52 protein-coding genes, 1 tRNA gene, 2 pseudogenes and 1 riboswitch (1 of these 56 cut by a window edge) are annotated in these 55375 nt (G+C 61.4%); of the genes and pseudogenes, 22 read left to right on the top strand and 33 right to left on the bottom strand.

Annotated features, from left to right (window positions below; genetic code table 11):
- Positions 1-1175: 1175 nt before the first annotated feature.
- Positions 1176-1274: pseudogene (locus tag JZ00_RS21635) on the bottom strand (nucleoid-structuring protein H-NS); the annotation flags it as partial.
- A 414-nt stretch (positions 1275-1688) separates the two neighbouring features.
- Between JZ00_RS21635 and JZ00_RS21640 the strand changes: the two are divergent.
- Positions 1689-2039: a DUF6124 family protein gene (locus JZ00_RS21640; protein WP_039593255.1), complete on the top strand. Its 351-nt coding sequence runs from the start codon at positions 1689-1691 to the stop codon at positions 2037-2039.
- Positions 2040-2117: 78 nt separating this feature from the next.
- Here the strand turns inward: JZ00_RS21640 and adeC are convergent, their stop codons facing one another.
- From adeC to JZ00_RS21655, 3 genes are read right to left on the bottom strand one after another with little or no spacing between them, the layout of a single operon-like run.
- Entirely contained in the window at positions 2118-3575 is a 1458-nt protein-coding gene (adeC, locus tag JZ00_RS21645; protein WP_039593256.1) for an AdeC/AdeK/OprM family multidrug efflux complex outer membrane factor, read from the bottom strand.
- Complete coding sequence (emhB, locus tag JZ00_RS21650) at positions 3572-6736, bottom strand: efflux RND transporter permease subunit EmhB (protein ID WP_039593257.1); 3165 nt, start codon at positions 6734-6736, stop codon at positions 3572-3574. Before emhB ends, adeC begins: the two co-directional genes overlap by 4 nt.
- A gap of 3 nt (positions 6737-6739) precedes the next feature.
- Complete coding sequence (locus tag JZ00_RS21655; RefSeq protein WP_039593258.1) at positions 6740-7897, bottom strand: efflux RND transporter periplasmic adaptor subunit; 1158 nt, start codon at positions 7895-7897, stop codon at positions 6740-6742.
- Positions 7898-8163: 266 nt separating this feature from the next.
- On the opposite strand from JZ00_RS21655, the gene JZ00_RS21660 reads away from it, so the two are divergent.
- Positions 8164-8796 (top strand): TetR family transcriptional regulator, encoded by a 633-nt coding sequence (locus JZ00_RS21660; RefSeq protein ID WP_039593259.1) that lies wholly within the window; start codon positions 8164-8166, stop codon positions 8794-8796.
- Between the two features lie 196 nt (positions 8797-8992).
- Here JZ00_RS21660 and JZ00_RS21665 read toward each other — a convergent pair whose 3' ends face one another.
- The 4 genes from JZ00_RS21665 to JZ00_RS21680 all read right to left on the bottom strand — a co-directional run bounded on the left by JZ00_RS21665 (position 8993) and on the right by JZ00_RS21680 (position 12368).
- Entirely contained in the window at positions 8993-9619 is a 627-nt protein-coding gene (locus JZ00_RS21665; RefSeq protein ID WP_039593260.1) for a hypothetical protein, read from the bottom strand.
- A 179-nt stretch (positions 9620-9798) separates the two neighbouring features.
- On the bottom strand, positions 9799-10848 hold the full coding sequence (locus JZ00_RS21670) for an alkene reductase (RefSeq protein WP_039593261.1): 1050 nt from the start codon (positions 10846-10848) through the stop codon (positions 9799-9801).
- 33 nt (positions 10849-10881) lie between these two features.
- Complete coding sequence (locus tag JZ00_RS21675) at positions 10882-12048, bottom strand: MFS transporter (RefSeq protein ID WP_039593262.1); 1167 nt, start codon at positions 12046-12048, stop codon at positions 10882-10884.
- Between the two features lie 17 nt (positions 12049-12065).
- A complete protein-coding gene (locus JZ00_RS21680) occupies positions 12066-12368 on the bottom strand; it encodes an ArsR/SmtB family transcription factor (protein WP_039593263.1) in 303 nt (100 codons plus the stop codon).
- Between the two features lie 151 nt (positions 12369-12519).
- Here JZ00_RS21680 and JZ00_RS21685 point away from each other — a divergent pair, with 151 nt between their 5' ends.
- Entirely contained in the window at positions 12520-13104 is a 585-nt protein-coding gene (locus JZ00_RS21685; RefSeq protein ID WP_039593264.1) for an acyl carrier protein phosphodiesterase, read from the top strand.
- Positions 13105-13155: 51 nt separating this feature from the next.
- Here JZ00_RS21685 and JZ00_RS21690 read toward each other — a convergent pair whose 3' ends face one another.
- Complete coding sequence (locus JZ00_RS21690) at positions 13156-13950, bottom strand: lysophospholipid acyltransferase family protein (RefSeq protein ID WP_039593265.1); 795 nt, start codon at positions 13948-13950, stop codon at positions 13156-13158.
- On the bottom strand, positions 13950-14705 hold the full coding sequence (gene olsB / locus JZ00_RS21695) for an L-ornithine N(alpha)-acyltransferase (protein ID WP_039593266.1): 756 nt from the start codon (positions 14703-14705) through the stop codon (positions 13950-13952). Before olsB ends, JZ00_RS21690 begins: the two co-directional genes overlap by 1 nt.
- Positions 14706-14859: 154 nt before the next feature.
- On the opposite strand from olsB, the gene JZ00_RS21700 reads away from it, so the two are divergent.
- The 5 genes from JZ00_RS21700 (at position 14860) to JZ00_RS21720 (ending at position 19076) form a co-directional block, all read left to right on the top strand.
- Positions 14860-15732, top strand: a complete 873-nt coding sequence (locus JZ00_RS21700; protein WP_039593267.1) for an acyl-CoA dehydrogenase middle domain-containing protein — start codon at positions 14860-14862, stop codon at positions 15730-15732.
- Positions 15733-15829: 97 nt separating this feature from the next.
- Positions 15830-16924 (top strand): serine hydrolase domain-containing protein, encoded by a 1095-nt coding sequence (locus JZ00_RS21705; RefSeq protein WP_039593268.1) that lies wholly within the window; start codon positions 15830-15832, stop codon positions 16922-16924.
- Positions 16921-17232 carry a hypothetical protein gene (locus JZ00_RS21710; RefSeq protein ID WP_039593269.1) on the top strand — a complete coding sequence of 104 codons (312 nt, stop codon included), beginning with the start codon at positions 16921-16923 and terminating at the stop codon, positions 17230-17232. The genes JZ00_RS21705 and JZ00_RS21710 overlap by 4 nt, the downstream gene beginning before the upstream one ends.
- 94 nt (positions 17233-17326) lie before the next feature.
- Complete coding sequence (locus JZ00_RS21715) at positions 17327-17917, top strand: YceI family protein (protein WP_039593270.1); 591 nt, start codon at positions 17327-17329, stop codon at positions 17915-17917.
- Position 17918: 1 nt separating this feature from the next.
- The gene (locus tag JZ00_RS21720) at positions 17919-19076 is read left to right on the top strand and encodes a phospholipase D-like domain-containing protein (protein WP_039593271.1); all 1158 of its coding nucleotides are present in this window, start codon (positions 17919-17921) and stop codon (positions 19074-19076) included.
- A gap of 68 nt (positions 19077-19144) precedes the next feature.
- On the opposite strand, the gene bglX is transcribed toward JZ00_RS21720, so the two are convergent.
- The gene (gene bglX, locus JZ00_RS21725; RefSeq protein ID WP_039593272.1) at positions 19145-21436 is read right to left on the bottom strand and encodes a beta-glucosidase BglX; all 2292 of its coding nucleotides are present in this window, start codon (positions 21434-21436) and stop codon (positions 19145-19147) included.
- Between the two features lie 260 nt (positions 21437-21696).
- On the opposite strand from bglX, the gene JZ00_RS21730 reads away from it, so the two are divergent.
- The 5 genes from JZ00_RS21730 (at position 21697) to JZ00_RS21750 (ending at position 26003) form a co-directional block, all read left to right on the top strand.
- On the top strand, positions 21697-22305 hold the full coding sequence (locus JZ00_RS21730) for a LemA family protein (RefSeq protein WP_039593273.1): 609 nt from the start codon (positions 21697-21699) through the stop codon (positions 22303-22305).
- Positions 22306-22346: 41 nt separating this feature from the next.
- A complete protein-coding gene (locus JZ00_RS31740; RefSeq protein ID WP_039593274.1) occupies positions 22347-23096 on the top strand; it encodes a TPM domain-containing protein in 750 nt (249 codons plus the stop codon).
- Between the two features lie 28 nt (positions 23097-23124).
- The gene (locus tag JZ00_RS21740) at positions 23125-23742 is read left to right on the top strand and encodes a TPM domain-containing protein (protein WP_039593275.1); all 618 of its coding nucleotides are present in this window, start codon (positions 23125-23127) and stop codon (positions 23740-23742) included.
- Positions 23743-23972: 230 nt separating this feature from the next.
- A complete protein-coding gene (locus JZ00_RS21745; protein ID WP_039593276.1) occupies positions 23973-25190 on the top strand; it encodes a class I SAM-dependent methyltransferase in 1218 nt (405 codons plus the stop codon).
- Positions 25191-25421: 231 nt separating this feature from the next.
- Positions 25422-26003, top strand: a complete 582-nt coding sequence (locus JZ00_RS21750; RefSeq protein WP_039593277.1) for a DJ-1/PfpI family protein — start codon at positions 25422-25424, stop codon at positions 26001-26003.
- A 14-nt stretch (positions 26004-26017) separates the two neighbouring features.
- On the opposite strand, the gene JZ00_RS21755 is transcribed toward JZ00_RS21750, so the two are convergent.
- Positions 26018-27037, bottom strand: coding sequence for a DUF4917 family protein (locus tag JZ00_RS21755; protein ID WP_039593278.1), 1020 nt, complete (start codon positions 27035-27037; stop codon positions 26018-26020).
- Positions 27038-27179: 142 nt separating this feature from the next.
- Here JZ00_RS21755 and yiaY point away from each other — a divergent pair, with 142 nt between their 5' ends.
- Positions 27180-28328: an L-threonine dehydrogenase gene (gene yiaY, locus JZ00_RS21760; RefSeq protein ID WP_039593279.1), complete on the top strand. Its 1149-nt coding sequence runs from the start codon at positions 27180-27182 to the stop codon at positions 28326-28328.
- On the opposite strand, the gene JZ00_RS21765 is transcribed toward yiaY, so the two are convergent.
- The gene (locus JZ00_RS21765; RefSeq protein ID WP_039593280.1) at positions 28325-29488 is read right to left on the bottom strand and encodes a multidrug effflux MFS transporter; all 1164 of its coding nucleotides are present in this window, start codon (positions 29486-29488) and stop codon (positions 28325-28327) included. The genes yiaY and JZ00_RS21765 overlap by 4 nt on opposite strands.
- Before the next feature lie 12 nt (positions 29489-29500).
- Positions 29501-30736 (bottom strand): aminotransferase class I/II-fold pyridoxal phosphate-dependent enzyme, encoded by a 1236-nt coding sequence (locus tag JZ00_RS21770; protein ID WP_039593281.1) that lies wholly within the window; start codon positions 30734-30736, stop codon positions 29501-29503.
- A 367-nt stretch (positions 30737-31103) separates the two neighbouring features.
- On the opposite strand from JZ00_RS21770, the gene JZ00_RS21775 reads away from it, so the two are divergent.
- The 3 genes from JZ00_RS21775 to JZ00_RS21785 all read left to right on the top strand — a co-directional run bounded on the left by JZ00_RS21775 (position 31104) and on the right by JZ00_RS21785 (position 34290).
- On the top strand, positions 31104-32453 hold the full coding sequence (locus JZ00_RS21775) for a sensor domain-containing protein (RefSeq protein ID WP_039593282.1): 1350 nt from the start codon (positions 31104-31106) through the stop codon (positions 32451-32453).
- A gap of 346 nt (positions 32454-32799) precedes the next feature.
- Positions 32800-33303, top strand: a complete 504-nt coding sequence (locus JZ00_RS21780) for a DUF4142 domain-containing protein (protein ID WP_039593283.1) — start codon at positions 32800-32802, stop codon at positions 33301-33303.
- Positions 33304-33381: 78 nt separating this feature from the next.
- A complete protein-coding gene (locus tag JZ00_RS21785; RefSeq protein ID WP_039593284.1) occupies positions 33382-34290 on the top strand; it encodes an SDR family oxidoreductase in 909 nt (302 codons plus the stop codon).
- A gap of 46 nt (positions 34291-34336) precedes the next feature.
- On the opposite strand, the gene JZ00_RS21790 is transcribed toward JZ00_RS21785, so the two are convergent.
- Positions 34337-34741, bottom strand: coding sequence for a low affinity iron permease family protein (locus tag JZ00_RS21790; protein WP_039593285.1), 405 nt, complete (start codon positions 34739-34741; stop codon positions 34337-34339).
- Positions 34742-34919: 178 nt separating this feature from the next.
- Here JZ00_RS21790 and JZ00_RS31255 point away from each other — a divergent pair, with 178 nt between their 5' ends.
- A complete protein-coding gene (locus JZ00_RS31255) occupies positions 34920-35066 on the top strand; it encodes a hypothetical protein (RefSeq protein ID WP_196304752.1) in 147 nt (48 codons plus the stop codon).
- Positions 35067-35125: 59 nt separating this feature from the next.
- On the opposite strand, the gene JZ00_RS21795 is transcribed toward JZ00_RS31255, so the two are convergent.
- The 3 genes from JZ00_RS21795 to JZ00_RS21805 all read right to left on the bottom strand — a co-directional run bounded on the left by JZ00_RS21795 (position 35126) and on the right by JZ00_RS21805 (position 36726).
- Positions 35126-35536 (bottom strand): type II toxin-antitoxin system HicB family antitoxin, encoded by a 411-nt coding sequence (locus JZ00_RS21795; RefSeq protein WP_039593286.1) that lies wholly within the window; start codon positions 35534-35536, stop codon positions 35126-35128.
- On the bottom strand, positions 35537-35752 hold the full coding sequence (locus JZ00_RS21800) for a type II toxin-antitoxin system HicA family toxin (RefSeq protein WP_039593287.1): 216 nt from the start codon (positions 35750-35752) through the stop codon (positions 35537-35539).
- Positions 35753-36096: 344 nt separating this feature from the next.
- Positions 36097-36726: a LysE family translocator gene (locus JZ00_RS21805; protein WP_039593288.1), complete on the bottom strand. Its 630-nt coding sequence runs from the start codon at positions 36724-36726 to the stop codon at positions 36097-36099.
- Positions 36727-36870: 144 nt separating this feature from the next.
- Between JZ00_RS21805 and JZ00_RS21810 the strand changes: the two genes are divergently transcribed.
- Positions 36871-37347 carry an Lrp/AsnC family transcriptional regulator gene (locus JZ00_RS21810; protein WP_039593289.1) on the top strand — a complete coding sequence of 159 codons (477 nt, stop codon included), beginning with the start codon at positions 36871-36873 and terminating at the stop codon, positions 37345-37347.
- A 253-nt stretch (positions 37348-37600) separates the two neighbouring features.
- Complete coding sequence (locus JZ00_RS21815; protein ID WP_152668462.1) at positions 37601-37816, top strand: hypothetical protein; 216 nt, start codon at positions 37601-37603, stop codon at positions 37814-37816.
- Between the two features lie 169 nt (positions 37817-37985).
- Here JZ00_RS21815 and JZ00_RS21820 read toward each other — a convergent pair.
- The 12 genes and pseudogenes from JZ00_RS21820 to JZ00_RS21875 all read right to left on the bottom strand — a co-directional run bounded on the left by JZ00_RS21820 (position 37986) and on the right by JZ00_RS21875 (position 50878).
- Positions 37986-38059, bottom strand: a tRNA-Gly gene (locus JZ00_RS21820).
- A 149-nt stretch (positions 38060-38208) separates the two neighbouring features.
- Positions 38209-39093, bottom strand: a complete 885-nt coding sequence (locus JZ00_RS21825; protein WP_039593291.1) for an alpha/beta fold hydrolase — start codon at positions 39091-39093, stop codon at positions 38209-38211.
- 309 nt (positions 39094-39402) lie between these two features.
- On the bottom strand, positions 39403-40095 hold the full coding sequence (locus JZ00_RS21830) for a pseudouridine synthase (protein WP_039593292.1): 693 nt from the start codon (positions 40093-40095) through the stop codon (positions 39403-39405).
- Positions 40096-40130: 35 nt separating this feature from the next.
- Positions 40131-40349, bottom strand: coding sequence for a cysteine-rich CWC family protein (locus JZ00_RS21835; RefSeq protein ID WP_039593293.1), 219 nt, complete (start codon positions 40347-40349; stop codon positions 40131-40133).
- Positions 40342-40959: pseudogene (locus JZ00_RS21840) on the bottom strand (GGDEF domain-containing protein); the annotation flags it as partial. The gene JZ00_RS21835 and the pseudogene JZ00_RS21840, both read right to left, overlap by 8 nt.
- 252 nt (positions 40960-41211) lie before the next feature.
- A complete protein-coding gene (gene atzF / locus JZ00_RS21845; protein ID WP_039593295.1) occupies positions 41212-42990 on the bottom strand; it encodes an allophanate hydrolase in 1779 nt (592 codons plus the stop codon).
- A 22-nt stretch (positions 42991-43012) separates the two neighbouring features.
- Positions 43013-46585 (bottom strand): urea carboxylase, encoded by a 3573-nt coding sequence (gene uca / locus JZ00_RS21850; protein ID WP_039593296.1) that lies wholly within the window; start codon positions 46583-46585, stop codon positions 43013-43015.
- A 217-nt stretch (positions 46586-46802) separates the two neighbouring features.
- A complete protein-coding gene (locus tag JZ00_RS21855; RefSeq protein WP_039593297.1) occupies positions 46803-47444 on the bottom strand; it encodes an urea amidolyase associated protein UAAP2 in 642 nt (213 codons plus the stop codon).
- A gap of 11 nt (positions 47445-47455) precedes the next feature.
- A complete protein-coding gene (locus JZ00_RS21860) occupies positions 47456-48181 on the bottom strand; it encodes an urea amidolyase associated protein UAAP1 (protein WP_039593298.1) in 726 nt (241 codons plus the stop codon).
- A 13-nt stretch (positions 48182-48194) separates the two neighbouring features.
- Complete coding sequence (locus JZ00_RS21865) at positions 48195-48983, bottom strand: ABC transporter ATP-binding protein (RefSeq protein ID WP_039593299.1); 789 nt, start codon at positions 48981-48983, stop codon at positions 48195-48197.
- Positions 48980-49795 (bottom strand): ABC transporter permease, encoded by an 816-nt coding sequence (locus tag JZ00_RS21870; RefSeq protein ID WP_039593300.1) that lies wholly within the window; start codon positions 49793-49795, stop codon positions 48980-48982. The genes JZ00_RS21865 and JZ00_RS21870 overlap by 4 nt, the downstream gene beginning before the upstream one ends.
- 15 nt (positions 49796-49810) lie before the next feature.
- The gene (locus JZ00_RS21875; protein ID WP_039593301.1) at positions 49811-50878 is read right to left on the bottom strand and encodes a putative urea ABC transporter substrate-binding protein; all 1068 of its coding nucleotides are present in this window, start codon (positions 50876-50878) and stop codon (positions 49811-49813) included.
- Positions 50879-50938: 60 nt separating this feature from the next.
- A riboswitch (guanidine-I (ykkC/yxkD leader) is annotated at positions 50939-51040 on the bottom strand.
- Positions 51041-51344: 304 nt separating this feature from the next.
- Here JZ00_RS21875 and JZ00_RS30480 point away from each other — a divergent pair.
- On the top strand, positions 51345-51740 hold the full coding sequence (locus JZ00_RS30480) for a hypothetical protein (RefSeq protein WP_080942488.1): 396 nt from the start codon (positions 51345-51347) through the stop codon (positions 51738-51740).
- Positions 51741-51797: 57 nt separating this feature from the next.
- Here JZ00_RS30480 and JZ00_RS21885 read toward each other — a convergent pair whose 3' ends face one another.
- Positions 51798-52910: an enoyl-CoA hydratase/isomerase family protein gene (locus JZ00_RS21885; RefSeq protein ID WP_039593367.1), complete on the bottom strand. Its 1113-nt coding sequence runs from the start codon at positions 52908-52910 to the stop codon at positions 51798-51800.
- A 130-nt stretch (positions 52911-53040) separates the two neighbouring features.
- Between JZ00_RS21885 and ung the strand changes: the two genes are divergently transcribed.
- Complete coding sequence (gene ung / locus JZ00_RS21890) at positions 53041-53733, top strand: uracil-DNA glycosylase (RefSeq protein WP_039593302.1); 693 nt, start codon at positions 53041-53043, stop codon at positions 53731-53733.
- Positions 53734-53821: 88 nt separating this feature from the next.
- Here ung and JZ00_RS21895 read toward each other — a convergent pair whose 3' ends face one another.
- Together JZ00_RS21895 and JZ00_RS21900 are read right to left on the bottom strand one after the other, a co-directional pair.
- Positions 53822-54862, bottom strand: coding sequence for an AbrB family transcriptional regulator (locus JZ00_RS21895; protein WP_039593303.1), 1041 nt, complete (start codon positions 54860-54862; stop codon positions 53822-53824).
- Positions 54855-55375: the final stretch of a tripartite tricarboxylate transporter permease gene (locus JZ00_RS21900; RefSeq protein ID WP_039593304.1), read on the bottom strand. It continues 994 nt past the right edge of the window; 521 of the gene's 1515 nt are visible here — the last part of the coding sequence; the start codon falls outside the window, past its right edge — the gene reads right to left on this strand; its stop codon occupies positions 54855-54857. Before JZ00_RS21900 ends, JZ00_RS21895 begins: the two co-directional genes overlap by 8 nt.

The raw sequence follows: 55375 nt of genomic DNA on the forward strand, positions 1-55375 counted from the left end.
GTCTTCGACAAACCCCGATTCCGCCGCCATGATGGGCAGGGCGGTACTGCTCAGGGCGACGGCGATGAGGCTGGGGAACAGGTGCTGTGTGGGCTTCATGGGCGTTGTCTCTTATTTTTAGTGGACGAAGCGAGTTGTTGCCGCATCTTTTGGGTTGCGAACGGTACAGTTGGGCCAGGTTGTTAAAGCGACCGAGGATCAGCCGGACGGTGCAGGGCGTAGGGACATGGCGTCGAACCTGTTGTTATTGGTTTTGTGCGAGCGATGGTGAAGGGCGGCCCGGGATCGGTTCAATTGCTGTTTGCGGGTTTTGGGCGATTATCGAACGGCAAAAGCACTAGTTGGCTGGATGAGGGTCCTGTGGGAGCGAGCCTGCTCGCGAAGGCAGCCTGACGGTCGGCCCTGCTTTTATTGGCTGGGTACATATCCATTTCTGCGGTAACGGCCGCTGGCGGTTCCGCCCTTACGGCGGCTCACTTTTTTTCAGACGCCAAAAAAAGTAAGCAAAAAAGGCTCGGGGATATGACTCACCCACATAGGTTACAAATCAGTTCACTCACATAGGTAACAGTTTTTAACTGGCAGGGTCGGTTTTCGAGGATCTGGACTGCCGATCTGGTTTCGGTTGAACGCCAACCTCCTGTGGCGAGCTTGCTCGCGATAGCGATCTTACGGCCGCCCAAGGTTGTTGATCAGGTACATATCCATTCCTGCGGTAACGGCCACTTATGGTTCCGCCCTTACGGCGGTTCACTTTTTTTCAGACGCCAAAAAAAGTAAGCAAAAAAGGCTTGCCCCACCACTCGGCACCTCGCCTAGGCGAGGTGTTCCCTCACTCCGGCATTGCTCCGTGGGCCCGCCGCGAAGGGCCATCCATGGCCCAGCGCGGCTATCCCGGCATCCATGCCGGGATGCCCACTCCACAATGCCTGCGTTCGGCCATCGTGGTTAACGGGGCGTCGAGATCAAAAGCAGAGCAAGAGCAAGAGCAAGAGCAAGAGCAAGGGGGCACTTGCAGATCTATGTGGCTGAGCCACCACCTTCGCGAGCAGGCTCGCACAGGAGAAATGCGGTCCTCACCAAAACCAGGCAGGCTCTCTGGCCGCCTGGCTTTGGCTTTGGCTTTGGCTTTGGCTTTTGACCTCGACCTTGACCTTGACCTTGACCTTGACCTTGATCTTGATCTGGGGCGCCCCATTAACCACGATGGCCGCACGTAGGTCTTGCGCAGTGGGTACCTCGGCATGGATGCCGAGGTAGCCGCGCTGGGCCATGGATGGCCCTTCGCGGCGGCCCACGGAGCAAGGCCGGAGTGCGGGGATGCCGAGCCTAGGCGAGGCACCGAGTGGTGGGGCGAAGCCTTTTTTGCTTACTTTTTTTGGCGTCTGAAAAAAAGTGAGCCGCCGTAAGGGCGGAACCGCCAGCGGCCGTTACCGCAGAAATGGATATATACCCAGCCAACAAAAGCAGGGCGTCGCGAGCAAGCTCGCTCCCACAAGATTTGTGGCCGGTCTGACGGACGCGACGACTTTTCCGACGAGGTTTTAAGGTTGCCGCTCGGAAGCGATATCTCTAGCTTGTTCGTGTCGCTGCCCATTCAGCGAGCGGGACTGCAAGCCCGCCGAATTCGTCAGGCGCCAGCGCCCGGACCCAACGTTTCGGGCTCCAATTGATACAGGAGCGCCGCTATGAAAAGACATCATCCTTCTTCAACATCAGAATCCGCCTTCCCCTACAACGACCCCGATCCGGAAAAGCTCCAAGAGGCCGCAGACCGAGCACTCGATTACCATCTGGGCACCCACCCTGATCCCAAACCCAAAACCTCAACTCAAGTTTTCACCGTCATCGATACCCTCGACACCGAGTGCCTGCTAGCAAATCTCAGCGAAACCCTGGCCTCAGCCAGTGCCATGGTCAACGACCTGGCGTTCGATCTGGAAGGCTCGCGGCGGCATGTCGCGCTCGGCGTGGTGCAGATGATTGACTTGAGTGAGCTGTTGGCCAATCGAGCGCTGGATATCGTCGACCCGCGTTAACCAAGTCGCGGTTAAAACACACACAAACAAAAAGCCCACCTTCCGGTGGGCTTCGTGTTTCAACGTTCAGACATCAAATCAGAACAATTTCATCGGTGGCGCTTTCTCCGCCACCGGTTCGTTCTTGCCCGTCTCGGCATTCCAACCACCGCCCAATGCCTTGTACAAATTGACCTCACTGGTCAGTTGCGCAAGGCGGTCGGTGATCAGCGACTGTTGCGCGCTGAACAACTGGCGCTGGGCGTCGAGGAAGGTCAGGTTGCTGTCGACACCGATGCGGTAGCGACGCTCGGCCAAGCGGTAGTAGTCCTGGTTGGCGGCGACGAAATCGGTCTGGGCCTGCAACTGTTCGTTGTAGGTCTGGCGCGCGGCCAGGCCGTCGGAGACTTCCTGGAACGCCGTCTGAATCGACTTCTCGTACTGCGCGACGTTGATGTCTTTCTGGATCTTGGCGTAATCCAGGCTCGCCCGCAGGCTGCCGGCATTGAAGATCGGCAGGTTGATTTGCGGCGCGAAGGTCCAGGTGCCCGAGCCGCCCTTGAACAGGCCGGACAGGTCCGGGCTCAGGGTGCCGGCGTTGGCCGTCAGGCTGATGCTCGGGAAGAACGCGGCCCGCGCGGCGCCGATGTTGGCGTTGGCGGCAAGCAGGTTGCGTTCGGCCTGGAGGATGTCCGGACGACGTTGCAGCAGGTCCGACGGCAGGCCGGCCGGCACTTCGCTGAGCAGGTCATCGCTCAGCGGCTGGGTGCTCAGGTTGGCCGGCAGGCCGGTGCCCAGCAGCAGGGTCAGGCTGTTCTCGTCCTGTGCCACCTGGCGGGTGTAGCGGGCCAGTTGCACGCGGGCGTTTTCTACTGCCGTACGCGCCTGGCTCAGGTCCAGGGCCGAGGCCACGCCGACTTCGGCGCTGCGGGAGGTCAGTTTCAGGCTCTGCTCGTAGGTGCCCAGGGTTTCCTGGGTCAACTTGAGCAGTTCCTTGTCGGCCTGCCAGGTCAGGTAGGCGTTGGCGACGTTGGCCACCAGGCTGATCTGGGTGCTGCGGCGGGCTTCTTCGGTGGCGAAGTAGCTTTGCAACGCTTGCTCGCTCAGGCTGCGGACGCGACCGAACAGGTCCAGCTCGTACGCGCTGATCCCCAGTGTTGCCGAGTAGGAGCTGCTGATCGCCGCTTCACCGGTTTGCGAAGCCCGCGCCGGCACCCGCTGGCGGCTGCCGGAACCGGTGGCCGAGACCGCCGGGAACAGGTCCGCGCGCTGGATGCGGTATTGCGCGGCGTAGGCGTCGATGTTCAACGCGGCGACGCGCAGGTCGCGGTTGTTCTCCAGGGCGACCTGGATCAGCTGTTGCAGCGCAGGGTCATGGAAAAACTGCTTCCAGCCCTGCTCGGCGGCGGCCTGGCCGGGCGCATTGGCCGACTCGTAGGCCGGGCCTTGCGGGTATTGCGCCGCGACCGGTGCTTCGGGCCGCTGGTAGTCGGGAATCAGCGAGCAACCGCTGAGCACGACGGCGGCGATGGTCAGGGAGAGTAGCGACTTGCTCATTGGCCAGCCTCTTTGGAAGTTTCAGGAGTATCGTCCTGGTCGATATTTTTGCGACGACCCAACGACGACACGGTCACGAAGAACAAGGGCACCCAGAAGATTGCCAGGATGGTTGCGGTGAGCATACCGCCAATCACGCCGGTACCGATGGCGTGCTGGCTGCCCGAGCCGGCGCCGGTGGAAATTGCCAGCGGGACGACGCCGAGGACGAACGCCAGGGACGTCATGATGATCGGCCGCAGACGCATCCTACAGGCTTCGATGGCGGCTTCCGCCAGGGTCCGGCCTTGTTCATGGAGTTCCTTGGCGAACTCGACGATCAGGATGGCGTTTTTTGCCGCCAGGCCGATGGTTGTCAACAAGCCCACCTGGAAGTACACGTCATTGGACAGGCCACGCAAGCTGGTCGCCAGCAGGGCACCGATGATCCCCAGGGGCACCACGAGCATGACCGCGATCGGGATCGACCAGCTTTCATACAGCGCCGCCAGGCAGAGGAATACCATCAGCAGCGAGAGCGCGTACAGGGCAGGGGCCTGGGAACCCGACAGGCGTTCCTCATACGACAGGCCTGTCCAGGAGATGCCGACACCGGCCGGCAGCTTCTGGGCGATGGCCTCGACTTCGGCCATGGCTTCACCGGTGGAATAACCCGGCGCCGGGGCACCCAGGACTTCCATCGCCTCCACGCCGTTGTAGCGGGCCAGTTTCGGCGAACCGTAGGTCCATTCGCCTTTGGCAAAGGCGCTGAACGGCACCATGGTCCCGGCGCTGTTGCGTACGTACCACTTGTTCAAGTCCTCGGGACTCATCCGCGAATCCGGCTGGCCTTGAACGTAGACGCGCTTCACCCGGCCCCGGTCGATGAAGTCGTTCACATAGTTACTGCCCAGGGCAATCGACAGGGTGTTGTTGATATCCGAAAGGGTAATGCCCAGGGCACTGGCCTTCTCGTCATCGATTTCCAGCTGGTACTGCGGTTCGTCGTTCAGGCCGTTCGGACGCACCTGGGCGAGGACTTTGCTTTGCGAAGCCATGCCCAGGAACTGGTTGCGGGCTTCCATCAGCTTGTCGTGACCGATGCCGGCGCGGTCCTGCAGGAACACGTCGAAACCAGTGGCGTTACCCAGCTCCATCACCGCTGGCGGAGCGAAGGCAAACACCATCGCGTCGCGGAAGGTGAAGAAGTGCTGTTGGGCGCGGGCGGCAATCTTGAATACGGTGTTGTCGGCGTTTCGCTCGTCCCACGGCTTTAGCATGATGAACGCCATGCCGGAGCTTTGGCCACGACCGGCGAAGTTGAAGCCGGTCACGGTAAACACCGAGGCCACGCCGTCACCTTCACCGCCGTCCTTGCCCGGGCGCAGCAGGAACTCTCGCATATTGTCCACCACCACCTGGGTGCGCTCGGCACTCGAGCCGGCGGGTGTCTGCACCTGGGCAAACAACACGCCCTGGTCTTCTTCCGGCAGGAACGCGGTCGGGATGCGGGTAAACAGCCAGACCATGCCCACGACAATGATCAAGTAGGCCAGCAGGTACGGGGCCTTGTGCTTGAGGATGTTGCCCACGCCGCGCTCGTAGCTGCGAACGCCACGGTCGAAGTTGCGGTTGAACCAGCCGAAGAAACCACGCTTGGGCGTGCCATGCTCGCCTTTGGGAATGGCCTTTAGCATGGTGGCGCACAGGGCCGGGGTGAAGATCAGGGCGACCAGTACCGACAGGGCCATGGCCGAGACGATGGTGATGGAGAACTGTTTGTAGATCACACCGGTGGAGCCGCCGAAGAACGCCATCGGCAGCAATACCGCCGAAAGCACCAGAGCAATACCCACCAGGGCGCCCTGGATCTGGCCCATGGATTTCTTGGTGGCTTCCTTGGGCGACAGGCCTTCTTCGCTCATTACCCGTTCGACGTTTTCCACCACGACGATGGCGTCGTCCACCAGCAAGCCGATGGCGAGCACCATGCCGAACATGGTCAAGGTGTTGATGCTGAAGCCGAACGCGGCCAGGATCCCGAAAGTGCCCAGCAGTACCACCGGCACCGTCATCGTGGTGATGATGGTGGCGCGGAAGTTCTGCAGGAAGAGGAACATCACCAGGAACACCAGCGCGACCGCTTCGATCAGGGTTTCAATCACACCCTTGATCGATTCGCTCACCACCGGCGTGGTGTCGTACGGGAAAACCACTTCCAGGCCTTGCGGGAAGAACGGCTTGAGATCGTCGACGGTCTGGCGCAGGGCCTTGGCCGTGTCGAGTGCGTTGGCACCGGTCGCCAGTCGCACCGCCAGGCCGGAAGCCGGGGCGCCGTTGAACTGGGCGTTGATGCTGTAGTTTTCACCGCCCAGAGCCACATCGGCGACGTCACCGACGCGCACTTGCGAGCCGTCCGGGTTGACCTTGAGCAGGATCGCCTTGAATTGCTCGGCGGTCTGCAGGCGGGTCTTGCCGATGATGGTCGCGTTCAATTGCTGGCCGGGCAGGGCGGGCAGGCCGCCGAGCTGGCCGGACGCGACCTGGACGTTCTGCGCCGAAATAGCGGTGCTCACGTCCACCGGGGTCAGGTTGAATTTGTTCAACTTGGCCGGGTCGAGCCAGATCCGCATCGCGTATTGGGCACCGAAGACCTGGAAGTCACCGACGCCCTTGGTGCGCGAGATCGGGTCCTGCATGTTGGACACGATGTAGTTGGACAGGTCTTCGCGGGTCATGCTGCCATCGCGCGAAACCACGCCGATCACCATCAGGAAGTTTCTCACCGACTTGGTCACGCGGATGCCCTGTTGCTGCACTTCCTGCGGCAACAGCGGTGTGGCCAGGTTCAGCTTGTTCTGTACCTGGACCTGCGCGGTATCGGAGTTGGTGCCTTGCTCGAAGGTCGCGGTGATGGTCATGCTGCCGTCGGAGTTACTTTCCGACGACACATAACGCAGGTTGTCGATGCCGTTGAGCTGCTGCTCGATGACCTGGACCACGGTGTCCTGCACGGTTTGCGCGGACGCGCCCGGGTAGGTCACTTGGATCGCAATGGCCGGCGGCGCGATGCTCGGGTACTGGTTGATCGGCAATTTGAGGATCGATAGCGCGCCGACCAGCATGATCACCAAGGCGATCACCCAGGCGAAAATCGGACGGTCGATAAAAAATTTCGACATGGTTTACTCCCCTTTGCCGCCGGCGGCTTTGTCAGCTGCCTGAGCGGGGGCCGGGTTCTTTGCGCCAACGTTGGTGGCTTCGGTGGCTTTGACTTCCACCCCTGGCCGTACGTACTGCAACCCTTCGGTGATCAGGCGATCACCGGCCTTGAGACCGTCTTCGATCAGCCACTGGTTACCGACGGTGCGGCTGGCCTTGAGCTGACGCAGTTCGACCTTGTTATCGGCACCGACGACCATGGCGGTCGGCGAGCCCTTGAGGTCGCGGGTCACGCCTTGTTGCGGTGCCAGGATCGCCGCGCTGTTCACACCGGCCTGCAATTGCGCGTGGACGAACATGCCCGGCAGCAGGGTGTGGTCAGGGTTGGGGAACACGGCGCGCAGGGTCACGGAACCGGTGGTCGGGTCGACCGAGACTTCGGAAAATTCCAGCTTGCCCTCATGGGCATACTGGCTGCCGTCTTCGAGGGTCAGCTTGACCGTGGCGGCGTTTTCGCCGGCCTTCTGCAAGCGACCGCTCTCCAGTTCGCGACGCAGGTTCAGCAGCTCGACGGAGCTCTGCGTCACGTCGACGTAGATCGGGTCCAGTTGCTGGATGGTCGCCATGGCATCGGTCTGGCCGTTGCTCACCAGCGCGCCTTCGGTCACCGAAGAACGGCCGATGCGACCCGAGATCGGCGCATAGACCTTGGTGTAGCGCACGTTGATCTGCGCAGTCTGCAGGTTGGCTTCCGACTCCAGGCGATTGGCCACGGCGGTGTCGTACTCCTGGCGGCTCACAGCCTGTTCGTCAACCAGTTGCTTGTAGCGATCGGCAATCGACTTGGTGGAACGCAGGTTGGCCTCGGCGCTCTTGAGGTTGGCCTCATAGACGGCGGGGTCGATCTGGTACAGCTGCTGGCCGGCCTTGACGTCGGCGCCTTCCTTGAACAGGCGCTTGAGGATGATGCCGTTGACTTGCGGGCGCACTTCCGCGACGCGGAACGCACTGGTGCGGCCCGGCAGTTCGGAGGTCAGGGTAAAGGGTTGGGTCTTGAGGGTTACGACGCCGACCTGAGGAGGGGGAGCAGCAGGCGCAGCCTCTTCCTTTTTGCATCCGCTGAGCAGCGATGCCAGGGCGATGGCAGTGACCAGAGCGGTAACAGCTGGCTTGAATTGCATGGAAATCCTCGGGTCCAGGCGCGTAACAGGCGCGCTCGAAAGTGGAAGGTGAAAAAAGAGCGAGATAAGCAATTAGTAGGATGCTAAGAAATATACTTACGTACACGGTTGTTTGTAAACAGCAAAATTGCGTACCATCCGAATTTACAAAAGCCTGACAAAGGCCGGTGCGGATTGGGGACGCATTTTGACAGACGCTGTCCTACAGATTGTCTTGCCGATTCTTACGCATTGCTTACGCATCCTGATTTGAGGTGTTTACTGCCATGGTTCGTCGTACCAAAGAGGAAGCCCAGGAGACTCGCAGCCAGATCCTCGAAGCGGCCGAAAAGGCTTTTTTCGAGCGTGGCGTGGCGCGTACGACCCTGGCTGACATCGCGACATTGGCCGGGGTAACGCGTGGGGCCATCTATTGGCATTTCAGCAACAAGGCGGACCTGCTCCAGGCGATGCTCGATACCCTCCACGAACCGCTCGATGAGCTGGCTCGTGCCAGTGAAAGTGAGGAGGAGCTTGACCCGCTGGGCTGTATTCGCAAGCTGTTGATCCGGTTGTTCCAGCAAGTGGCCCTGGACCCGAAAACCCGCCGCATTAATGAGATCCTGTTCCATAAGTGCGAATTCACCGATGAAATGTGCGACTTGCGCCAGCAGCGACGCGAAGTCAGCCTCGACTGCAATGTGCGCATTGCCCTGTCGTTGCGCAATGCGATGAAACGCGGCCAGTTGCCGGATGATCTGGACCCCGAACGGGCGGCAGTTGCCATGCATGCCTACATCGATGGCATTTTGTACCAGTGGCTGCTGGCCCCCGATAGCTTCGCCCTGGCGGATGACGCCGCACGGTGGGTGGAGATCGGGCTGGACATGCTGCACCTGAGGCCTAGCCTGCGCAAATGAAACAAAATGCGTAATTACGTCGGTATGTGTCAATACTGAGCGCAAGGGTGCTGTTATAAACCGACGCTGCCGTGGTTAACAGGCAATCGACGGCGAATTTTGTAGGAAATTTGTTTCCTTCAGGAAGCGAAGTCGCCCCGTCAGCCCGAACGGGCTGGTCGGCGCCCCACCAAGCCTGTTGGCGGGGCTGCTTTTTTCAGGTCAGTGTGAGTTCCACTGTAAAACGGTAAGGCTCTGCATTCGGCGCGTGGGTGATGCGCGTCGAACAGTTGACCGGGGTCGTGCCAGTGGACATCGCCCTCGCTGTTCGGACGGGAGTCAGTGTCGGCGAGAAAAAGCCAAAGGACGTATTCACGCGCAAGCCAAAGTCGAAGCGCAAACCCAGTGCGTCGTCGCCGAAGTCAATGAAGCTTCTATAAATATCTTTGCTGCGGCTGCCCAGTTCCCTGATGTACGTGTAGTCGATTTTAAATGTCATGCAATCCCAGGGGCGCAGGTCAATGAAGTTTCGCTCGTCGACACTCAGGTCGAGATTGTCCGTGCGTGCTGCAAAGGCGTGATGGGTGTAGTTGTTGATCCTTATGATAAGACGGGTTTTGTTTCGATGAAGGTCTTCTCTTTCCCAGATCTCTACCTTGTTGTCTACTTCGTCTTTCATTTGCGCCTGCATGGCCAGGGCCCTGAGCAGCTCCATGTGATCGTCCGTGCCGAGAGAGGCTGCATATTTGCGCAAGACCTCCAGAGGCGCGTAATTGAAATTTTTCAGCAATTCTTCAAAAGGACTTGTGTCTGCCTGAGGGGCGTTTTCAATAGCGGGATTCATGTCGAGTTCCATCTCAATATAAAGTGATTAATGGTGGGCACACTCGATCGGTTGATGTGTGTGCCGCATCAATATGGAATATTCAAGGAATCCCGGAAAGCGCCAATGCTTGACTGAATATTTAACTGAATAAAAAAGCCCTGACCAAAGTGTCAGGGCTTTGTTGTTTTAACGGGTTATCAAAGTACCGGGTAATCGATATAGCCCACTGGGCCTTTTCCATAGAACGTTTCCGGATGCGGCTCGTTCAATGGCGCGTCGGCTTTCAAGCGTGCCGGCAAATCCGGGTTGGCAATGAACGGCACGCCGAATGCCACGGCGTCAGCCTTGCCTTCGGCCAGCCACGCATTGGCGCTCTCTTTGGTAAAGCGTTCGTTGGCAATGTACGGGCCGCCGAACGCCTGTTTGAGTTGAGGGCCGATGCTGTCGTCACCTTCCTTCTCGCGGGAGCAGATAAAGGCGATGCCACGCTTGCCCAGCTCGCGAGCCACGTAGCTGAAGGTTTCCAGACGGTTCTCATCGCCCATGTCATGGGAGTCTGCGCGTGGCGCCAAGTGAACGCCAACCCGGCCGGCGCCCCAGACTTCGATCGCCGCGTCGGTCACTTCCAGCAGCAGGCGGGCACGGTTTTCCAGGGAGCCGCCGTAGTTGTCGGTGCGCTGGTTCGTGCTGCTTTGCAGGAACTGGTCGAGCAGATAGCCGTTGGCACCGTGGATTTCCACGCCGTCGAAACCGGCTGCCTTGGCATTCTCGGCACCGACGCGGTAGGCGTCGACGATGTCGGCGATTTCAGCGGTTTCCAATGCACGCGGCGTTGGGTAGTCGGCCAAGGGGCGGACCAGGCTCACGTGACCCTTGGGCTGGATGGCGCTCGGCGCCACCGGAAGCTCACCGTTCAAGTAGGAAGGATGGGAGATCCGGCCCACATGCCACAGTTGCAGGAAGATCTTGCCGCCGGCGCCGTGGATTGCCTTGGTCACGTTGGACCAGCCGCGTACTTGGTCATTGGACCAGATGCCCGGGGTGTCCGGGTAACCCACGCCCATCGGCGTAACCGAAGTAGCTTCGCTGAGGATTAGGCCGGCGGAAGCGCGTTGCACGTAGTACTCGGCCATCAAGGCGTTGGGTACGCGTCCGGCGTCAGCGCGGCAACGCGTAAGCGGGGCCATGATGATGCGGTTTTTCAGCTCGATATCGCCGAGTTTGATGGGATCGAAAATTGTTGCCATGAAATACAACCTCGCAAGTGAAGGGGTTAAAAATCAGTGAGTGGCAGGTGCCAGGTCGGCATGGCCGCCCTGGCGGAAAGTAATCAGGGTCACCAGCAGTGCCAGCACGGCCAGCGCGCCGGCGGCGAGGGGCACGGTAGTCAGGCCCAGGCCATGGTCGATGACAGTGCCGCCGACCCAGGCGCCCAGGGCATTGCCAATGTTGAAGGCGCCGATGTTCAAGGTGGACACCAGGTTGGGCGCGGCCTTGCCGAAGGTCACCACGTTGACTTGCAAGGCGGGCACGGCGGCAAAGCAGGCGGTGGCCCAGAGGAACAGGGTGATCTCAGTGGGGATGAGCGCCACGCTGGTCCAGCTCAGTACGGTGGACACCACGGCCATGGTCAGGAAGACGCCCATCAGCGTGTTCGCCAGGCTCTTGTCCGCGAGCTTGCCGCCAATGATGTTGCCCAGGGTCAGGCCGAGGCCGATCAGCACCAGGGTCCAGGTCACGCCACGGGGCGATACTCCGGTCACTTCGCCCAGCAGCGGGGCGACGTAGGTGAACAGGGTGAATACCGAGGCGGAGAACAGCGCGGTCATGCTCAGCGACAGCCACAAGCCAGCGCCCTTGAGCGCCACCAACTCGGAACGCATGTCGAGTTTTTCCTCGTCGCGCTTGGCCGGCAAAAAGCGGATCAGGCCGATCAAGGCAATCACCCCGATGATCGTCACGGCCCAGAAGGTGGAACGCCAGCCAGCTTGCTGGCCCAGTGCGGTGCCCAGCGGTACGCCAAGCACGTTGGCCAGGGTCAGGCCGGTGAACATCAGGGCCACGGCCGAGGCACGCTTGTTGGGCGCCACCAGGCCGGCGGCCACCACCGAACCGATGCCGAAGAACGCACCGTGGCAGAGGGCGGTGACGACTCGGGCGAACATCAGCACGTTGTAGTCGCTGGCAACGGCGCAGAGCAGGTTGCCGACGATGAAGATCCCCATCAACGCCACCAATGCAGCCTTGCGCGGCAGTCGCGCGGTCGCCAGGGCCATGAACGGCGCACCGATCGCCACGCCCAGGGCGTAGCCGGTCACCAACCAGCCGGCGCCAGGAATCGATACGCCGAGGTCCGCCGCCACGTCGGGCAGCAGGCCCATGATGACGAATTCTGTCGTGCCGATGGCAAAGGCGCTCAGCGCCAGGATGAAGAGGGAAAGGGGCATGTTGAATCCTTGTCGGGTCAGAGCTCTTGGCTCATTTGCTGGAGGAACTGTTGGATCACGTCCTCGTTGCGTTTGAAGAAGTGCCATTGACCGACCTTCTGGCTGGTGATTAACCCCGCCCGTTGCAACACCGCCAGATGCGCGGAGACCGTGGACTGCGACAGGCCGCAGCGCTGGTCGATCTGGCCGGCGCAAATACCGAATTCGTGATTGTGCAACTGTTCGGGAAACTGGACCTTGGGGTCCTTCAGCCAGTTGAGGATGTCTCGCCGGACTGGGTGTGCCAGGGCTTTTATTATTTCGTCGAGGTCGAGGGGCATGGGGCAGCTCACATGAATAACGCTATATCGCGATGAGGCGAACCTTAAATCGTTGCTTCGCGATATACCAATATGTATTTGATCTGAAGGCCGCACAAATCGCTATATCGGGTTATAACGATATAGGCGTGGCAGTGCTAAGCTGCCCGTCATGAACTATCTCGCGCACCTGCACCTCGGCGGCCCTGGCCGGGAACAACTGCTCGGCAGTCTTTACGGCGATTTCGTCAAGGGGCCGCTGCAAGGGCGGTACGACCCGCAGATCGAAGCGGCGATTGCCCTGCATCGACGCATCGACATGTACACCGATCGCCATCCGCTGGTGGACATCGCCTTGTCGCGCTTTTCCACGGTGCGGCGGCGTTATGCCGGGATCGTGCTGGATGTGTTTTTCGACCATTGCCTGGCGCGGGACTGGACGTTGTACGGCGAAGGGCCGCTGATGGATTTCACCTCCCGGGTCTACCAGGTCCTCGCCACCGAACCGCAGTTGCCCGGGCGCCTGGCGCAGATCGCACCTTATATGGCCGCGGATGACTGGCTGGGGTCTTATCGGGAATTCGAGGTGATCGAGCAGGTGCTACGCGGCATTTCGCGGCGCCTGTCGCGGCCGGAGGAGCTGGCGGGGGCGAAGGGGGAGCTGGTCCGGCTCTATGAGCCGTTGAGCGAGGACTTTCGGCTGTTCTATCCGCAACTGCAGGATTTTGCGCGAAACCAAGCCACGCCGCAGAATTGATTGTGGAAGCGAGCAAGCTCGCTCCCTAAAGGGAGCCCATGCGGATATGGATCAGGCCGCAATCGCCGCCGGCCGCACCGGTACTGGCTGCTTCTCGGGCATCTCGCCGAACAGCGCTCTGTGCACCGCCTGCTGTGCCTGGAAAGCCAGGGCCGCACGCTCCTGTCCGTGACAGGCAATCGGCTCCAGCAGATGGATTTCCACATCGCCAAGGTCATTGGCGAACAGTCGCATCAAGTGCGACAGCAGATCGTCATCGCCAATGAACGGTGCCAGCAGATCGGGTCCGCCCTTGCGCAGGTAACGGATGGCCACCGGCTGCAGGGCCACATCGGCATCGATGGCCGCCGATAACAGGCGACCGTGGAAGGTGCGCAGCGTGCGGCCGTCGGTGGTGGTGCCTTCGGGGAACATGAGCAGCGGATGGGCCTGCTCCAGATGACGGCTCATCTGCTTGCGGATCAACTGGCTGTCGCCCGAGCCACGACGGATGAACAGGCTGCCGGCCTTGGCCGCCAACCATCCGGCCACCGGCCAGGTGCGCACTTCGGCCTTGGACAGGAACGACAGAGGCGTGAGCATGCCCAGCAGCGGGATATCGGTCCAGGACACGTGATTGCTGACCCACAGCATCGGCTGTTTCGGCAGTTGTCCGTGGACGGTGACGCGAAAGGGCAGGGCGTTGGTCAGCCGCGCCATGAAAAAACGCGACCAGCGCTGGCGGCGCACCATCGAATGAGCGAGTCCCAGGCGTTCCAGCAACCCGAACACACTGGCCATGGCCAGGCCCAGGGTAACGACCAGCAACACTCGCGCGATTCGCGCGTACACCCGCAACCGGCTCATCAGACCGCCGCCTTGAAGTGACGGGCGTAACGCGGGCAGAGTTCGTCGCGCTTGAGCAGGATAAACACGTCGGCCACCTGGAAATCTTCATCCCAGCAAGGTTCGCCGCAGATTTTCGCGCCCAGGCGCATGTAGGCCTTGAGCAGCGGGGGCATTTCGGCGATGACGTTGGACGGTACGTCCAGGGTCGGCAATGGCTTTTTCGGCACGGCTTGCAGGTGTTCGGTGCACAGGTAGCGCTCGCGCAGGCGCTGCATGATGGCCTGGGCCTGAATGCCGCCGTCCTGCATCGGAATGCTCGCGCAACCCATCAAGTAGCTGTAGCCGCCTTCGTTCAGGACCTCGGCCAGCTCGCCCCAGAGCACCGCGATGGTGCCGCCGTTGCGGTAGGCCGGGTCGACGCAGGTGCGGCCGATTTCCAGGATCGGGCCCTGGAGATGGACCAGGCCATTGAGGCTGAATTCTTCTTCGCTGTAGAACCGGCCCAGGCTGCTGGCGGCCTGGTGATCGAGCAGGCGAGTGGTTGCCACGAGGCGGCCGGTGTTCAAGTCACGTACGCCGATGTGGGCGCAGTGAACATCATAGTCATCCATGTCCAGACCCATCTCCGCGCCCTTGAGCTTGGCGTTGAACTCGCCGCTGAAGACGTTGAAGCGCAGGGCCTGTGCTTCTTGCAAGGCCTGGGCGCCGATCAGGCGTTCGGCTTGCAGGCGGCGTTCATTGCCGGTGTCGCTGATGCGGGCGATCTGAGTCATAGCGAATCTCCGTGCGGGATGTGCTCCCGTCTTGGGTTGAGCCAATCGACTTTCTTTATGCAGCCATGTTGTGCAAAGTCAGGCTATGTAGCCCCGGTGTCATCGCCATGAAGCTTTGGTGATGCTTATATGACAGCCTGCGAAGGAGGCCCCGATGCCTTGGCAAACCCTGATCGAACGCAGCGAGCGGCTGCCTGCCTGTGCGGATCTGGCGGAAGGTCATGCCACATTGATGCAGCGCCTGGGGTCGGTCACGCCATTCGAGTTGGCCGTGCTCGGAGCGCGGTCGATGGCCACGCCGGGGCTGGCGTTCCTGGTGGGCTATCAAGCGGCGTTGCGAGCGCTTTGGCCGAGTGCGCCCCAAAGCCTCGGTGCGTTGTGTGCCACCGAACAGCGCAGCTTGCGCCCGGCCGATATGAAGACCCGGCTGACCGACTTGCGAGTGAGCGGGCGCAAGGATTTCGTCACCGCTGGCGATGCGGCCGAATGGCTGTTGATCGCGGCGCGAAGCGAGGCTGCCGACGAGGCACCGCGACTGAACATGGCTGTGGTCTATCCCGGCGAACCTGGCGTGACGTTGGAAAAACTCCCCGCCATTCCCTTGATGCCGGACATCAGCCATGGCCGGGTATTGCTGGATGGCGCATTGTGCGAATTGCTGCCGGGCGATGGCTGGGATGTGTACGTCAAGCCGTTCCGCACACTGGAAGACCTTTACGTACTCAGCGCCATGACTGCCTGGTTATATGGCGTGGGCCAGGAATGCAATTGGCCCCAGGCCTTGCAATTGCGTCTGCTGGCGCTGCTGGCGGGCTGCGCCGAGGTGAGCCGTCATCATCCATCCAGAGCCGCTGGGCATGTGCTGCTGGGTGGGTTGTTCGTCCAGTTCAAGGGGCTTGAGGCTGAACTGGATGATGCCTTGGCCGCCGGGCCGCAAACGTGGCGCGAGATGTGGGTGCGGGACAAAGGGGTGATGGATATTGCGGCGGGGGCGCGGGCCAAGCGGTTGGCCAAGGCGTTGGGATAGCCGGTCGAGCGTCGCGCCCACCGGGGCAACACCCAGAACCTCAAACTGTCATCAACCCTGGCTAGGCTCAGCAGGTTCACCTCTGCGAGCCCCGTGCATGTCCAAAGGCTGGTTGTTGTTCACGCTCTTGCTGCTGACCCTGACGGCCCGCGCCGAAGACTGGCCAGGAGAACAATGGCCGACCGGCCAGGCCCCGAGCGGGCCGTCCATCGAAGCCTTGGAGCAATACGCTTTTGCGCCCAGGGATGATGCCACCCGCCAAGGCATTCGCACCGACGCGTTGCTCGTTATCCAGGACGGTCGATTGGTCTACGAACGCTACGCCGGTCCGACTGACGCGCAGACTCCGCACCTGACCTGGTCCATCAGCAAAAGCCTGCTGGCGACGGTGTTCGGCGTGGCCTACGGTGAAAAACGCTTTGCCCTGGATGATCCGGCAGCCCAGTACTACCCGCCGTTGAAGCGACACCCGGACATGACCCTGGCCGATCTGTTTCATTGGGCGTCTGGCCTGGACTGGCAGGAAGACTACGAATACGCGCCGCTCAATTCCTCGGTCGTGGCGATGCTCTACACCCGCGGACGCCACGACATGGCCGCGTTCACCGCCGGGCATGACAGCTTCAGCCCGCCCGGGCAGGTGTTCCGTTATTCGAGCGGCGACACCAATCTGCTGGCGGCAGCGCTGAAGAATATCGTCGGCCCGGCGCAGTATGCCGATTACCCTTGGACGGCCCTTTTCGAACCGCTGGGCATCCATCATGCGACCTGGGAAACCGACGCCAGTGGCACGTTCGTCGGTTCTTCTTACGCCTACCTCACCGCGCGGGACCTGGCACGTGTCGGCCTGTTGATGCAACGCGATGGCCGTTGGGGCGATCGGCAATTGATTCCCAAGGATTGGGTGACATTCAACCGCGAGCCTTTCGCCAGGTTCCGGGCCGGCCAGGACGAAGCCGTGCCTGGCGGGCACTGGTGGCTCAATCGCGGCGCCGATCCGACGATCCGCCCATGGCCCGACGCGCCGCCGGATACGTTCGCCGCCCTGGGCCATTGGGGCCAGGCGCTGTATGTCATCCCCAGCGCGAGGCTGGTGATCGTGCGCTACGGCGATGACCGCGACGGCAGCTACCGCCACGACGAACTGCTCAAGCGTGCCATGGCGGCCTTCGCCGGGACGGTGCAGCCATGACGCGCAAAGTGTTGCTGGCCATGATGTCGTTGTTGCTCATCGGCCTGTTCGGTTGGGTCTGGCTGGAGCGGGTGGCGTTGCGCGCGTTTCCCGACATCATCAGCGCCTATACCGCTAAGCAATACTGTTCGTGTCGCTATGTCATGCTGCAACCGGCCGATTATTGCCGCGGTTATGTGAAGCAGTCGGTGCCGATCAGCGATTTCCTCGAGACCGTCGAAGCAAAACGCATCACCGTCAACGGCTTGGGGCGTAGCCACAGTGCGCGGTGGATGGGGGCGCGGCAGGGGTGTCGGTTGGAACCCTGAGGTTTGCCGGCTGCCGTTGTGGTTACAAAGACAGTTTGCAAGCGCCCTCGGCCCGGTTAAGGTTCGCCACAGGTTTATCTACCCCCGAGTCTGTATGTTCAAGCGGTCTTTCTCCCACGTTGTCACCACCATGCTCCTGGCCTGCGCCGCGCTGCCGGCCCAGGCCGACTGGTACCTGGACGGTGAATCCTCGCGGCTCTCCTTCATCAGCAGCAAAAACGGCAATGTCTCCGAGGTCCAGCGGTTCCTGGTGCTTCACGGCCAAGTCCAGCCCAAGGGCCTGGCACGGCTGGAGGTCGAACTCGAATCCATCAACAGCGGCATTCCCCTGCGGGACGAGCGCATGCGCGCCGAGCTGTTCGAGATCAAGCGGTTTGCAGAAGCCACCATTACTGCGCAGCTCGACTTGATACCCATCCAGGACCTGGCCAACGGCGCGCAACTGGAGTTGCGCCTGCCGGTGACAGTGGACCTGCACGGCAAGCAGCACGAATACAATGTGCAGCTGCTGGCGACTCGCCTGGATGAGCGCCGTTTCCAAGTGGTCACCCTGGAGCCGGTGGTGCTCAACGCGGCGGATTTCGATCTGGCGCCGGGCCTGGAAAAGCTGCGCAACCTGGCCGGATTGTCGACCATCAGCCTGTCGGTGCCGGTGAATGCGGTGCTGATTTTCACGGCGCGCTGACATGAGCGGCCCGGTCTTTCCCTGGCGTGAAGGCAATCGCTTCGAACTGTTGATCGACGGCCCGCAGTTTTTCCCGCGCATGCTGGTGGAGATCGCCCGCGCCCAGGAGCAGGTCGAACTGGAGTTGTACCTGGTGGAAGCGGGTGCCTGCGCCGAGGCGATGGTCCAGGCCCTTGTCCAGGCCGCCGAGCGCGGTGTTCGCGTGCGCTGCCTGTTCGATGACTATGGCAGCCTGGCGTTTACCCTGGGCCTGCGCAATCGCCTGATCCAGGCGGGCGTCGAGCTGCGCTTTTATAACCGCCTGAGTTGGCGCCGCTGGGTACGCAATCTCTACCGCGATCACCGCAAGCTGCTGCTGGTCGATCAACGCCTGGCGGTGGTGGGCGGCACCGGGGTCACCGACGAGTTCTGGAACCCTTTGGACGACCGCAGCGACTGGCATGAAGTGATGGTGGAAATCGTCGGCCCGCTGGTGCTCGACTGGCAGTTGCTGTTCGATCGCCAGTGGCTTGCCAACCGTCATCGGCGGGCCTGGAAGCCGGCGTCCAATTTCGGCTTGCCGCGTCTGCCCCGCGTTCCGCCGGTGGGCGAAGGCATGGGCCGGGTGGCGTATGCCGACGCCCGCCAGCATCGCGACATCCTGCAATCGCTGTCACGGGCATTGAACAGTGGCCAGAAACGCATCTGGATGGCCACGCCCTATTTCCTGCCGACCTGGAACGTGCGCCGCTCGCTGCGCAAGGCCGCGGCGCGGGGCATCGATGTGCGGCTGTTGCTGACCGGTCCGCGCACCGATCATCCGTCGGTGCGATATGCAGGCCATCGCTACTACCCTCGCTTGCTCAAGGCCGGGGTCAAAATCTATGAATACCAGCCTTGCTTCCTGCACTTGAAAATGGTGCTGGTGGACGATTGGGTCAGTATCGGCTCGTGCAATTTCGATCACTGGAACCTGCGGTTCAACCTCGAAGCCAACCTCGAAGCCCTCGACTCCAGGCTCAGCAGCGCCGTGGCCGCCAGTTTCGAGCGGGATTTTGAGCAGAGCCTGCAAGTGAGCCTCGACACTTGGCAGCGTCGGCCGCTGTGGAAGCGGTTCAAGCAGCGGTTATGGGGGCTGGTGGATCGGGTGGTGGTGAACCTGTTGGATCGGCGAGGCTGAGCGTCCACCGCAAGACCAAGTGAGGAGCGAGCAAGCCCGCTCCCACGGGGTATTGCGGTATTGCTGAATCAGAGCAACTCGAAACTCTGCTGCTTCACATCCTGGGAATCCAGGCCGATCTGCACATTGAACTTGCCCGGTTCCGCGGCGTACTTGAGCTGGGCGTTGAAGAACTTCAGGTCGTCTTCGGTAATAGTGAAGTGAATGACCTTCTTCTCGCCGGCCTTGAGCATCACCTTGCGGAAGTTCTTCAGCTCTTTCACCGGGCGGATGATCGAGCCGGTGACGTCCTGGATGTACAGCTGCACCACGGTTTCGCCGTCGCGCTCGCCGGTGTTTTCCAAGGTGATGCTGGCATCAAGCTTGCCGGTCTTGTTCAGTGTGGTGGACGACAGGGCCATGTCCGACAGGCTGAACGTCGTGTAGCTCAGGCCGTAGCCGAACGGGTAGAGCGGGCCGGTGGTGTCGTCGAAGTATTGGGAGGTGTAGTTGCCTGGTTTGCCCGGCGTGAACGGCCGACCGATGCTCAGATGGTTGTAGTAGGTAGGAATCTGGCCAACCGAGCGAGGGAAGGTGATCGGCAGCTTGCCCGATGGGTTGTAGTCGCCGAACAGCACGTCCGCGATGGCGTTGCCGCCTTCGGTGCCGCTGAACCAGGTTTCCAGAATCGCATCGGCCTGCTGCTTTTCTTCCAGCAACGACAATGGACGGCCGTTCATCAATACCAGCACCAACGGCTTGCCAGTGGCCTTCAGGGCCTTGATCAGCTCGCGCTGGCTGGCGGGGATGTTCAGCTCTGTGCGGCTTGACGATTCATGGGACATGCCACGGGACTCGCCCACGGCGGCCACGACCACGTCTGCTTCCTTGGCGGCTTTCACTGCTTCATCGATCAATACCTGGGCCGGACGCGGGTCGTCCACGACTTCAGGGGCGTCGAAGTTGAGGAAGTTCAAGTAGTCGAGGACCTTCTTGTCGCCGGTGATATTGGCCCCACGGGCGTAGATCAGCTTCGACTCGTCGCCCAATGCGCGGGCCATGCCGTCGTACACGGTGACCGACAGCGCCGGACGCCCGGCGGCGGCCCAACTGCCCATCATATCGATCGGCGCCTTGGCCAGCGGGCCGACCAGGGCGATCTTCGCGGTTTTCTTCAACGGCAGGGTCTGGTTGCGGTTTTCCAGCAGGACCAGGCTGCGGCGCGCTACGTCGCGAGCATCGGCGCGGTGCATGCGACTGTCGGCGTAGACGTCGGCCGGGTCATCCTCGGCCTTGCCGATTCGCAGGTACGGATCCTTGAACAGGCCCATGTCGTACTTGGCGGCCAGCACTTCACGCACCGCATTGTCGATGTCGCTCTGTTCGATCTCGCCGGCCTTGAGCAGCCCCGGCAGTTCCTTGCCGTAGAGCGAGTCGTTCATGCTCATGTCGATGCCGGCCTTGATCGCCAGTTTGGCTGCTTCGCGGCCGTCCCGGGCGACGCCGTGCTTGATCAACTCGAAAATCGCGCCATGGTCGCTGACGGCCAGGCCCTTGAAGCCCCATTCCTTGCGCAACAGGTCGTGCATCAGCCAAGTGTTGGCGGTGGCCGGTACGCCGTTGATGGAGTTGAGCGCGACCATCACCCCGCCGGCGCCGGCGTCAATGGCGGCGCGATAGGGCGGCAGGTAGTCCTGGTACATTTTCACCGGGCTCATGTCCACGGTGTTGTAGTCCCGGCCGCCTTCAACGGCGCCATACAGGGCGAAATGCTTGACGCTGGCCATGATGCTGTCGGCCGCGTTGGCACCGGTGCCCTGGAACGCCTTGACCATCACCCCGGCAATGCGCGACACCAGGTAAGTGTCTTCGCCGAAGCCTTCGGAGGTCCGGCCCCAGCGTGGGTCACGGGAAATGTCGACCATGGGCGCGAAGGTGATGTCCAGGCTGTCGGCCGCCGCTTCCTTGGCTGCGACGCGGCCTGAGCGGTAGATGGCGTCCATGTCCCAGCTCGAAGCCAGGGCCAGGGGAATCGGGAAAATCGTGCGGTGGCCATGGATCACGTCATAGGCGAAGAACATCGGGATCTTCAGCCGGCTGCGCATGGCCGCGTCCTGCATCGGACGGTTCTCATCGCGCGTGATGGAGTTGAATGTGCCACCGATGTTGCCTGCGGCGATCTCCTTGCGGATCATCTCCCGGGGCATCTCCGGGCCGATGCTGATCAGGCGCAGCTGGCCGATCTTTTCTTCGAGGGTCATCTGCTTCATCAGGTTGCTGATGAAGGCGTCCTTGTTCTCTATGGGGGCTGGCAGGTTGTCGGCTAATACGGATTGACTGGCCAGAGTGACAAACAGGCCCAGCAAACACAGCTTCTTCATGAATAATTTTCTCGCAAGCCTAAAGGGCGTTGATCAGGACACGCCGGTCAGCCTAAATGTGAGGAGCGGCTATTGTTGTTCAGGTGTGATCAATTCAATGCAGCACACTTTCGAACCTGTGCCGATGAACTTAGTTTCGCACCGCGCATCTTTTAGCCCATAGACCCGATTCGATCCAGTGCGGCGGCGATTATGCCCCAGACACCGGCAAGATAGGTGGCGGTGTTTTTTTTATGCAATGCAAGGGAGAGCTCGACCTGATGAATCCACGACTGAACCACCCTCGCGGCCTGCAAATGCTGGCGCTGATGTTATTCACCACGCTATTGGCCGGTTGCGGTATCAACAACATCCCGACCCTGGACGAGCAGGCCAAGGCGGCCTGGGGCCAAGTGCAAAATCAATATCAGCGCCGTGCCGACCTGATTCCCAACCTGGTGGAAACCGTAAAGGGGTATGCCCAGCATGAGCAGGAAACCCTGACGGCGGTGATCGAAGCCCGGGCCAAGGCCACTTCGATCCAGGTCGATGCCAGCACGCTGGATAACCCGGAGAAACTCAAGCAATTCCAGCAAGCCCAGGATCAGTTGAGTGGCGCATTGAGCCGCTTGATGGTGGTGTCCGAGCGCTACCCGGACCTGAAGGCCAACCAGAACTTCCTGGCGCTGCAATCGCAACTCGAAGGCACCGAGAACCGCATCGCCGTGGCGCGTCGCGACTTCATCCTCGCGGTGCAAAAGTACAACACCGAGATCCGCACCTTCCCGGGACGCCTTTGGCACAGCGTGTTGTACAGCGATTTACCGATTCGCGAGACGTTCGAGGCCACCAGCCCGAATGCCGAGAAAGCCCCTGAAGTGAAGTTCTGAAAAAACTGTGGGAGCGGGCTCACTCCCACACAGGAGTTGCGATGCGAGTGTTGAAGTTTGGCCTGGTGCTGTTGCTCTGGGTATTTGCAGCCACCGCCCAGGCCCAATTGAGCTTCCCGGCGCTGACCGGCCGGGTGGTGGACACCGCCCAGATGCTCGATCCGTCGGTGCGCTCGCAACTCGATGCGCAACTCAAGGCCCATGAACAGGCAACCGGGGAACAAGTGGTCGTCGTCACGCTGGCCGATCTTCAAGGCGCCAGCATCGAAGACTTCGGCTACCAACTGGGCCGCCACTGGGGCATCGGTCAAAAAGACAAGAACAACGGCGCGCTGCTGATCGTGGCGCGCGATGACCGTAGACTGCGCATCGAAGTAGGCTACGGCCTGGAGGACCGCCTGACGGACGCCCAGAGTTCAGTGATCATCAACCAGGTGATCACTCCGGCGTTCAAGACGGGCAATTTCAACAAGGGCATCAGTGACGGCGTGGCGGCGATGCTCGTGGTATTGGGCGGCAGCCCCCTCGATGAACCGGCTGCGGCGTACAACGGGGATGGTCAGGACGAGGGCGACTTCGTCGAGCGCCACCCAGGGTTGTTCATCTTCCTGGCGATGCTTTTCATCCTGACGATATTTGTCTGCCAAATGCTCGGTATCCTGCCCAGCGGCGGCGGTTCCGGTGGTAGCAGTTACAGAGGCGGCGGTGGTGGCTTCGGTGGCGGCGGGGGCGGCGGCTTCAGTGGTGGGGGAGGCAGTTTCGGTGGCGGTGGTTCGTCGGGCGGCTGGTGACAACAATAATGAGCGGATTTTTTAACACATGGCATTACTGACTGAACACGAACAGCGCAAAGTGGCCGAGGCCATCGCCCGGGTCGAGCGCGACACCGACGCCGAGCTGGTCACGGTGCTTGCCGCCCGCGCCGACGACTACGCCTACATCCCTTTGTTGTGGGCCAGCCTGCTGGCGCTGGTGGCTCCTGGCATCCTGCATTACCTGACGGGCTGGTTGACTATGCACAGCCTGCTGTGGGTGCAGTGGGCCAGCTTCATCGTGTTGTGCCTGGTGTTTCGCATTCCTGCCATCACGACCCACTTGATTCCTCGTTCCGTACGCCACTGGCGGGCTTCCAACCTGGCGCGCCGGCAATTCCTCGAACAGAACCTGCATCACACCGTCGGCAGCACCGGCATGCTCATCTTCGTCTGCGAGGCCGAGCGCTATGTGGAGATCCTGGTGGACGAAGGCATTTCCAAGCGACTCGACAACAGCCATTGGGATGCGATTGTCACTGCGTTTACCCAGCAGGTTCGCCAGGGGCAGACGTTGCAAGGTTTTGTGACCTGCATCGAGGCTTGCGGCGAACTGCTCAAGGAACACGTGCCGGTGACCCATGCGCGTAATGAACTGCCGAATCGGTTGGTGGTGTTGGGCTGAGTGATTTTCTGCCGGACACCGTCGTGGCGAGGGGATTTATCCCCGCTGGCAGCGTAGCCCCTTTAGTCGATAAGCGGTTATGGGTCGAGACCTGTCGTCTGATTCGGGTCTGTTGCGCAGCCCAACGGGGATAAATCCGCTCGCTACAGGAAATTTCCCCGTGCCCCGGCATCGGATCCCCCCTAAAATACCCGCCATTCCCGATCCGCCCGCACCGAGGCCGCTTTTCCATGTCCGCTACCGCAACTCCCGCCCGTCCTGCGCCGGATCACCACGCTCAGTTCATCGAACTGCTGCAAACCAGCCTCGATCAAAACGCGTTCATCAAGCTGGTGCTGGCCAAGTACGCCGGTGACGAACCTGATCTGCAGCGGTTGATCATCAAGCAACTGACGGTCAAGGATCAGCCGTGCTTGTCCTTCGTCTACCGCTACAAGACGCGAGACATCACCAAGAATTTTTCGCTGGCCGAAGGCGTGGAGACCGTCGCCGCGCTGTTGCCGGCTTCGTTCAAGAACGCGCATTTGCTGGCGGTCACCGACGAGGCGCAGCTGGAATACAGCAAGAAGGGCAAGAGCTCGCTGTTCAAGAGCAAGCCCCAGCAACTGCGGGAGGTGCCGTCCGCCGGGCACAACCGTGAGAAGAACCGCTTCCTCGACCTGGGCCGGCCCTTTTTGGCCGACCTGGGCGTGACCAACCACAAACATGAGCTGATCCCGGCGATGTCGCGCAAGTGGAAGCAGATCAACAAGTTCATCGAGGTCTTCAGCCACGCCCTCACGTCTTCGCCATTGGCCTTGGACAAACCGGTGCGAGTCTCGGATTTCGGCTCGGGCAAGGGCTACCTGACCTTCGCCATCCATGATTACCTGCGCAACACCTTGCAGGCCGAAGGCGTGGTCACCGGTGTCGAGCTGCGCGAGGATATGGTCAAGCTGTGCAACGAAGCCGCCGCCCGGCTCGAGCACCCGGGCCTGAGCTTCCAGCATGGCGACGTGCGCAGCGTGGCGCCGAGCGCGGTGGATGTGATGATCGCCTTGCACGCCTGCGACATTGCTACCGACTATGCCATCCACATGGGCATCCGCTCGGGCGCCTCGATCATCATGTGCTCGCCGTGCTGCCACAAGCAGATCCGCCTGCAAATCCAGAGCCCGGCGCTGCTCAAGCCGATGTTGCAATACGGCCTCCATCTGGGCCAACAGGCGGAAATGGTCACCGACAGCCTGCGGGCCCTGTTTCTCGAAGCGTGTGGCTACGAGACCAAGGTGTTCGAGTTCATTTCCCTGGACCACACCAACAAAAACAAGATGATCCTGGCCGTCAAGCGCGCCGAACCGGTGCAGCCGGCCGAACTGCTCGCCAAGATCGAAGAACTCAAGGCCTTCTACCACATCACCGAGCACTGCCTCGAAACGCTGCTGCGGGCAGATGGGTACCTTGCCTGACAACACCGACCGGAACCCTGTGGGAGCGAGACCGCTCGCGAAGCACGGAAACGCGGTGCGCCTGACAACCCGCGCCGCCTGATTCGCGAGCGGGCTCGCTCCCACAAATGTTCACCGTCAGCGCGCTACGATGCAGCCCGTCAGCTCGCGGCGAGGATTTGCCCCCGTTCTGTTACAGCGGACTACCTTTAATGCGTTCATTCCTCCACGCATTCCAAAGGAGCCCATTCCATGGCCGCCAAGAAAATCCTCATGCTGGTCGGCGATTACGTCGAAGATTACGAAGTCATGGTGCCGTTCCAGGCCTTGCAGATGGTCGGCCACACCGTCCATGCCGTCTGCCCGGACAAGACGTCTGGGCAGACTGTCCGCACGGCGATTCATGACTTCGAGGGCGACCAGACCTACAGCGAAAAACCAGGACATCTGTTCGCCCTCAACCATGACTTCGCCGGCGTCGAGGCGACCGACTACGATGCGTTGCTGGTGCCAGGCGGTCGAGCGCCGGAATACTTGCGACTGAACGAAAAAGTCCTGCAACTGGTGCGCGATTTCGACATGGCGGGAAAGCCGATCGCGGCGGTGTGCCACGGTGCGCAGTTGCTGGCGGCGGCGGGCATCCTGGAAGGGCGCGAGTGCAGCGCCTATCCGGCCTGTGCCCCGGAAGTGCGCTTGGCTGGCGGGACGTTCATCGACATCCCGGTGACCGAAGGCCACGTCCAGGGCAACCTGGCCACGGCACCGGCCTGGCCGGCGCACCCGAATTGGCTGGCGGGGTTCCTGACGTTGCTCGGTACGGCGATTACCTTGTAGGCGCCATCGAGAGGCTAGACCTCCACCGGCACCGTCAACTTCGGATCGCCCAGCGGATGACTCTTGGCATCGAAAAAGCGCAGCTGCGTGTCCAGCCCTTGGAATAGCTTGGCGTAATGCCGTTTCTGGTGCTGGATGAACGCCTGGCTGCGCGGGTAGATCGAGAGGGCAACGGTCTTCGGCGCTGCCTGGCGCAAGGCGTGGACGATGTGGTTGTCCTGCTCGCCGAGGGCGTGGCCGAACAGGCAAAGGTTGTCGTGATGGTGCAGCAGTTGGTCGTAGCAGAACGACAGATAGTCGCTGCTGCGGATGGTCTTGAGCTTGTCCTGGCTCGGGCCTTCGCTGACCAGCAACGGTACATCGTCAAGGGTCTTGATGGTGTTGTTGATGGCGAAACTGCCCAGCAGCGTGCCTTCGGTGGACGTGAGCTTGCGTGCCGTCCCGTCCTGGTTGCGCACCAGGTGCAGGCCGCCGTGCAGGTACAAGAGGCGAGGTTTGTCGAGGTGGGTCTGGCTCAAGTCGAAGCTGTGATCGGCGCCCAGGAACAGATCGGTGAACGTCTCGGGCGCGTGCTGTAGCGCCCAATAGCTCAGCAAATCGTAGTTGGTGGTGAACACCGTGCGGTAGCGCCCCAATTCTTGGTTCAGGCTTGCCAGGGTCGAGGGTTGTACCAGCCGCCAAGGAATATGCACGGCGTGTACGGTGTTGATCAGCGCTTCCTTGATCGCGTAATAACGATTGCGCGGCGCGGCGGAGCTGACGGCCAGGGCCTTGTTGACCCGGCTGGTGGTTTTCAATGCCCCCAGCACCTGTTCGAAACTTCGCGTCTGCAGTGCGTCGAACACGCTCAGTTCCGACGCACTCAAGGGTTTTTCCTCGACGGTACGGGCGTTCTCGAACAATGAGTCGTAGCCGAAATCGTCCCACACGGCGCGGCTGGCGCCATTGCCTACCAACAGGCCGCTGAAGGTGGTGTCGGCGCGCAAGGTCTCCCACTCTTCGAGCCGGGCGTCGTATTCCTGGAAATCGGTCATCGCGAAAGTCATCTCAAAACGTGGCAAAGGCAGGGCGTGACTTTATCACGACCCAGTCTTGAGCCAGATCAAGATACGTCGTGACCAGTCGGTCAATCCTGTACGCCCCTGCCGATTCGGCCTCTTTCAGGAGCGTGTCCCCATGAGCAGCACTTTTTTCATTCCAGCCGTGAACATCATGGGCCTGGGTTGCCTCGACGAGGCGATGACCGCCATCCGCAACTACGGTTTTCGCAAGGCGCTCATCGTCACCGACGTTGGGTTGGCGAAGGCCGGTGTTGCCACCAAAGTGGCCGAGTTGCTGGCGATCCAGGACGTCGACGCGGTGATCTACGACGGTGCCAAGCCCAACCCGAGCATTGCCAACGTCGAACTCGGGCTCGGTTTGCTGAAAGAAAGCCGATGCGATTTCATCGTGTCGCTGGGCGGCGGCTCCCCCCATGACTGCGCCAAGGGCATCGCGCTGTGCGCGACCAACGGTGGACAGATCCGCGACTACGAAGGCGTCGATCGTTCCAGCAAGCCGCAGCTGCCCTTGATTGCCATCAACACCACGGCGGGCACCGCCAGTGAAATGACCCGTTTCTGCATCATCACCGACGAGACGCGCCACGTGAAAATGGCCATCGTCGACCGTAACGTAACGCCGCTGATGTCGGTCAATGACCCGGCCCTGATGGTGGCGATGCCCAAGGGCTTGACCGCCGCCACCGGCATGGATGCGTTGACTCACGCGATCGAGGCTTATGTCTCCACGGCCGCCACGCCCATCACCGACGCCTGTGCCCTTAAGGCGATTACATTGATCAGCAACAACCTGCGTCTGGCCGTGCGTGACGGCAACGATTTGCCAGCGCGGGAGAATATGGCTTACGCACAGTTTCTCGCGGGGATGGCATTCAATAATGCTTCGCTGGGTTTTGTGCATGCGATGGCGCACCAGTTGGGCGGCTTCTATGACTTGCCCCATGGTGTATGCAACGCCGTATTGCTGCCCCATGTGCAGAGTTTCAATGCCATGGTATGTGCCGTCCGGCTGACGGACGTAGCCCATGCCATGGGCGCCGATATTCGCGGGTTCAGCCCTGAAGAAGGTGCGCAGGCCGCCATCGCGGCGATTCGCAGCCTGGCCGTGGACGTGGATATTCCAGCAGGCTTGCGGGAGTTGGGCATGCGCCTCAATGACGTGCCGGTGCTGGCTGCCAATGCCCTGAAGGACGCATGCGGCCTGACCAACCCGCGGGCGGCGGACCAGCGGCAAATCGAGGAAATTTTCCGCAGCGCTTTCTAAGCGACCCGGGGCGGCGTGAACCTTGCGCACAGCATCGCCGCCACCGCTAACAACGTGCACAGCACCGCCAGTGGCCAGGCCTGTTGACTCAACAACAGGCTGGCCATGGCACCGATCACCGAAGCCATCAGCTGGTGCAGGAACCCGCTCAATGCCATGGCGTAAGCGCCGGCGATCGGCGAGCCTTCGTTTGCCAGCGACAGGCTGATTGGATAGTTCAGCGACTGGCCAAACACCGCGAAGCAGTACGGCAACCAGAACACAAGCGCGACGCTGCTCAGTGAAACGCTTCCTGCCAGCATGGTCGCGCTGCCGCCCACTACCAAGGCGATGCCCCAGCCCATCAGCCGCCGCTGGCCCGTGCGCAGCACAAAAGCGTTCACCGCGAGCGCGCCCAGCAGATACGCCGCGCTGATCGGCCAGCCCAGCAGCCCGTACTCGATGGGCGACCAGTGGAAGCTCTCCTGCAGAATCAGCGGCGCGGCGGTATTGAAGGCGATGATGACGCCGTAGCCCAAGCCGCCCGCCAAAGCTGGTAATAGAAAACCGCGATGCTGGAGTATCCGTCCATAGATCCGCCACGCTGATTGTCCGTTGCTACCTTCGGCAAGCACCGGGAATGTTGCCGTTGACACGGCGGCGGCCATGACCAGGCTGACCGCGCCCAAGCCGAGAAAAATCGCTTCCCACCCAAACACAGCCTGGATCAGCGAGCCGAGGTATTGGCCGATGCCGAGGGCAACCACAAAGGCAATCGATATCCAGGACAAGGCCTTGGCCAGCAGGTCGCCGCTGAAGCTGTCACGGATCAACACCCGTGCCATCACCGAAATGCCGCTGGCGCCGATGCCCTGGATCAACCTGAACGCCAGGAACGTTTCGATCGTCGTGCCCAGCGGCAACGCCAGGTTCCCCAAACCGTACAGCGTCAATGCCGCCAACAGCACAGGCTTGCGCCCGATGCGCTGGCTCAGGCTGCCCCACATCAGCATCGGCAGGGCCATGCCGATCAGGTACACCGACAAGCCCCACGACACTCGGGACGCATCCGCGCCCAGGGCCTGGGCAATGTCCGGCAGGGCCGGTAGGTAAATGCTCATGCCCAGCTGTGCCAGGAAGACCGTGGTGCAAGTGACGATCAGCGTTGTACGGTTTTTCATCAAGGGCTCGTTTCAAGAACAGATGTCACGTCCGTTGGCTGCCAAAAGATCGGTGAGCCGTTCGCAGAAGGAACGAATCACCTCCGGCTCCATGTCGGCCCGCAGGGTGATGCGGATCGCGGCCTTGTCTTGGGGGACCACCGGGAAAAATACCGCTGAAGTGAAATACCCCAGGTCGGCCAGCTCGACCGCCAGCCGGGTGGCCAGGGCTGCCTCACCGCAGCGCACCAGCCGGATCGCCATGGGGCTTGCATACTGTTCGGTGCGGATGAGGCTGTCGAAGAAGCGGATATTAGCCTGCAAGCGCTCTTGCAGGGCATGGAATTCTTGGCTGCGATGCAAGCGGATCGAGGCCATGCCTGCGCCAATAGCCGCCGAGTTGAGGCTCTGCGACCAATTGGTCGGGCCGCCGTAGCGTTGTACGAGCGTCTTGTGCCGTTCGTTGCCGAACATGGCCAGCCCACCGCTGGCCCCGAATGACTTGGCCAGCGAGGCAACGATCAGGATTCGCTCATCCACCGCGTGGATCCGCGAGCGCACCAGGCCCATGCCGCCAGTCCCGACGGTTGACAGGGCGTGGGAATCGTCCAGATAAAGAAACAGGCCATAACGCTGCTTGAGATACAGCAGGCTGTCCAGGTCCGCCATGCCACCCATGCTGTAGGCGCCGTCAGTCACGTAGGCCACGTTACCCCGGCGTTTGCACGCGTCCTCGAGAAAATCCATGTCGTTATGCGGGCAGGTAATGACCTCGGTTTCATCGGCGCACGCGGCCTTGAGATGGTTCATTGAGTAGTGGGCCTGCTTGTCGAACACCATCAGCGGCGGACGGTTGCCGGTTAGCGCGCCACTGGCCAACAGTGGCAGGATCCCCGCGCTCGCCGCGCTGCATGACAGCGCACTGAGGCAACTGGCACCGAACAGTTCCGACAGCTGGGTTTCGTATTGGTCCAGGATTGCCAGCCGGCTGCGGTTCTTCGAGTTGGCGACACGCAGGGTCCCGGTTTCCCATAGGGTCATCATGGCGCCGTCCAGCAAGGCGGGGTGATAATCCAGGCCCAGGTACGACGTGGTGCAGAAGTGATGCAAGGTACGACCATATTGGTCGACGAGGACGTTGGGCGACTGGACCTCGACATTCAATCCAGCAATTCTGCCGCTTTCGGCGTTCTGCCAATCCTGGTCGGCCAGGGAAATGATTTTGCGATAGTTATTGAAGTGCTGAGTGGGCTGGGCAATCTGATTCATGGCGTGAGTACATTCCTTGGTTGAGCGTTGCTGTCCGTGGGGGCTTGTGTTTCCAGACTTTACAGTCTGATCGGCGGGGCTTTGAATCGGCCGATTCCGGTGTGTTTGAGTGTTACTGGAGACTTCTGCGTAGGACCCTGCCCAGGGGCTTGGACGGGAAATCCGTCTGCCATGTCGGAGCTGCGCCCTGATCCCCGTGCCTGGGGCGTTTGCTATCTTCAGGCGTCTGGGTAACCATCTGTCGACACCCTGCGCTATCCTCATCACTACCGTGGGGTGTACGTCGGCTTCGCATGCCCTATTGGCGTCGTGAACGGGTGATGCCCCGGTTCGCCCATTGCCTCATTATCCGGACGGCTTGCGCGCCATGGACACTCGATATTCCACGCCGTTGGCCAGTTACCTCGATCTGCTGCTCGACGCTGTATGCGCTGTCGATGCCCAGGGGCGCTTCGTGTTCGTCAGCGCCGCCTGCGAGCGTATTCTCGGCTACACCCCCCAAGAGCTGATTGGCCGGGCGATGATCGACCTGGTGCACCCCGCCGACCGTCAGCGAACCCTGGATGCCGCGCGAGAGGTCATGGAGGGCGAGCCCAAGCTCAATTTTGAGAATCGCTACCTGCGCAAGGACGGTGGGGTGGTGCATATCCTGTGGTCGGCGCGCTGGTCCGAGGCTGACCAACTGCGCATCGCCGTGGCCCGCGACATCACCGAGCGCAAGCAGGCGGAGTCCCGGCAGGCTGCGTTATATGCCATTTCCGAGGCGGCCCACGCCGCCGCCGATCTGCTGGCGTTGTTCAAGCGTATTCACTTCATTATTGGCGAATGGCTGCCGGCGCTGAATTTCTCGGTGGCGCTGTATGACGAGCAGTGCGAGCAACTCAACTTTGCCTATCACGTCGACGATCGGGAGCGACAGCCAGAGCTACCGGGCACGGCGGTCGGGCGCTTATGTGCCGAAGTGATACGCAGTGGACAGCCGATCCTGCTCACGCCCGGTTGCAGCGCGTCGCCCGTGGAGTTCTGCGATCTCGTGGCGAAACCCGATGCGCCTTGCTGGCTGGGCGTGCCGCTCAATTCCCAGAGCAGCACGATCGGCGCGTTGATCGTCAAGAGCGCCCCGGACAGCGAGCGCTATACGGAGCAGGACAAGGAACTGCTGCAATACGTCTGCGCCCAGATCACCCTGGCCATCGAGCGCCAGCAACTGCACGCCCGGCTCCAGCACATGGCGCAGTACGACCAACTGACCCAAGTGCCCAATCGCGAGTTGTTGCGCGATCGGTTCAAGGCCGCGCTTGCCGCGGCCCGCGTTGCATCCGGGCGGATGGCGTTGCTGTATATCGACCTGGACCGTTTCAAGCAGGTCAACGACACCTACGGTCACGGCGTCGGCGACATGCTGCTGCAAGCGGTCGCCAGTCGATTGAAGGGGTGCGTACGTGACACCGACACCGTTGCGCGCATCGGTGGCGATGAGTTCGTGGTGTTGCTCCACAGCATTCACAGTGTGGAAGACGCCGACAGGGTGCAAAAGAAAATCCGCCAGGCATTGTCTCAGCCGCTACGGCTGGACGGCCACTGCCTGAACATCGAGCCGAGCATCGGCGTGGCCTGTTTTCCCGACCACGGCACCGAGGACGTGACCCTGTTCCGCCACGCCGATGAGGCGATGTACGCAGCCAAGCGCCACAATCACCGGGCCTTCGGCATCTGAGTCCGCGTCACCGTTCGTCGTGGCGCCAGCGCTTTTTCCAAACCTTGAATCCCGGGCCATTTCAAATGAAATACGGGGTACGCGTGCCCATCATTCTTGCAATACGGAGGGCTGGATCATGCGCGGTTCGAGCAACATTTATCCGGGAAACATTGCCCACGATCGAACGAAGGTGTCCGAAGCGGGTCGCAAAAGTGGGAGAACCACCGTCGCGAGTGTCGATAAAAGTCCGCTGAAAGCCGAGATTGGCCGCAAGCCGGGTCGTACATCTCGCTGAATATCCGTGGTGGTTCTGATTTGCGCGGTGGAACAACCATCGCATTTTCTTTCAGAGGAGGGCGTGACCATGAGCCGGATGGCCACCTTTTTACGCACCACCAGTGTTGTCATGCTGATGGGCCTGGGTGCCAACAGTGCGTGGGCCCAGTCACCTGTCGAGTTCATCAACGATGCGTCCGCCAAAGGCATGGCCGACATCGAAGCCAGCCGCGAGGCGCATTCGAAGGCGGAGTCACGGGAGGTCAAGGACTACACCATCATGGTGATCAACGACCGCACCACCGCCAACCAGCATCTGGCGAAAATCGCCAAGAAACTTGATTTGCCTGTCGCGCCACGGGAAGAAGTGGCGGACAAGGCAAAGACCCTGATGCCACAGGTGGCGGAGGGTGAGTCATTTGAAGCGGCCTATGCCGCCAGCCAGGTCAAGGCCACTGAGGAAGCCATCGAGCAGATCCAGCAACAGGCCCAGACCACCAATGTGCCGGAGATCAAGGCGTTCGCTGACGAAACGCTGCCCAAGCTGCAAACCCATCTCGAGATGGCCAGGGCGTTGCAGGCCAGCCGCTGATCCACCGCACCCGTTTCATGTTCAGGACCGGGGCGCCAGCGTCCCGGCCCGTTTTGCCCGCCGAAAAGGAGAACCTCGATGTCTACACGCCGAGAACCCAACCAATACGCGATGCAGAATCCGCTGACCCAGTATCCGCGTCCGGAATTTCCCGACCAGCCACAGTCACCGCCGGGCATTGACCAGGACATGGTGCCGCAACCCGATCATGGCGAAAAAAGCTACCAGGGTTTCGGTCGCCTGGAGGGGCGCAAGGCGCTGATTACCGGCGGTGACTCAGGGATCGGTCGCGCCGCTGCCATCGCCTACGCCCGGGAAGGCGCGGATGTGGCGATCAATTATTTGCCGAGCGAGGAGCGCGATGCACAGCAAGTCATCGAGCTGATCAAGGCAGAGGGCCGCAAGGCCGTCGCCATTCCAGGTGACTTGAAGGATGAGGCGTTCTGCGTCCAGATGGTGAAGATGGCGCAGCAGCAACTGGATGGCCTGGATATCCTGGTGAATGTCGCCGGTAAGCAGGAAGCGCAAAAAGACATCGCCGATATCACCACCGCGCAATTCGACGACACCATGAAAACCAACATCTACGCGATGTTCTGGATCTGCAAGGCCGCGGTTCCGCTGATGCCGGCGGGAGCGACCATTATCAATACCGCGTCCATCCAGTCCTACGATCCGTCCGCGACGCTGCTGGACTACGCCACCACCAAAGCGGCGATCGTGGCGTTTACCAAGGCGTTGGCCGGGCAAGTCATCAGCAAGGGGATTCGTGTCAATGCGGTTGCGCCGGGGCCGATCTGGACCGTGCTGCAACCCAGCGGCGGACAACCCAGGGAAAAAATTCCCACGTTCGGTTCCCAGGTGCCGATGAAACGTCCGGGACAGCCCGCCGAATGCGCGCCGCTTTATGTGCTGCTCGCTTCGCAGGAATCGAGTTATATCACTGGGGAAGTATTCGGCGTGACGGGCGGCAACCCGTTGCCCTGATGACCGAAAGAGTGCGCGAGTGGCATGCACCGCTCGCGCATCGGCATCAGCACTGGTTCAGGTCGATCTTGTTCTTCGCCTCAACGCCATCAAGGCTCTTGGCCTCGTCCTTGCCCATGTCCTGGTACTGCTTGCGCAGCGCTTCAAGTTGCTTGAGGTCCAGCGACTCGAGGCCGAGCATTGCGTTCTGAGCGTCCTTTGAGGCCCGCAACAATTCGTCCACTTTCAAATGCAGGATATCGGTATCGCGGTTCTGCGTATTCTGGATCAAGAACACCATCAGGAAGGTGATGATGGTGGTAGAAGTGTTGATGATCAATTGCCAGGTGTCATTGAAACCAAATAAAGGTCCGCTGGCTGCCCAGAGCGCCAACAACACAATGGCCCCCAGGAAAGTCTTGGGGCTCCCCGCCCAGAGGGATAGTTTTTGAGCGATTTTGGCGAACGTCATTGCTGTGTTCCTTTTTGGGATGCACCTGTCTGGTGTGACAGCAACGCGTCGGCGAAAATTCTACTTACATTTCAACCGTAAAGCGTCTCCTCGACGTTCATCGTCCCGCACGACGACAGTCGCAACCAATGTCATTCTCGCGGGTCACTCCTGAAAGCCCTCAGCATCGGAGTACGTCATGAATATTGCCCGCACCTTTTGCCTCGCCTGCTGCCTGTTCGCCCTGCAAGGCTGCTTCGACAATTCGGATAACGAGACCAAGGACAACACTGACGGCACCAAGTCTTCGGTGCAGATGCAGGAGTCCAAGTCGCAGAGCAAGTAAGTGATCGAACCTGTAGGAGTGAGTTTGCTCCCACAGGTTCGCGTTTCTTCATGGAACGCTCATCGCCCTTGTTGCAACACCTTGAGCGCCGCCGACGCCAGGAAGCCGGAGCGGCTCTTCTCTTCAGGATGGTGCAGCACATATTCATCGATACGGTTCAGCAGGTAGCCGGGCAGGGTGATGTTGAGCTTCTGGGCCTTGCCCAGGTACTTGGTAATATCGATGTCTACCAAGGCCCATGTGCAACCGGCGTATTGCGGATTGGCCGCATGCAGGGTGACGGTGTTGGCCGATGGAATCGGCGAACCGTCCTCAGCCAGGATCTCGAAATGACCCTCGATCGCCTCCCGTGCCATCGCCATGGCTTCATCCAGGTCGTCGCCTGCGGAAAAACAACCGGGAATATCCGGCACCTCAACACCCCAAGCGTGCTGGTCATCGCCCATTGAAATCGCAATTGGGTAGAGCATTCAATCGTCCTCCGGAAAAGCGGGGCAACCGGGCGCCTGGAGAAGGGCCTGTTGCAAGATACTGATGGCCGTTTTCTTGAGCAGGTCCTTCTTGGGATGAGGAACCGTAACCAGCCCCGGTTTGGTCGGGTGTTTGAAGTGATGGTGGCTACCCCGGATCCGCACCAGGTACCACCCATCTGCAACAATTTGGCTTATCAAGAATCGGCTATTCACAACACCTCCCTGTGGTGTTATTGGTGGGTACTATACCTACTGGGCGAGAATGATCAACACTATAACCACCGTGGGCACGACGGTTGGGGCGAGTGGATCTCTCGCTTGCAGTCTAGAAGCGCCGTTATGGAAGGGGCGGGAGAGGGCGGTTGGCTTTATTGCGAGATGTGAGGTGGGACGCCCGTACAGTTGCGTGGCGAGGCAGCTTGCTCCCGTTCGGCTGCCCGGCGACGTCTGAAATTGGAGCGGTTTCAGGAAACCAGGGGAGAAAAAAAACGGTCACTACGGACCGGCTATTGAAGGGGGCTGCGGACTCTATGAATCGCTTCAGCGGCTATCGCAGCCTACGATTGCTGCACAAACGTCAGCCGCACCGCAAAACCGATCAGCAGGCTCCCAAACAACCACTGTTGCGCGCGCTGGGCCGAAGGCGAGCGTTGGAGCCATCGCCCAAGTGCCATACCCACCAATGCATAGGCGCTGTCGAACAGCAGGCCGACGCCGACCAGCACCACGCCGAGTATCGCAAACTGTCCCAACACCGGCCCGTCCTGCGGATCGATGAACTGCGGCAGCAACACTGAGCAAAACAGCAAGGCCTTGGGATTGAGCAGATTGGTCAGCAGACCGCGCTGGATCGCCTGATGCCATTGCCGCTTCCCTATCGCAGCGGCGTCTCCTTCGAAGCTGGGCAACAAGGTCGTCCGCAAGCATTGAAACCCGATCCAGGCCAGATAAGCCGCCCCGGCCAGGCGCACCACGTCGAAGGTCCAGGGCGCCGTCTTGAACAACACCGAAAGTCCCATCGCTGCCAGCGCGACGTGACACGCCCGGGCAACGCCCAAGCCCACCGCTGTCGCCAGTGCCGCGCCTTTGCCCTGACGGGCGCCGGTTTGCAGCACCAGGATCATGTCCGGCCCAGGCAACAGGTACGCCACCGTCAACGCCATGAAAAACAACCAGAGCTCTGTCATTGCATGCCTGCGCATTCAGTGGATTGGAAGTGCCAGTTTATGGCCGGAGGGCAGGGCAGGTGCTTGCGTAGTCAGCTTCTAAAGCTTCAGGAATTGGCATAACCTGCCAAGTAATCGAGTCAATAAAACGGATAATGCCAAATCATGAAACTTGACGCCTTCGACCGCAAAATCCTGACGGCACTGCAACGGGACGGGCGGCTGAGCAACGTGCAACTGGCCGAAGAAATAGGCTTGTCACCGTCACCGTGCCTGCGCCGTGTGCGGATGCTCGAAGAGGCGGGGGTGATCCGAGGTTACCAGGCCGTCCTTGACCGCGACGAAGTGGGCCTCGGAATGACGATCTTTGTCGGCATCAAGGTCGAACGGCACACCGACGAGCGAGCCGAGGCGTTTCGTCAGGCCGTGACCGCGCTGCCCGAAGTGATCTCGGCGTTCCTGGTGTCGGGTGAGTCGGATTTTCTGCTGCAAGTCGTGGTGCCGGACTTGCGCGCCTATGACCGTTTTGTCACCAGCAAGCTGCTGAAGCTGCCGGGCGTAAGTGATATTCGCAGCAATTTTGCGATCAACACGGTGAAGGCGCCGGGGCCCTTGCCGTTGGGGCATCTGGCGGGGGAGTGAGGCGGTTTTCTATCGTACGCAACGTGCTGTTTTTACCTACAAGCCAAACGGGAATCACCCGCTATCCATAACCGCGCCTATAGGAAATAGTGCTCCGCAGACGCGCTAGATGGCTGGCAATGAGCGATTGAAGTGGGCTGGTTCTCCCGGCATCGCAGAACAAGAAGCTCAGGGCAGTGGCTTAACCCTTAAAAGGAGGATGGATGTTCCAGAACGACCGCGATAATTTGGAACTCGAAGTTCAAGACCCAGCATGAGCCGCAGCCTCGGAGGAGAAAGAGACGTGTCCATACCTCGTGATTATCAAGCGAGCTTCGAGCAACGGCATCAAGAGGTGGAAGCGTTAGCCGAAGAGATGAGACGCCCGGCTCCGACTACAATCCGGGTTACGTTGCTGCCGTTCAGCATCGGTGCTGCCTTCGCCCTGATCGTGTTTACCGTGGTCGCTTTTGTCGCAAAGCAGGTCTGATTCTCTTTGTCACTGCGATAAAAACCTGGCCATCATCGATTTCCAGGTACTTGGTGTAACCGTCAGCGACAGAAACTCCACAAATCCCAGACCAAAAAAAACCGGCCACCAAGAGCCGGTTTTTTCAATCCTCCGTCGAAACCACTACGACGCAGGATCAGAATTCGATTGGAGCGGGTGAAGGGAATCGAACCCTCGTTATCAGCTTGGGAAGCTGGAGTAATGCCATTATACGACACCCGCTCAGAGCGGCTGACTTTGTACCAGATGTCGCTTGGAATTTGAAGTTTTTCTTTCCGGTCGGTCAGGTCATCCGTCTGCGCGAGCCTCAAACCAGAGCGGTCTTCGCGGGCAAGCCTGTTTGTCGGAGGCTTGTCCGCGATGACTTCTTTTCAGATCGCCACTGCATGGTAATCCTGCACGTAGCTGTAACGCGGTCGGCTAGCGTGGTGACTTGGCTTGAGGAAACCCAGCAACGCGTCACGGCTGTCGCGGCAGGCGGCCTTGTGTTCCATGTCCAGGAAGTGCCCGGTGGCTTGCAGCGTGGTGAAGGTGCTGTGCTGGACGTGATTGGCGAAGAGCCTGGCGTCAGTGGCTGAGGTGTACTCGTCCCATTCGCCGTTCAGGAACAGCACCGGAACGTCGACCTTCTTGGCGGCATTGATGTAGCACTGCTGGTCGCTGTGGAGCACGTCGTTGATGTGAAAGTGCATCTGCCCGTATTCATGCTCGGCCAGGCTGCTGACGTGGCGATAGTTGAAGCGCTTGAACAGCGGCGGCAGGTGCTTGCCGATGGTGTTGTTGACCAGGTGCCCGACAAGGTCGCCGTCCAGGCTGCTCAGGTAATCCACACCGCGCTCCAGATAGTCGCGCATCGGTGCGTTGAGTACCGGTGAGAACGAGCTGATCACGGCTTTTTCGATGCGCCGCGGGCGTTGGGCCAATGCCGTCAACGTGGCGGCACCGCCCCATGAAAAGGACAACACGTGTTCGGCGGCGAAGTGGTCGATCAGCTCCAGGAGAATCTGCCCTTCGATTTCCTTCGTCAGCATTTTCTCGTGGCGGTTATGGGCCTTGGACTTGCCCGCGTAGGGCTGGTCGTACAGCACGACGTTGAATTGCGGGTAGAGGTTCTTGGCGGTCTGGGCAAACGACGCGGTAGTGGCCATCGAGCCGTTGACCAAAATGATGGTCTTTTGCGCGGCGTCTGCGCGATAGAACTCCGTGTAAACCCGATACTGACCCTGTATATCCAGCACAGCGATTTCTGGCCTCATGTCATAAGACTCCTGGCAAGCGGGTATGCGCGCAATGAGATTGCACGGGCAATGTGACAGGTAGGCATACGCCTGGAAGATAAGGCCCATGTCGATCCATGACAGTGGTCGACGGGTATTGTTATGGCGGGCAGTTTGCCGGGGGGATGACGCGGAACCTGGGGGTTCCAGCCGGCAAAAAGTTTCTTAGAGGTATGAGGTGACTCATCGGTCACATTTCGGCCGACGGTTTGATTCAAGCAGGGGGGCGAGCGTTGCGCAAGTGCTCTTTGAAAATTGTCGGACACTTCTGCCCAGCGGTCATTTCCTTCAAATCAGGCAGATTTCTTCAGCGCTCAAGGCGCGATACCCACCGGGCTCCAGATGGGAGTCTAGCACCAGCGGCCCCATGCGTTCGCGATGCAGGCGCAGCACCTTGTTGTTGAAGTGACCGAACATGCGCTTGACCTGGTGATACCGACCTTCAACGATACTCAATCGCGCGGACTTCGGGCCCAGCAGCGTCAGTTCCGCCGGCTGCGTGGTCAGGTCCTCGAAAGCGAAATACAGGCCCCGGGCAAAGGTGAGCGCGTACTCGGCAGTAATGGTCTGCTCGGTCTCGACGTAGTAGACCTTCGGCAGCTTGGTCTGCGGCTGGGTCAGGCGTCGCGACCAACTGCCGTCGTTGGTGATCACCATCAGCCCGGTGGTATTGAAGTCCAGGCGGCCGGCGATGTGCAGGTCGTCCTTGTCCGGTTCGTCCAGCAGGTCGAGCACGGTTCGGTGCTGCGGATCGCGTGTGGCGCTGACGCAACCGGGCGGCTTGTGCAACATGAAATACCGCGCCGGTCGGCCTGCTTGCAAGATTTCCCCGTCCACTTCGACGCGGCTGAATTCCCGCACCTGCGCTTGTGGGTCAGTGACGGTCTGGCCATCGATCTGCACCCGACGCGCCACCAGCAGCAGGCGGACCTGCTGGCGATTGAAGCGCGGCAGGTTACTGAGGAAACGGTCGACACGCATGGGCAGTTCAGGCCAGGAGGCGGGGGGGGGGAATCTTACGCGATCGGTTGCGCATTGGCGCGCAATTGGTCATCGACCTGTGCACATCGGGGGCACAGGCAGGATTTATCGCGCAATTCGGTCGGCAATGCCAAAAGCACAGCCGGGTCGATGCTGACGCCGTAGCACCAGCAGGCGCGGTCGGCGGTCTCCGGATCGGCGAGGGTGCAGTCGTTGGCGCCGCCGCAGGCCGGGCAATGATCGGGTTTATTCATAACTGGAGTGAGGCATTTCCACGCAGGTTCGGTTGCTGCCGGTCTGTCGGGCACGTCGCAGCGCATGATCGGCCCGGGACAACAGGCTATGCAAGGTGTCTTCGTCCTGCAAGGTGGTCAGGCCGATGCTGACGGTGACCTGCAATTGCTTTCCGCTGCAAAAATAGCGCTGCAACGCGATGTGCTCGCGAATTTTCTCAGCGATCTTCTGGCCGTTCTGCCCGTCGGTGTCCTTGAGTAGCAGGGCGAAGGCGTCAGTGCCCCAGCGACACACGATGTCCGAATGCCGCAAGGTGTCGGTCAGGTCGCGAGCGAAACCACTCAATAACTGGTCGCTGGCGACGTGGCCGTGGCTGGCATCCAGTTGTTTGAAATTGTCCACTTCCAGCAGCAACGCGCTCAAAGGCTTGGGCTCGCGCTGGGCTTCATGCAGCGCTTGCACCGCCAGGAGGTCGAAGCCCCGGCGGTTGGGCAGTTCGGTCAAGCCATCCAGGATGGCTTGGGCGTCGATGCGGCGCTGGAAATTGGCGATCAGCCGATAAAGCACGACGAGCACCGCCACCGTGACGAGCAGGCCGATCAGCAAGTTGAAGTACAACGCCTTCACAATGTTGTCCTTGAGCGACGTGTTGGCGGCGTAATAAGCCAACAGCGAAGTCAGCAGGAAGGCGGCACCCAGCAAAATGGCGAGCATCAGCACCGGTGAGCGCTGGGCATGCAACGGCGAACGAAGCGACATGGCGATTCCCCAGGAGTGACCCGATGGAATCAAGTCTAGTGGCCTTGCGGGAAAAGATATTCGGATTTGCAGGTTTGCATGATTGTAGGCGAGGGGGATTGTCCCCTCGCCGCAGATTGCTGTTCACTGACGGGTCGTCAGGTAGGCCCGCCACCCGCCTAAATGGCTGATGTCTTCTGCGCCGTCCAGGCCATACGGCTCGCAGATGAAGCCGCTTTCCCAGCGCCCGTCGGCCAGTTGCACCTTGCCCAACCCAAGCGGTGCGGGAATACCGGTCAGGAACGAGCCCAATTCGCTGCTTGGCAGTTCCCAGACTTCAACTTCGATCGCCACGCCCCCCTCGCCAACGCGCAGCATGCCGGGGCGCAGTGGTGGGCCGCCGGCCAAGGCATAGAGGCGGTAATCCGGCGAGCTATGGGTCGCCTCGATCAGCCGGGCGCCGCGTTGCTTGAGTTGCCAGTTCAATGCCAACCCCTCCAGGTGCGCGCCGCACACCACCAGCCGTGCCCGATCATGGCGGGCCGGATGGGCGGGTGTCGGTAAGTCAGGCAGTTGTTGGCGCTGCAAGGCGTCCGCCACACCCAGCAGGTACTGATCGGTGAAGGCTCGGCCGAACAGCGTCACGCCCCAAGGCAAACCGTTGGCCATGAAGGCGCTGGGCACGGCGACGGCGGCGTAGTCCAGCAGGTTCATGAAGTTGGTGTAGTAACCCAGTTCCGCATTGCGCAGCAGTGGTTCGGCCGCGATTTCGGCGAGGGTCACCGGGCGTCCAATGGTCGGGGTGAGCACGCAATCGAGTGTTTCCATCATTCGGTCGCACTGGGCCTTGAGCGCTTGCAAACGGTACTGGGCGCGAAAGGTATCCACGCCGGTCACGGTAGACGCTTTCGCCAATACGGCGCGGATCACCGGCAGTACCGCATTGGCGTCGCGCTCGATCAACTCCCCGGCGACGCTGTAGCGCTCGGCAACCCAAGGCCCCTCGTAGAGCAAGCGCGCGGCTTCGAGGAAGGGCGACAAATCCAGCTCGACGGCTTCGCCGCCCAGGCGTTCGAGGCGCTCGATGGTGTCGCGGAACAACCGTGGGCCTTCGTCGCAACCGAAAAATTCCAGGTCTTGCCGACGAGGCACGCCGAAGCGAAAGCGTCGGGGCGCGCCGAACGCCGAGCTGTCGTTCCATTGCGGATTGCGGCGGCTGTATTCGTCGCGCGGGTCGAGGCGCGCGGTCAATGCCAACAGTTGGCTGGCTTCGCGCGCCGTCGCAGTGAATGTGGTCACGCAATCCAGCGTCCGGCAAGCCGGCACCACGCCTGCGGTGGAGATCAAGCCTTTGGTGGCCTTCAGGCCGACCAGGTTGTTCAGCGCCGCAGGCACCCGGCCTGAGCCTGCGGTGTCGGTGCCCAGCGCAAAACTTGCCACGCCCAGGGCCACCGCCAGCGGCGAGCCGGCACTCGAACCACCGGCCGGATAGTCCGCCAACACGCTGTTGCGACAGGCACCGTAAGGGGTACGGGTGCCGTTGAGCCCGGTGGCGAATTGGTCGAGGTTGGTCTTGCCCAAGGGAATGGCGCCCAGTGCCAACAACTGCTCGACCACCGTGGCCGAACATTGCGGCACGTAGGCAAACGCCGGGCAGGCGGCGGTGGTGGGAATGCCGGCCAGGTCGATGTTGTCCTTGATGGCGAACGGCACGCCGTACAACGGCAGGCTCTCCAGGTCGCGGCTTTCCAATGCCGTTAGATAGGGCTCCAGTTCCTCGGGGGACAGCAGATGGATGAACAGGTGATAGTCCGGGTCGAGTGCGGCGGCCTTTTCCCGCAGGGCCAGCAGCAACCGGCGCGGTGTCGTTTCGCCTTTGCGGTAGGCGTCGCGCAGGTTGTCCAGGCGCAGAGAGATTTTCATCGCGTTAATCCTTTGATTGAGTTCATTCACGTTCCAGCACCACGACACGCTGTCCGGCGCGCACCGCCGAACCGGGTTGGACGCGTACTTCGCGTACCACGCCGGCCATTGGCGCAAGCACCGGGATCTCCATTTTCATGGACTCCAGAATCACCAGTACGTCACCGGCGGCGACCTGCGCACCGACTTGCACCTGGACTTGCCAGAGATTGCCGGCGATGTGGCTCTCGACGCTCAGTTGGCCCTCGCCCAGCAATGCCTCTTCGCTCGGCACGGGGGCCGGCTCCTCGCTGTCGAAATGCGCCTGGCCGCTGGCAATCCAGCGCTCGCGCTCGGCATTGAAGGCCTGTTGTTGCTGTTGGCGGAACGCGCCGATGCTGTCCGCTTCCCGGGCAAGGAAATGTTGGTAGTCAGCAAGGTTGAGTTGGCTGTGCTCGATCTGCAGGTCGAAGCGGCCCAGCGGGAAATCCCGGCGGATACGCAACAGTTCATCGGCACTGACCGGGTAGAAGCGGATCTGATCGAAGAACCGCAGCAGCCAGGGTTTGCCATCAAACGCGGCAACCTCCCGATAACGATTCCACATCTGCAACGTGCGCCCGACAAACTGATAGCCGCCGGGGCCTTCCATGCCGTATACGCACATATAGGCGCCACCGATGCCCACCGAATTTTCCGCAGTCCAGGTCCGGGCCGGGTTGTATTTGGTGGTAACCAGTCGATGGCGCGGGTCCAGCGGGGTAGCGACCGGTGCGCCGAGGTAGACGTCGCCCAGGCCCATCACCAGATAGCTGGCGTCGAACACGGTGTGTTGCACTTCGTCGAGGTTGGGCAGGTCGTTGATGCGGCGGATGAACTCCAGGTTGCTGGGGCACCACGGAGCGTCCTTGCGCACCGTGGTCATGTATTTTTCGATGGCCAGCTGGCAGGCCGGGTCATCCCAGGACAGCGGCAGATGGACGATGCGCGACGGCACTTGCAGGTCTTGCGCGGCGCACACGGCGTCCCATTCGCCAGCGACGATCACCAGCAGATCGGCCAGCGACAGTTGCTCAGGCTGGTAATGAATTTGCAGCGAGCGGATGCCCGGCGTCAGGTCGATCACACCGTGCAGGTGCTTTTGTTCCAGTGCCTGCATCAAGGCGTGGGCGCGGAAGCGCAGCACCAGGTTGAGTTCAGGGGCGCCGATTTCCAGCAGCAGATGAGTGTCGCCAGATAATCTTGCCACCAGGCGGGTATCGTCCTGGCCGATATCCAGTACCACCGGCGACAACAACGTTTGTGTATCCCCACACTCCGTGGCGCGGGAGTCGGTTACCAGTGATCGCGCGGTCGAGATATCCACCGGCACAAACCTCACCTTGTCCCCAGCCTTGAGCTGCCCCAACTGCCAGAGGTCCGCCTCGATCACCGTCACCGGGCAGACAAAACCGCCCAGGCTCGGGCCGTCGGGGCCGAGGATGACGGGCATGTCGCCGGTGAAATCCACGGCGCCGATGGCATACGGGTTGTCGTGGATATTGGAGGGATGCAGGCCCGCTTCGCCGCCGTCGGCACGTACCCATTCGGGTTTCGGCCCGATCAGTCGCACGCCGGTTCGACTGGAGTTGAAATGCACCTCCCATGACGTTTCGAAAAACGTCTGGATGTAGCGTTCGGTGAAATATTCCGGCGCGCCATGCGGACCGTAGATCACGCGGATCTGCCGCACGGCTGGCAATGACAGGGGCGGCTCGTTCACTGTCGGGAACGCGGCGCGCTCATCCAGCGCAGCCAGGTGCAGCACATCGCCGGTGCACAGCGCGCGTCCGCCATGGCCGCCGAATTGGCCGAGGGTGAAGGTACTTTTGCTGCCGAGGTAGTCCGGCACTTGCAAGCCACCCTGCAGGCACAAATAGCTGCGTGCCCCGGCGCCGCTGATGGTGCCCAGGGCCAGCGTTGCCCCGGCGGTGATCGAGAACGGGGTATTCATCGGCACCGCTTCGCCGTCCAGGGCCAGGGCAATTTGCGCACCGGTCACCGCCACCCGGGCGTTGCAGTTGAAACGCAGCAACGGTCCGCTCATGGTGATTTCCAACGCCGCCGCACCTTCGTCATTGCCCAGCAGGCGGTTGCCCAAGCGAAGCGAGCGGCTGTCCATCGGCCCTGACGGCGGTACGCCCACGGCCCAATACCCGAGGCGGCCGGGGTAGTCCTGGACGCTGGTCTGGGTGCCGGGGCTGAGCACTTCGAACGTGTTGGCGCGGTAGGCCAGGGTCTCCAGGCAACGCGTCCAGGGCTGGCCGTTGGCGAAGGGCACGTCGAGAAGAATCTGCTGCAGGTAGGTGCGGTTGGTTTCGACGCCGTATAGCAAGCTGTCTTCCAGCGCTTGGTGCAGGCCCAGGCGCGCCTGCTCGCGGGTCGGTGCCCAGCGAATGATCTTGGCGATCATCGGGTCGAAGTAGGGCGGGATCTGGCAACCAGCCTCCACCCACGTGTCGACGCGCAGCCCTTTGCCGTCGGCCTGTGGGAATTCCACGGCGGTGAGCAGGCCCGGGCTCGGCTGGAAATCCCGGCCCGGGTCCTCTGCATACAGGCGTGCCTGGATCGCGTGGCCGCAGGCTTTCAAACCCGGGCTCAGTTCGCTCAGCGGTGGCAGATCACCGGCGGCCAGTTGCACCATCCAGCGCACCAGGTCCACGCCCCATACCTGCTCGGTGACGCCGTGTTCCACTTGCAGGCGCGTGTTCACTTCCAGGAAATAGAAGCGCCCGGCGTCACTGTCGTAGACGAACTCCACGGTGCCCGCGCTGCGGTAGTCCACGGCCTGGGCCAGTTTGATCGCTGCTGCGCAGAGCTCCTCGGCCATGCCTTCGGGCAGGTTGGGCGCCGGGGTTTCCTCGATGACTTTCTGGTTGCGTCGTTGCACCGAGCAGTCACGCACGCCCAGGGCGATCACCTGGCCCTGGCCGTCGCCGAACACTTGCACCTCAAGGTGCCGCGCCCGTTCGATGTACTTTTCGATGAACACACCGGCGTCGCTGAAATTGTTCTGCCCCAGGCGCTTGACCGCTTCGAAGGATTCGCTCAATTCGGCGGCGCTGCGACACACCCGCATGCCGATCCCTCCACCGCCCGCCGTGCTTTTCAGCATCACCGGGTAACCGACCTGCGAACCTGCCTGCAACGCAGCGTCGAGGCTGTCGAGCAGTTCGGTGCCTTGGAGCATTGGCACGCCGTGCTGCCGCGCCAAGGCGCGTGCGGTGTGCTTGAGGCCGAACACGCGCAGTTGCTCTGGCGTCGGGCCGATGAAGGCGATCCCGGCCGCCTCGCAAGCTTGCGCGAAGGCGGCGTTTTCCGAGAGGAAGCCGTAGCCGGGATGAATTGCCGTCGCACCGCTGCTTTTGGCGATCGCCAGGAGCTTGTCCACCGCCAGGTAAGTGCCCGCTGCCGCGCCTTCGCCCAGGCAATGGGCTTCGTCGGCCTGGAGGATGTGCAGGCTGGCTTCGTCGGCTTGGGCGTACACCGCGACGCCTTGGACCTTCAACTCGCGCAAGGTCCGCAGGATGCGGCAAGCGATGGCGCCACGGTTGGCGATGAGGATTTTTTCGAACATGGCATTGCCCCCTCAGGCATGCGTGCCGCCTGAACTGGGATGCGGGCCGTCCCGCAGTTTTCGATGGCCAACGGGGTCGTCCCCGGCGGCAAACCTCCAAGCACCACACAACCTCTGTGGCAGAGCCTGTGCCGGTGGCGTTCATGCATTTATTTGAGGCACTGCCCCGAGCGGCTCTGGCACAACACGAACAGCCAGCGGCGCAGGCGCGTGAGTTTCAGTCCCATATCAAAAGCTCCGCTGGCGTGGGGTTGTAGGCATTGCACGGGTTGTTCAGTTGCGGGCAGTTGGAGATCAGGACGATCACGTCCATCTCGGCCCGCAGGTCGACGTATTTCCCCGGCGCCGAGATCCCGTCCTCAAAGGTCAGGCCGCCATCGGCGGTGACCGGCACGTTCATGAAGAAGTTGATGTTCGGCCCGATGTCGCCCTTGCCCAGCCGACCGTCGTGGGCGCAGGCCCGCAGATAGTTGTCGCGGCAGCTGTGCATGTGGCGCTTCTCCAGGGCGTAGCGCACGGTGTTGCTTTCCTGGGCGCAGGCGCCGCCGAGGGTGTCGTGGCGCCCGCAGGTGTCTTCGACGATGGTCAGCATCGGTCGGCCGAGGTTGGAATACAGCACGCTGCCGGTGCCCAGGTAAACGCTGTTCTGCCGACGCAAGGTGCGCTGCACGTCGTAGCGTTCCCTGGGATTGGCCAGGCTGTAGAACAGCGTATCGACCGCCTGGTTGCCTTCCAGGTCAAGGATGCGCAAGGTCTGGCCGGCCTTGACCTCGGTCAGCCAAGGTTCGCCGGCGGGAATCGTGGCGCGGTAGGCGGCGGTCTCGAGTTGCTTGTGTGCGGTGGCGATGGAAAGTGACATGGCGGCGATCCTCAGGCGAACAGGCGGTCGGTGTTGATGAAGCCGCGCTGGTTTTCCGGGCGCGATTGGCGGCAATGTTCGGCGACGCTGGGGTTGGCGTTCATCCAACTGAGCTTGAGCGGTTGCGGGGCGTATTGCGGATTCGGGTCCATCGGGTGCTGCAGCGCGGTCAGCACCACCAAGGTATCCATCGGCGCGTACAGCTCGATGTAGTCGCCGGCCTCGGAATTGCCTTCGACAAAGTTAAAGTGGCCGGCTTCGTCGACGTCGACACGGCTGAACAAGTTGAGGGTCATGAGTAGGTCGGACAGGCCCAGCCCCCATTTGCCCAGTTCCACCAGCAGGTTGTCGGTGCCGTTGCGGAAGAAACCGTTGCGCAGTTCCTGATAGCGGCCCTGACCATACTTTTCAGCGACTTCCTCGGCGCAGAGCACACCGCCAAAACTGTCGCTCCAACCACAGGTGTCAGCGGTGATTGCAGCGAGTACCCGGCCCATGTCCGAGTACAGGCAATGGCCGGCGGTGAGCTTGGCGGTGTGTTGGCACTTGAGGCTGTCCGGCAGGTTCAGGCGTTCGGTTTTTTCGTTGGCGTTGAGCAGCGTCAGGCTCACGTTGGCGCCGCCGCGCAGATCGGTCAGGCGCAGCAGTTGGCCGCGCTTGAGCACGAATGAGCGGTGGCCGCCACCGGGCAGCAGTTCTTCGGCGAAGGGGGGAAACAACTGGATCGAATCGGTCATGGAAAATCTCCTTTCAAGCGATACGCAACGTGCCGGCCAGTTCGGCGGGCAGGGCGTGGACGGCGGCACGGGCGGTGCGGCGGTCGCTGTTCAATGGAATGTCGTAGGTGATGCGTGCGCCATAGGCGCCGGGGGCGTGTGGATCGACGCGGACCTTGTCGAACACCAGCAGGCGCGTGCCGAGGCTGAAGCCCTCGGACAGGTCGTGGGTGACCATGAACACCGTCAGTTGGGTCTCGCGCCACAGCGCCAGCAGCAAGGCATGCATGTCTTTGCGGATGCCCGGGTCGAGGGCGCCGAAGGGCTCGTCCAGCAGTAGGACTCGGGGCTTCATGATCAGGGCCTGGGCGATCGCCAGTCGCTGTTGCATGCCGCCGGAGAGCTGCGCCGGGTATTTGTCCAGCGCGTGGCCGAGGCCGACCTTGTCCAACAGTAGCGCAGCCTCTTGGCGAGCCTGGCGCTTGGCACTGCCGAACAAACGCCCCAGCAACGGCGAGCGCGGCAACTCCAGGCCCAGGGCCACGTTGTCCAGTACCGTCAGGTGCGGGAACACCGAATAACGCTGGAACACCACGCCCCGGCTGGCGTCCGGCTCGCCCGCCAAGGGTTCGCCGTCCAGCAGGATCTGTCCGCGACTGGCGCGTTCCTGGCCCAGCAGCAAGCGCAGGAAGGTCGACTTGCCGCAACCCGACGCGCCCACCAAGGTGCAGAACTCACCCTCGGCGACGCTCAGGTTCAAGCGTTCCAGCACGACTTGGTCGGCATACTGTTGCCAGACATTGTTCACAGTAATGAAGCTCATGCTTTAGCCCCCTCGTACCAAGGGAACGCTCGGCGGGTCAGGTACCTGAGGCCCCAATCCATCAGCCAGGCGAGCAGGGTGATCCACACCACGTACGGCAGGATCACGTCCATCGCCAGGTAACGGCGCACGAGGAAAATCCGATAGCCCAGCCCATCGGTGGAGGCGATGGCTTCGGCGGCGATCAGAAACAGCCAGGCCGAACCCAGCATCAGCCGTAGGGAAATCAGCAAGCGTGGCAGCAGTTGCGGCAGTACCACGCGCAGGATCAGGGTCCAGGTCGATGCGCCGAGGGTCTGGGCCTTGATCAGCAGCTCACGGGGAATTTCCCGGGCGCGTTGTTCCAGATCCCGCGCCAGGCATGGCGTGATGCCGATCACGATGAGCATCACCTTGGACAACTCTCCCAGGCCGAAGACGATGAACAGGATCGGCAGGATCGCCAGTGGCGGCACCATCGACACCACGGTGAGCAACGGCGACAGCGGCGTGCCAAACAGCGGGAGCGTACCGGCGGCGATGCCCAGGCACAGACCGGCCAGGGCGCTGATGCCCAGGCCGATCGCCAACCGGCGCAGGCTCGACGCGGTGTCCTGCCAGAGCAGGTAGTCGCCACTGCGAGCATCGGCGGTGAAGGCCAGGCGTTTGACCGCATCGGCCATTTGTACGGCGCTGGGCAGTAGCTTGTCGTTGGGGTTGTCCGTCAACCGTTCGGCCGAGCCCATGAAGTAGGCGAACAACACCAGCGCGAAGGGCAGGATCACCAGCAACAGACGGCTGGGACGATCCGGGTAGCGGTTGATCAGGCGCATGCCAGGTCCTCCGGTCTACAGCTTGGCGTCGGCGGCCAGCTGTACGTAGGTCGGGTCAAAGCGCAGCTTGAGGTTGGCCTTGTCGCCGAGGGTCACGTCGCGGTTGAACGCCATGCCAACTGCATCTGCGTCCTTGGCGCCTTCGCCCAACAAGCCGTGCTTGAACGAAAACTCGGCGACCTTGCCCATGGTGGCGGGCAGTTGTTCGCTGGTGACGAAGGCCAGCGCTTCTTGGGGCGTAGCGAACAGCTTGGTGGTGTCCAGTTGCGCCTGGAAACCCTTGAGATCAGTGCCCGACGCTTTGGCCATGTGTTCCAGCGCAGCGTTGGCGGCGGTGTTCTTGGCGTTCATCAGCGCCACCACTTCGAACCAGGCGCCGGTCAAGGCCTTGCCCAGGGCCGGGTTGTCCTTCAGGGTCTGGGTGTTGACCACCATCATGTCCATGATCTCGCCGGGGATCTGGCCGGAGTTGAACACCTCGCTCACGCCCGGCTGGGCCTTGATGTCCGAGAGCATCGGGTTCCAGGTGGTAACGGCCTTGACCTGGTCGGTGTTGAAGGCGGCCGAGATATCGGCGTCGGAGGTGTTGACGACTTTCAGGTCTTTCTCGGCGAGGCCAACCGAATCCAGGGCGCGCGCCAGCAGGTAATGAGACACCGACAACTCCACCAGATTGACGTCCATGCCCTTGAGATCGGCGACTGTCTTGCCGTCGCCCTTGAGGACGATGCCGTCGTTTCCGTTGGAGAAGTCGCTGACGATCAGCGCGGTGCTGTCCACGCCACCGGCGGCGGGAATGGTCAGGGCATCCATGTTGGTCATGGTGCAGCCGTCGAACTGACCGGCGGTGTACTGGTTGATGGATTCGACGTAGTCGTTGAGCTGCACGACATCGATCTTGATGCCGTATTTTTTCGCCCATTTATCGACGATGCCTTGGCTGCCGGCGTATTCCCAGGGCATCCAGCCGGCGTAGATGGTCCAGCAGACACTGAAGTGGTCTTTTTGCGCGGCGGCGGACGAGAAGCTCATGAGAGCCGAGAGGGCGGCAAGGAGCAGGGCGGACAGACGAAGCTTGAACATGGTGGTTCTCCAGTTGATCAAGGGCGGACAGGAGCAACGCGGCACCGCGAACGGTGGCTTGTCTCCCGGGCTTTTGTCCCGCCGTGTAACCTCAACTGGAGGTCGCCAACTCTCGGACCAGCCACTCGCCAGAGGCGAGCCGGAACCCTAGTCAGCCATTGCAAATTGTGGTGCCGCGAACCTGTGATGACTCCTGCACGGAGTTTGTAAAGCGAGAGCCGTGCCAATTCGGGCGAAGGCCCGTGCCAGAGAGGGCGGCTGTTGTAGAGGGAGGATCGACGGCGGATGTATGCCTGTTTGTGGTGCTGTGGCGCACCGGAAGAGGGCGACGAGTGACATGTTTCGAGTTGTTGCCGCGTCGCACCAGATTCCGAATTCACTGTCAGATTAATCGTCAGTCACCCAATAGATGACTGCCGCCCATCAGCGTCGCTGTTGTGGCCCATTCGCGGTCCAGGAGGCCGCCATGTATCGACGACTGCTCCTCATTGCGTTTCTTGGCCTGACTCTTTCGGCATGCGTGCCTTACTACGACGGAGGCTCGAGCTACTACCGTTCAGAGGTCTACACCTCACCCGGGCCGGCCTATTACAGCGGCGGGTATTATTCGGCACCACGGGGTTATTACGCGCCGCGCTACTACCAACCGGCGCCCCGTTATTACTCGGCCCCGCGTTATTACCAGCACGGCCCGCGCTATTACTCACCTCCAAGGGCGGCGTACCGGCCTTACCCACACCGGGGCGGTTGGGACGGTCGCGATCGGAGTGGCTGGAATGACGACCGGCGTGGCCGGGGCGGGCGTGATCGGGGACATGATCATCGAGGACGTGGTCATGATGGACGGGGCAACCATCGATAATGGACATGCAATAAAAAAGCGGCGCATCAAGCGCCGCTTTTTTATTGCCCAAGGGGTTTACTCGTTGGATAAATCCGCCAACGGATGCCGCCCCTCCCAGGCCTTGTGAAAGTGCGCCTCGACTGCTGCTTCCGGTACATGGTTGATGTCCGGCCAGTGCCAGCGCGGTTTGTGATCCTTGTCGATCAATCGCGCCCGCACCCCTTCGCTGAATTCCGGATGGCGGCAGCAGTTCAGGCTCAGGGTGTATTCCATGCGGAACACGCCGGCCAGCGACAAATGCCGCGCCCGGCTGATCTGCTCCCAGACCAGGTGCGCCGTCAACGGCGAGCCCTCGGTCATGGTCCTGGCTGCCCGGGCGATCAGCGGGTCCGGATGGTCCACCAACAAACCGAGGGCCTTCCAAGCGCAACGGACGTCGCTGACGTCCAGCCATTCGTCGATTTTCTGCCGACGGGGCAACCACTGGGCTTCGGGCAACTGGGCCAGCGCTTCTTGCTGCAAGGCCTTGAGCAGACTGTTGAGTTGCATCTCGGTCTGTTCCTGCCAGTTGAGTTGCAACAAGCCCTCGATCAGGTCGTCCTGCTGCTCATCGAGTAGAAACCGATCGGCCAGGCCCAGGTCGATGGCGTCGCGCGCGTTCATGTGGGCACCGGTCAGGCCGAGAAACAGGCCAAGCTTGCCTGGCAGGCGCGACAGGAACCAACTGGCGCCGACATCCGGATACAAGCCGATACTGATTTCCGGCATCGCCAGGCGACTGCTCGGCGTGACGATTCGCGTGCTCGCGCCTTGCAGCAACCCCATGCCGCCCCCGAGCACGTAGCCGTGGCCCCAGCACAGCAGGGGCTTGGGGTAAGTATGGAGGTTGAAGTCCAAGCGATATTCGGCGGCGAAAAATTGTGCGGCCAGCGGCGGCACCTCGCCAGGGTGGGCGCGGCAGGCTTCCACCAGGCTGCGGACCTCGCCGCCGGCACAAAACGCTTTGGCGCCGTTGCCACGTAGCAGCACGCAGACTATTTGCGGTTCTTTGGCCCAAGCGTCAAGACGATCGCGCAGGGCGTTGATCATTGGCAGGGACAAGGCATTCAGGGATTTTTCGGCGTCCAGGGTGGCGACGCCCAGGCGCGCGCCATTGATGCCGGTGAGTTCTTCGAAGTGCAGATTCATCGTGACCTCGATCAGAAATTGAACCATCAGTATGACTGCTGTGGGGGAAAGTGCCGGATCCGCGTCAGATCAATTGACAAGCCTTGTGGGCTTTCCTAGGGTGCGCCCATTGTTTTTACCGGGTACAACCATGACCGCTGACGACCGTATCAAACTCGAACCCAGCTGGAAGCAGGCACTGCGTGCCGAGTTCGACCAGCCCTACATGGCAGAGTTGCGTGAGTTCCTGCGCAGTGAATACGCCGCTGGCAAGGAGATCTATCCGCCGGCCCCGCTGATTTTCAACGCCCTCAATTCCACTCCGCTGGACAAGGTCAAAGTCGTGATCCTCGGCCAGGACCCCTATCACGGCCCGGGCCAGGCCCATGGACTGTGCTTCTCGGTGCAGCCGGGCGTGCCGACACCACCTTCGCTGGTGAACATCTACAAGGAGTTGAAGCGCGACCTGAATATCGATATCCCCAACCACGGCTATCTGCAAAGCTGGGCCGACCAGGGCGTGTTGCTGCTCAATACCACCCTGACCGTAGAGCGCGCCAATGCCAACGCCCATGCGAAGAAAGGTTGGCAGCATTTTACCGACAGGGTCATCGAGGTGGTCAGTGAACACCAGCCGCACTTGGTGTTCCTGCTGTGGGGCGCACATGCCCAGAGCAAGCAGAAGCTGATCGATGCGACCAAACACCTGGTGTTGACCTCGGTCCATCCGTCACCGCTATCGGCCCACCGGGGCTTCATCGGCTGCGGGCATTTCAGCCGGACCAACAAGTTTCTCGATCAGCATGGCGAGAGACCGATCGAATGGCGGTTGCCGCCGGTTTGATGCGCTAGCGGGCCCGCCGCTCCCACACTGTCAGTGCGTGTCGCACTTTTTTGTGGGAGCCAGCTCGCGAAGAGGGCAACTCGGTCTATCAGGCCGACCCAGGCCTGCGCATCCAATACCGGAACAGCGGCTCTGCCAGGAACAGCACGAACAACAGCCGCATCACCTGCAACGCCGTCACCAAGGGCACCGACAATTGCAGGGTTTCTGCCGTCAGGCTCATCTCCGCGATCCCTCCGGGCATCATGCCCAGGGTCAGCGAACGCAGGTCCAGGTGGGTCAAGGTGCTCAGGCCAAGGGCCGCAAGCGTGGCGATCAGCATCGTCAATACGGTGCCAACCAACGTGCGTCCCATGAACGACGGTGCCCGGCGGAAGAACTGCCGGTTGAAATGACAGCCCAGGCCGCTGCCGATCAGCCATTGGCCGATCTGGCTGCCACCATCGGGCAGGCCGATGTGCAAATCCCAACCGATGCTCACCGCCGCGCTGACCAGCAGCGGACCGAACAACCATGGGTTGGGCTGGCGCAGGCGTTCCCAGGTCCAGGCGAGCAGGGCGCCGGCCGGGAACAGGATCGCCAGCCACAACCAGTCCACCGTGGTGGCATGTTGCACGGGGGTGCCTTCGCCCAGCAGATATTTGAAAGCGGCCGGCACGCACAGCACCACCACCAGCACCCGAAGGCTCTGGCCCGCCGCAACACGGCTGAGGTCCGCACCGTTGCGGGCGCCGAGGTTGACCATTTCGCCGGAACCGCCCGGCATGCTGGAAAAGAAAGCGGTGGCGCGCTCTTCGCCGGTGCGGCGCATCAGCCACACGCTCACCACGCTGGACACGCTGGTGATCAGCGCGCCGAAGAAGATCAGGCCGAAGTGGCTCAGGACTTGTTCCATCACCACCGGCGTGAAGTGCAAACCGATGCCGATGCCCACCACCCATTGGCCGCATTTGCGGCCGCCGGGGATTTCCATCAATTGCCATGGGGTCAGGCAGCGCACCAGGATGATCGCCAACAGCGAGCCGACCATCCAGGGCAAGGGCCAGCCGATCAGGCTGGCCAGATAACCGCCGGCCAGACCGACCAGCGGTGTTCCCCACCATTGTCTGAAGGTTGTTGCCTCAGACATTGGCCAGGGCACGACGCTGGGCGCTACGACGACGCCAGATGCGCAGCAGCGGCAGGAACAACATGATCGCCGTCAGGACCCAGCAACCGGCGGTGATCGGGCTGGACCAGAGGATTTCCAGCGCACCGTTGGAGATCGACAACGCACGCCGCAGGTTCTGCTCCATCAGGCCGCCGAGGATGAAACCCAGCAGCACGGGCGACAGCGGGAATTCCAACTTGCGCAGGATGTAGCCGAAGATACCGATGCCGATCATCAGGAACAGGTCGAACGTGGTGGCGTGCACCGCATAGACACCGATGCCAGTGATGATCGCGATCACGGGCACCAGTGCCCAGTTCGGCACAGCCAGGATGCGGGTGAAGACGCGGATCATCGGGATGTTGAGAATCACCAGCATGACGTTGGCGACGAACAACGAGGCGATCAGGCCCCAGACGATGTCCGGTTGCTGCTGGAACAGCAGCGGGCCGGGTGTGATGTTGTACAGCGACAACGCGCCGATCATCACCG

Origin of the sequence: Pseudomonas frederiksbergensis, from assembly GCF_000802155.2 — a bacterium.
In the GTDB taxonomy this organism is placed as follows: domain Bacteria; phylum Pseudomonadota; class Gammaproteobacteria; order Pseudomonadales; family Pseudomonadaceae; genus Aquipseudomonas; species Aquipseudomonas frederiksbergensis_A.

What these genes read in the sequence shown, in the direction of transcription:
- JZ00_RS21720 (WP_039593271.1), top strand. Translation starts at nt 17,919, where the DNA reads ATGAGCGGCCCGGTCTTTCCCTGGCGTGAAGGCAATCGCTTCGAACTG.
- JZ00_RS21690 (WP_039593265.1), bottom strand. Translation starts at nt 13,950, where the DNA reads ATGAGCCGGTTGCGGGTGTACGCGCGAATCGCGCGAGTGTTGCTGGTC.
- JZ00_RS21795 (WP_039593286.1), bottom strand. Translation starts at nt 35,536, where the DNA reads ATGCTCTACCCAATTGCGATTTCAATGGGCGATGACCAGCACGCTTGG.
- adeC (WP_039593256.1), bottom strand. Translation starts at nt 3,575, where the DNA reads ATGAGCAAGTCGCTACTCTCCCTGACCATCGCCGCCGTCGTGCTCAGC.
- JZ00_RS21750 (WP_039593277.1), top strand. Translation starts at nt 25,422, where the DNA reads ATGGCCGCCAAGAAAATCCTCATGCTGGTCGGCGATTACGTCGAAGAT.
- JZ00_RS21655 (WP_039593258.1), bottom strand. Translation starts at nt 7,897, where the DNA reads ATGCAATTCAAGCCAGCTGTTACCGCTCTGGTCACTGCCATCGCCCTG.
- JZ00_RS21770 (WP_039593281.1), bottom strand. Translation starts at nt 30,736, where the DNA reads ATGAATCAGATTGCCCAGCCCACTCAGCACTTCAATAACTATCGCAAA.
- JZ00_RS21715 (WP_039593270.1), top strand. Translation starts at nt 17,327, where the DNA reads ATGTTCAAGCGGTCTTTCTCCCACGTTGTCACCACCATGCTCCTGGCC.
- JZ00_RS21675 (WP_039593262.1), bottom strand. Translation starts at nt 12,048, where the DNA reads ATGCCCCTTTCCCTCTTCATCCTGGCGCTGAGCGCCTTTGCCATCGGC.
- JZ00_RS21740 (WP_039593275.1), top strand. Translation starts at nt 23,125, where the DNA reads ATGGCATTACTGACTGAACACGAACAGCGCAAAGTGGCCGAGGCCATC.
- JZ00_RS21710 (WP_039593269.1), top strand. Translation starts at nt 16,921, where the DNA reads ATGACGCGCAAAGTGTTGCTGGCCATGATGTCGTTGTTGCTCATCGGC.
- JZ00_RS21875 (WP_039593301.1), bottom strand. Translation starts at nt 50,878, where the DNA reads ATGTTCAAGCTTCGTCTGTCCGCCCTGCTCCTTGCCGCCCTCTCGGCT.
- JZ00_RS21815 (WP_152668462.1), top strand. Translation starts at nt 37,601, where the DNA reads ATGAGCCGCAGCCTCGGAGGAGAAAGAGACGTGTCCATACCTCGTGAT.
- JZ00_RS21805 (WP_039593288.1), bottom strand. Translation starts at nt 36,726, where the DNA reads ATGACAGAGCTCTGGTTGTTTTTCATGGCGTTGACGGTGGCGTACCTG.
- JZ00_RS21855 (WP_039593297.1), bottom strand. Translation starts at nt 47,444, where the DNA reads ATGTCACTTTCCATCGCCACCGCACACAAGCAACTCGAGACCGCCGCC.
- JZ00_RS21680 (WP_039593263.1), bottom strand. Translation starts at nt 12,368, where the DNA reads ATGCCCCTCGACCTCGACGAAATAATAAAAGCCCTGGCACACCCAGTC.
- JZ00_RS21780 (WP_039593283.1), top strand. Translation starts at nt 32,800, where the DNA reads ATGAGCCGGATGGCCACCTTTTTACGCACCACCAGTGTTGTCATGCTG.
- JZ00_RS21660 (WP_039593259.1), top strand. Translation starts at nt 8,164, where the DNA reads ATGGTTCGTCGTACCAAAGAGGAAGCCCAGGAGACTCGCAGCCAGATC.
- JZ00_RS21895 (WP_039593303.1), bottom strand. Translation starts at nt 54,862, where the DNA reads ATGTCTGAGGCAACAACCTTCAGACAATGGTGGGGAACACCGCTGGTC.
- JZ00_RS21640 (WP_039593255.1), top strand. Translation starts at nt 1,689, where the DNA reads ATGAAAAGACATCATCCTTCTTCAACATCAGAATCCGCCTTCCCCTAC.
- uca (WP_039593296.1), bottom strand. Translation starts at nt 46,585, where the DNA reads ATGTTCGAAAAAATCCTCATCGCCAACCGTGGCGCCATCGCTTGCCGC.
- JZ00_RS21775 (WP_039593282.1), top strand. Translation starts at nt 31,104, where the DNA reads ATGGACACTCGATATTCCACGCCGTTGGCCAGTTACCTCGATCTGCTG.
- JZ00_RS21705 (WP_039593268.1), top strand. Translation starts at nt 15,830, where the DNA reads ATGTCCAAAGGCTGGTTGTTGTTCACGCTCTTGCTGCTGACCCTGACG.
- yiaY (WP_039593279.1), top strand. Translation starts at nt 27,180, where the DNA reads ATGAGCAGCACTTTTTTCATTCCAGCCGTGAACATCATGGGCCTGGGT.
- JZ00_RS21835 (WP_039593293.1), bottom strand. Translation starts at nt 40,349, where the DNA reads ATGAATAAACCCGATCATTGCCCGGCCTGCGGCGGCGCCAACGACTGC.
- JZ00_RS21785 (WP_039593284.1), top strand. Translation starts at nt 33,382, where the DNA reads ATGTCTACACGCCGAGAACCCAACCAATACGCGATGCAGAATCCGCTG.
- JZ00_RS30480 (WP_080942488.1), top strand. Translation starts at nt 51,345, where the DNA reads ATGTATCGACGACTGCTCCTCATTGCGTTTCTTGGCCTGACTCTTTCG.
- JZ00_RS21860 (WP_039593298.1), bottom strand. Translation starts at nt 48,181, where the DNA reads ATGACCGATTCGATCCAGTTGTTTCCCCCCTTCGCCGAAGAACTGCTG.
- JZ00_RS21885 (WP_039593367.1), bottom strand. Translation starts at nt 52,910, where the DNA reads ATGAATCTGCACTTCGAAGAACTCACCGGCATCAATGGCGCGCGCCTG.
- olsB (WP_039593266.1), bottom strand. Translation starts at nt 14,705, where the DNA reads ATGACTCAGATCGCCCGCATCAGCGACACCGGCAATGAACGCCGCCTG.
- JZ00_RS21825 (WP_039593291.1), bottom strand. Translation starts at nt 39,093, where the DNA reads ATGAGGCCAGAAATCGCTGTGCTGGATATACAGGGTCAGTATCGGGTT.
- JZ00_RS21755 (WP_039593278.1), bottom strand. Translation starts at nt 27,037, where the DNA reads ATGACCGATTTCCAGGAATACGACGCCCGGCTCGAAGAGTGGGAGACC.
- JZ00_RS21830 (WP_039593292.1), bottom strand. Translation starts at nt 40,095, where the DNA reads ATGCGTGTCGACCGTTTCCTCAGTAACCTGCCGCGCTTCAATCGCCAG.
- ung (WP_039593302.1), top strand. Translation starts at nt 53,041, where the DNA reads ATGACCGCTGACGACCGTATCAAACTCGAACCCAGCTGGAAGCAGGCA.
- emhB (WP_039593257.1), bottom strand. Translation starts at nt 6,736, where the DNA reads ATGTCGAAATTTTTTATCGACCGTCCGATTTTCGCCTGGGTGATCGCC.
- bglX (WP_039593272.1), bottom strand. Translation starts at nt 21,436, where the DNA reads ATGAAGAAGCTGTGTTTGCTGGGCCTGTTTGTCACTCTGGCCAGTCAA.
- JZ00_RS21665 (WP_039593260.1), bottom strand. Translation starts at nt 9,619, where the DNA reads ATGAATCCCGCTATTGAAAACGCCCCTCAGGCAGACACAAGTCCTTTT.
- JZ00_RS21700 (WP_039593267.1), top strand. Translation starts at nt 14,860, where the DNA reads ATGCCTTGGCAAACCCTGATCGAACGCAGCGAGCGGCTGCCTGCCTGT.
- JZ00_RS21865 (WP_039593299.1), bottom strand. Translation starts at nt 48,983, where the DNA reads ATGAGCTTCATTACTGTGAACAATGTCTGGCAACAGTATGCCGACCAA.
- JZ00_RS21790 (WP_039593285.1), bottom strand. Translation starts at nt 34,741, where the DNA reads ATGACGTTCGCCAAAATCGCTCAAAAACTATCCCTCTGGGCGGGGAGC.
- JZ00_RS21670 (WP_039593261.1), bottom strand. Translation starts at nt 10,848, where the DNA reads ATGGCAACAATTTTCGATCCCATCAAACTCGGCGATATCGAGCTGAAA.
- JZ00_RS31740 (WP_039593274.1), top strand. Translation starts at nt 22,347, where the DNA reads ATGCGAGTGTTGAAGTTTGGCCTGGTGCTGTTGCTCTGGGTATTTGCA.
- JZ00_RS31255 (WP_196304752.1), top strand. Translation starts at nt 34,920, where the DNA reads ATGAATATTGCCCGCACCTTTTGCCTCGCCTGCTGCCTGTTCGCCCTG.
- JZ00_RS21810 (WP_039593289.1), top strand. Translation starts at nt 36,871, where the DNA reads ATGAAACTTGACGCCTTCGACCGCAAAATCCTGACGGCACTGCAACGG.
- JZ00_RS21870 (WP_039593300.1), bottom strand. Translation starts at nt 49,795, where the DNA reads ATGCGCCTGATCAACCGCTACCCGGATCGTCCCAGCCGTCTGTTGCTG.
- JZ00_RS21685 (WP_039593264.1), top strand. Translation starts at nt 12,520, where the DNA reads ATGAACTATCTCGCGCACCTGCACCTCGGCGGCCCTGGCCGGGAACAA.
- JZ00_RS21765 (WP_039593280.1), bottom strand. Translation starts at nt 29,488, where the DNA reads ATGAAAAACCGTACAACGCTGATCGTCACTTGCACCACGGTCTTCCTG.
- JZ00_RS21745 (WP_039593276.1), top strand. Translation starts at nt 23,973, where the DNA reads ATGTCCGCTACCGCAACTCCCGCCCGTCCTGCGCCGGATCACCACGCT.
- atzF (WP_039593295.1), bottom strand. Translation starts at nt 42,990, where the DNA reads ATGAAAATCTCTCTGCGCCTGGACAACCTGCGCGACGCCTACCGCAAA.
- JZ00_RS21730 (WP_039593273.1), top strand. Translation starts at nt 21,697, where the DNA reads ATGAATCCACGACTGAACCACCCTCGCGGCCTGCAAATGCTGGCGCTG.